Origin of the sequence: Janthinobacterium violaceinigrum, from assembly GCF_009208555.1 — a bacterium.
Classification (GTDB): Bacteria; Pseudomonadota; Gammaproteobacteria; order Burkholderiales; family Burkholderiaceae_D; genus Janthinobacterium; species Janthinobacterium violaceinigrum.
On sequence record NZ_WFLI01000008.1, the window covers coordinates 1 to 57,671 of the forward strand.

Below are 57,671 nucleotides of genomic sequence, written 5' to 3' on the forward strand. Positions count from 1 at the left end.
GCCTGCGCGGTGCGGCGCGCGTGCGCGTGCAGGCGGGCGACGGCACGGTGTCGGCCGGCAGCGCGCGTTTCAACATCCGTTTGTTTGGCCAGGAAGTGTGCGTGACGTGCCTGGCGGGCCGCCTGCGCGTGGCGCAGGCGGGCAACGATGCGGAGCTGGCCGCGGGCCAGCAGCTGCGCTACCGGCCCGAGCATTTCGGCATCGCGCGCGCGGTGGCCAGGGGCGACGTCAGCGCGTGGCGCCAGCGCCTGCTGGTGTTCAAGCAAAGCACCTTGGCCGAGGTGGTGGACGAGGTGAACCGCTACCGTCCCGGCAAGCTGATCCTCAATGGCGACGCCTTGAAGCACACGCGCGTGCAGGCCAGCTTTTCGCTCGACCGCCTCGACGACGTGATCGCCCTGATCCAGGATGCGTATGGCGCGCGCGTGACGCGGCTGCCGGGCGGCATCGTGCTGTTCGGCTAGTGCGGCACGCCGATGGCATGCCGCCAATTATGACATTTTGATGACCTTTTGCAGTCCCGAACCTTGTTCCCTGTCAATGCTGCTGGAAGCCGCGAATCAGTGCCTGCCGCCCGCCCCGTGCGTGCCGCGCGCCGCCTCGCGATATCGGTCAGCAACGGAACATGAAAAGGGAATGTCGCCATGCAGCGAAGCAAGTCGGTCACGAAACACGCATCCTCCTCCGCCATGGCGGGCAACCGGACCGGTCGCCCGGTGCGCCTGAAACCGCTGGCGCTGGCCATCGCCATGCTGCTGCAGGCGGGTGGCGCGCAGGCGCAGCAGCCGTTCAGCGGCGCCTGGTTTGCGGGCAAGGGCGCGCAGCAGGGTACGGCTGCCGCCACGGGACGCTTGCCGAATGGCCAGCCAGCCACATCGCTGAACAATCCCTTGTTGCAGCAGCAAAAGGCCGAAGGCAAGCTGCAGCAATCGCTGAACAACCTGTTGCTGGCCGCGCGCGGCATCGCCGCCGAGCAGGCCGTGCAGGCGGCCGCGCGCCAGGCGGCGCTGGCCGCCGGCGGTGCACCGGACGGCCTGGTCAAGGGCGGCTTGCAGGTCGACAGCAACAGCCTGACGGCGGGCTGGCTCAATGCCCAGGCGCCCGTGCAGACCCAGGCCGATGGCAAGACTGTCGTGAAGGTCGTGCAGACGGATGACAAGGCGATCCTGAACTGGGAAAGCTTTAACGTCGGCAAGAACACCACCTTGCAATTCGACCAGAAATCGAACTGGGCCGTGTTGAACCGCGTAAATGATCCGCTGGCGCGCCCCAGCCAGATCCAGGGCCAGATCAAGGCCGACGGCACGGTGATGATCGTCAACCGCAACGGCATCGTGTTTACGGGCAGCAGCCAGGTCGATACGCGCAATCTGGCCGCCGCCGCCATGGGCATGAGCGACAGCCAGTTCAAGAGCGGCCTGTACGGCAAGGCGCAGGGCACGGGCGCCGTGCCGACCTTTGCAAATGACTTGCTGCTGGGCCAGAACACCTACACGCATGGGGCGGCCGAGGCGGACGTCGTCGTCGCCGCCGGCGCGCGCATCGACACGCGCAAGCCGCAGACGGTCACCGAGGGTGGCGGCTACGTGCTGCTGGCCGGCCGCAGCGTCGAGAATGCGGGCGCCATCACCACGCCGAACGGCCAGACGACGCTGGCGGCCGGCGACGCCATCGTCGTGCGCCAGGGCATGGGCACGGACAAGAACCAATATTCGAGCACACGCGGCAATGAAGTCGGGATGCTGCGCGTGGCCGGCAGCGGCGCCGGCAGCGTCGTCAACAACGGCCTGATCCAGGCGGCAACGGGCGACATCACGCTCAGCGGCAATAGCGTGCGCCAGGATGGTGTGCTGTTGTCGAGCACGACCGTCAATGGCCGCGGCACGATCCACCTGACGGCGGCGGACGAGAACGCCGGCGTCACCCTGGCGCGCGGCAGCGTCAGCGCCATCCTCATCGATGACAATGGCGCCACGGCGCTGGACGTGCAGCGCGATACCTTGCTGAAAGACACGGGCAAGGGCACGGACACGCCGCAGGACCGGCGCGACCAGTCGCTGGTGCGCATCGTGTCCGCCGGTAACATCGAGTTCGAGGGCGATTCGTTGACCCTGGCCACGGGCGGCCAGGTGCTGGCCGATGCAGCCCGCCGCAGCCACGTGGCGCGCGGCGCCGCCATCGACGTCTCCGGCGCCGTCGGCGTGAAGGTCGACATGAGCAGCAACAATGTGCTGATCAACGTGCAGGGCAACGAGCAGCGCGACGCGCCGGGCAGCCGCGACGCCAAGTACCTGAACAACAGCGATGTGTGGGTCGACCGCCGCGACCTGGTGCTGGTGCCGGCCGGCACCAACGGCTACGCCACGGACCGCTGGTACACGGCGGGCGGCTTGCTGGAAGTGAGCGGCTACCTCAATACCAGCGGCCATGGCGTCGGCGAATGGGCGGCCCAGGGCGGCACCGTCGGCTTTGGCGGCGGCGAAGTGGTGACGCAGGCCGGTTCGCGCATCAACATCGCCGGCGGTTCGCTGGACGTCCAGACGGGCATGGTCAAGCAGACGTGGCTGAAGGGCGCCGATGGCGCGATGTACAAGCTCAGCACGGCTCCTGGCGACAACCTGTACACGGGCTTGTACCGCGGCTATGAGAGCACGCATGCGCGCTGGGGCGCGAACACGACGGAAACCTTTGCCAATGCCTTGATCGGTCCCCGCGAGCGCCTGGAAAACGGCTACACGGTGGGCCGCGATGCGGGCCGCCTGATCGTTTCCACGGGCGCGGCCGTGCTGGAAGGCGACATCGACACGTCCGTGTTCCAGGGCGAACGCCAGCAGCGCAAGCGCGACGACGGCGTGGACAGCTACAAGCAGGCGCAGACGTCGGCGGCGCGCGCTGGTCAATTGATCGTCGGCAAAATGACGCCCGTCTTCGATCCGAAGTCGGGTCAGTTGCGCGACAGCCCGCAAGCCGTGCTGGAAAAGGTCGAGATCGGCAAGGTGGCAGCCATCGCCGATGGCCAGCTGCTCAATGCGGCCTTGCCCGCCGCGCGCAGCAACACCTTGCAGCTCGATGCGGACTGGCTCAACGGCCTGGAATTGGGCGCACTGAACATCTACGCCTACGACAAGCTCGACGTCAATGCCGACGTGCGCGTGGCCGATGGCGGCGACATCGCCCTGCACGCCACCGACGTGGGGATCAAGGCGAACGTGAGTGCGCGCAGCGGCAGCATTGCCGCCGGCAACATGATTTCGCGCTACCTTGCCTCCGCGGGCGCCGTGTGGGCGGACCTGCCCGTGTCGCCGGAAGCGCGTCCCGCGGGACCGGCCGGCGTGCGCGTGGCGCCCGGCGTGCGCCTCGATGCGCGCGGCCTGTGGAGCAACCTGGAGCTGGACCCGGGCGCCGGCGCCGGTTTGCCGTATATCAATGGCGGCAAGGTCAGCCTGAAGAGCTCCGGCGGCATCGAGCTGGCTGGCGGCAGCGTCATCGACGTCTCGTCCGGTGCCGCGCTGATGAGCAATGGCAGCCTGCAGGGCGGCCGCGGCGGCGACATCACCCTGGCCGTCGACTTGCCGCGCGAAAAAGCGCCGACGGGCGCCTTGCTCAAGCTCGACGGCGAGCTGCGTGGCCATGGCGTGAAGGGCGGCGGCCGCCTGACGATCGATAGCGGCACGGCCGTGAGCATCGGCGGCAAGCTGCTCGACGGCGACGTGTTGCCTGCGGGAAGCAGCGCCCCCGTCGGCTTGCGCCTCGTCGATGAATTCCTGATTGCCAAGGGCGAGAAGATCCCCTTCGATTTCGCGCTCAGCACCAGCTTGATCAAGCCGGGCCAGACCCTGAGCCAAGCCGTGACGGTGGATGTGTCGGCGCAGAAACCGCTGGTCCTGGGGGCCAGCATGGTGGTGCCGCAGGGCGCGCAGGTCGTCGTCAACGGTGCGATCTATCTGGGCAGCGGCGCCATCGTTCCCGCCGGCAGCGTGTTGACGTCGATTAACGGCTTGAATGCGGGCTTCGTGGTCTCGGCGGCGGCCTTTCCGAACGGCTTGCCCATCCAGCCGATGACGACGCGGTATGCGGCCGGCAGTATCGCTGCCGAAGCGCTGGCCGCGCCCCGAGGCCAGCTGCTGCCGACCGGTGTCGCACTGGGGCGCGACGTTGCCGTGCAGCCCATGCTGGCGCTGGACGCCAGCCTGTTCCAGAGCGGCTTTGCCGACTACGCCGTCACGGGCCGCGACGGCGTCGTGGTGGCCAAGAATGCGCAGATCGATGTGCGGATGCCCGTGCTGCGCTTCAAACCCGCCACCGGCCATACGGTGGCCGGCGGCACGGATCCAGGCGCCGCGCTGGAAGTGTGGACGCCGCCGCTGTACCAGGAAGATGCGCGCAAGGGCCGCCTGACGCAGCGCGCCGGCGCCGACCTGACGCTGACGGCGGGCAGCCCGTACGTGAAGGGCGGCCTGGCGGTGGCCGAGGGCGCCGTCGTGACGGTCGATCCGGGCCGCCAGATCAGCTTGACGGGCAATGGCCAGGTCAGCATCGATGGCCGCCTCGAGGCCTGGGGCGGCAAGATCGCCGTGCTGCCGGGCACGTTTGGCACGGGCAACGATGTGGATGTGCCGAACGGCAAGGGACAAGCCACGTCGATCTGGATCGGCGAACACGCCGTGCTCGACGTCGCCGGCCGCGCCACCGTCGCTACCGACATGCGCGGCGGCCGCTATGGCCGCGCCGACAAGGGCGGCAGCATCGAAATCGGCGCCCGCTACAAGGCTGATGCCGCCAGCGTCGATGCGGCCGATGCCTTTGTCGTCGTGCGCCCGGGCGCACTGCTCGACGCCAGCGGCGCGGCAGCCACGCTGGACTTGCCGAACCAGGGCGCCGTCAACGTGGCCGGCAGCGGCGGCTTGATTTCGCTCAGTTCCTACAACGGCATCTTTGCCGATGGCACCATGCGCGCGGCGGCCGGTGGCGCGGGGGCGGCCGGCGGCACCCTGGCGCTGGCGCTGGACACGCCCAACTATGGCCAGGTGGACCGCCAGACGCTGGAAGGCGCCGGCGTCGACAATGTGGTGCGGGTGCCGCGCGAATTCGTGCTGGCCCAGGTACAGGGCGACAGCGCCTTGCCGGCCGATTTGCGCGCGGGCCAGCAGGATGAAGCCTTGCGCTACGGCAGTGCGCGCCTGGGTGCCGACCGTGTGCAGGCCGGCGGCTTCGATAACCTGGCCATGCACGTGAATGGCATGCTCAGCGTGGATGGCGACGTCAACCTGGCGCTGGGCCAGAGCCTGCGCCTGAGCGCCACGTCGCTGGGCCTGGCGCAGCCGCCGCAACAGCCGGGTATGGACGGCCAGGAAAAGGACGGCCAGGAAAAGCGGCCAAGCCTGGCCAGCCAGGTACACCTGGCGGCGCCGTATGTGCGCCTGGGAACGGCCGCACGCGCGCAGAAGGACAATTTCATCGTGCCCAATGCCGTGAAAGGGTCGAAAAACTCGGGCAAGGGGCGCGGCATGCTGGGCGTGCCGCTGGTGGCCGACGGCTCCCTGCTGCAGATCGATGCGGGCATGCTCGATCTTGCGGGCGAAGTCAACATGGGCACGCGGGGCGAGATCGTGCAAAGCAGCGGCAAGCCGCTGGCCGTGGAACGCGATGCCTTCGAACAGCTGACCCTCAACAGCCGCGGCGACTTGCGCATGTCGAACAACGCCGCCCTGTACCAGCCGGGCAATGCCACCTTGGTGGCCGCGCAAATCTACCCGGCCACAGGCGACAGCGGCATGGTCACCGTGGGCCAGAGCAGCCGGGTCGACGAATACGGCATCGTGCGCGTCACGCTCGATCCCTTGCGCACGCTCAATATCGAGCGCAGCGCCGGTAGCGCCACGCCGAACCAGCCGTTTTCCGTCTTTGGCAGCCTGAACCTGGTTGCGCCCACGATCAACCAGCGCGGCGTGCTGCGCGCGCCGCTGGGCCAGATCACCCTGGGCGCCGAAGGTTATGAAGCCTATACGGACCATGTCAACCTGTTGCCGGGCAGCCTGACCTCCGTCAGCGCGAAGGGCTTGACGATGCCGTACGGCGGCACGCTCGATGGCCTCAGCTACCTGTATGACGGCAACGACGTCGTGTTCAAGGGCGTGGGCAACGGCCCCGAGATCGCTTTGACGGGCGCTGCCGTCGACGTGCAGGCCGGCGCCGTGCTCGACCTGTCGGGCGGCGGCACCTTGACGGGCGCCGCCTTCCTGGCAGGACGGGGCGGCTCCACCGATGCGCGCCTCAATCCGCTGGTACAGATGAAGCCGAATGGCGGCTTCACCTTGCCTGGCTTGAATACCAACCCCGTGTACGCCATCATCCCCGGCGTCCAGCCGGACGTGGCGCCACTGATGGCCGAGCAGGGCGCGGGCAAGCCTGCCGTGGGACGCCAGATCACCATCGGCGCGGGCGTGCCCGGCCTGGCGGCCGGCACCTACACCTTGCTGCCATCGAATTTCGCCTTGCTGCCGGGCGCTTTTCGTGTGGAATTGAATGGCCTGGCCGGCACCGTCGAGGCGGGCGGCACGGTGGCCATGCGCAATGGCTCGTACGCCACGGCGGCGCAGACGGGCATCGCCGGCACGGCCATCCGCGACGCCGTGCCCGGCCAGGCCATCCTGACGCCGGCCGACGTGCTGCGCAGCTATTCGCAATACAATGAAACGGGCTATGCCGCTTTTGCCATGGCGCAAGCCACGCGCGACGGCGTGCCGCGCGCCATGCTCGAACGCGACGCCAAGGCCGTGCGGCTGCAGCTGATCGCCCCGTCCCTGCGCAGTGTCGAGAATAACCAGACGCCATTGATGATGGATGGCAGCGCCCTGTACGCGCCGGCCGAGGGAGGCTTTGGCGGTTCCCTGCTGCTGGGGACGGGGACGCATGCGTCGACCCGCTACGAAGTGCTGGCCGACGGCACGGCGCCGCTGGCGGACTTCGATGGCGTGTCCGTGCACGCCTCGCAAATCAACGCCTTCGGCGCCCAGCGCGTGGGCATCGGCGGCTTGCCGCGCGTCACCTACAGCGATTTCGCCACGGGCAGCAACCAGCGCGCCAACATCGCCGCCATCAATGAGTCGGCGGGCGGCATCGTGCTGCGCGACGGCGCCGTACTGAAGGCGGCCGAAGTGTTCCTCGTGACGTCGAAAAAAGACGACGGCATCATCCTCGAGCAGGGTTCCGGCATCAATACGCTGGGCCGCGGCAAGGCGGCCTGGGACTCGCGCGACGGCTATGTGTACCAGCCGATGGGCAGCGTGCTGGCCGTCTCGAACGGCTGGCTGGACATGCTGCCGGCCGCAGCGCCGCCGTCCGAATCGTATGGCCCCGGCATCATCGATATCGGCGCCTGCAGGAAGGCGGGCGGCGCCTGCGGCGGCAGCACCGCGCTGTACTCCGAGGGCACCATCGCGGCGGTGACGGAGCGCGCGTTTACCCTGCGCGACAACGTACGCTACGGCACGCGCAACCTGCAGCTGGCGATGGGCGCGATCAATATCGGCAGCGAAGCCGCGCTGGCGGACGCCAGCGCCCGCGGTGCCTTGCCGGATGGCCTGGCGCTGAACCAGGGCGTGCTCGACCGCCTGCTGCGCGGCGATACCAGCACGGGTGCACCGGCACTGGAAAGCCTGGGCTTGACGGCGCGCAATTCCTTCAATTTCTATGACTCGACGCAGCTGTCGACCATCGATGCGGCCACGGGCAAGTCGTCGCTGTCGCGCCTGGTGCTCAATACGCCCGCCATCTATGGCTATGGCGGCGCGGACGCGCTGGCGCGCATCCACACGGACACCCTCGTGTGGCAGGGTGCGACGAACGCGCCCGGCGCCGTGGTTGCCGATGGCCCCGGCACCGGCAGCGGCCGCCTGCAGGTCGATGCCAAGCGCATCGAGTTCGGCTTTACGCCGGACAGCCGTCCCGACACCATCCACAATCTGGACCGCCTGATACTGGGCTTCGGCCAGGTGGCGCTGAATGCGAGCGAACAGATGACGGCCAATAACAAGGGCAGCCTGTCCGTCTACCAGTCGCAGGGCGCGTGGGATACGGCCATCAATGGCTACCGCTACAGCGGTGGCGACGTCGTGATCAACACGCCGCTGTTGACGGGCGCGGCCGGTTCCGTCAACCGCATCACGGCGGGCGGCAACCTGACGGTGAGCGCGCCGGCAGGTGCGGCCGCCGCCACGCCGACGAATGCGGCGCTGGCCGGCGCCCTGGGCGCCGAAGTGGCGCTGAGCGGCAACAATGTCAGCGTGGATACGTCGGTGGTCTTGCCAAGCGGAAAATTGACGCTGTCGGCCGAGCGCGATGTGCTGCTGGGCGACAAGGCCAAGCTGGACCTGGCGGGACGCAAGATCGATTTCTACGACACCAGCAAGTACAGCTGGGGCGGCGACGTGATCCTCGACAGCCGCGAGGGCGATGTGCGCCAGGCGGCCGCTTCCGTGATCGACCTGTCGGCCGTGAACAACCGCGCCGGCAAGCTGAGCGTGATCGCCACGGGCGACGCGGCCGGCACGGCCGACTTGCGCGGCACCCTGCTGGGCGGCGCCAGCGGCAGCTATGACGCGGGCGGTACCCAGGTAGCCTATGCGGCCGGCGGCGCGGAAATCCGCGCCCAGCGGATCGGCGACTTCGCCGGCCTGAACCAGCGCCTGAACACGGGCAAGGTGTTCGGCAGCCGCAGCTTCCAGCTCAAGCAGGGCGACCTGGCCATCGGCGACGAGGTCAAGGCGCGCGAAGTGAGCGTGTCCGTCGATGGCGGCGCGCTGACGGTGAACGGCCGCATCGACGCCAGCGGCGAACAGGTGGGCAGCATCCGCCTGGCCGGCCGCGACGGCGTCACCATCAAGTCCGGCGCCGTACTCGACGCGCATGGCACGGTGCTGCGCACGGACAGCTACGGGCAAGTGATCGAGGCGCCGAACCGCGCCGTGATCGAACTGGCGTCGCCTGGCGGACGCCTGACCCTGGAAAACGGCGCGCGGCTCGACCTGCGCAGCGGAGACAAGGGCGGCAATTACGGCAGCATCGACTTGAATGCGCGCCGCCTGGGCGGCGCCACGGGCGACGATATCGATATCGATGCGGCCGGCGCCTTGAACATCGCGGGCGCGCGCAACATCAACGTCAACGCCTTCTGGCAATACAAGGATGCCCCGGCGGGTACCGGCAAGGATGCGGACGGCCGCAGCTACCAGAGCATTACCCAGGCTTACCTGGACGGGAAGCATGCAGACAGCCAGGCCTTCATGGTCAATGCGCTGGCGAACGGCAACTTGATGAACAACAAACTGCGCGGCTTGCGCGGCGATGCGAACGCCTTCCACCTGCGACCCGGCGTCGAAATCGTCAGCGCCACGCCGGGCGGCGACCTGCATATCGATGGCGACATCGACCTGTCCGGCCACCGCTACGACGGCGTCAATCCGCTGGCGCGCCTGAGCGGCGTGTACGGCTCGGGCGAGGCGGGCGCGCTGGTCGTGCGCGCCGGTGGCAAGCTCAGCGTCTTTGGCAGCATCACGGATGGTTTCGATACGCGCACCTTGCCCGTCACGTCGGACGACCAGGGCTGGCAACTGGTGAAGGGCCGTTTGCCGTGGGGCGGCGATGTCGTCGTGCCGCAAGGGGGCCTGGTGACCCTGGCCGAAGACACGTATTTCAAATCGGGCACGAGCCTCAATTTCGCCGTGCCGATGAAGCCGATGCAATTGCGCGGCGGCACCTTGCTGGCGGTGCGCGCCACCTTGACGGCGGAGTTGAACTTGCCGGCCGGTAGCGTGCTGGGCGGCGCCGTGCGCAACGCCGATGGTAGCGTGCTGTACGCGGCCGGCACGGTCTTGCAGAAGGCGCTGACCTTATCGAGCGGCATGCAGCTCGATCCCGGCCTGCGCCTGCCTGGCGCAGCCAGGGTGGCGGCCATGGTGTGGCCCGCGAATGTGGCCCTGCCCTTCCCGGAAGGCAAGCCGTGGGACGTGGGCGATGGATGGAATCCCGTCAACGGCGTGGTGCTGGCCACCGCGCTGGCGCTGGACAAGGGCAGCGTGCTGCCCGCCGGCACCGTGGTCAAGCTGCCTGGCGACGCGACCATGGTGGCGCTGCGCAGCGAGGATGGCAGCGGCAGCCAGGGCCGCAACCTGGCGCTGGCGCCCATGCTGGCCCAGGGTTCGCAAGCGTGGTCACTGCGCCTGGTGGGCGGCGCCGATACGGCCGCGGCCGACACGCGTGCGCTGCGGCCGCATGCGAAGGACGCCCACCTGATGCTGGCCGATACGCATTACGGCATGGTCCCTGCCCGCGAATTGGTTCCAGGCACCGGCTTGCCCGGACAATACATCTGGGGCGACGATGCCGGCCTGTTTGGCCAGGAACCGGGCACGCCGATCAACCTGGATGACTTTGGCAGCGAAGAAGTGCTGCTTGGCTTCAATGAATATGGCGCAATCGTGGTCAAGGTTGCCGATGGCACACCGCCCGAATACGTGGACGTGATTGCGCCGGCGCGCCAGCCCCTGTTCAGCGTGCTGCGTACGGGCACGGGCGACCTCGACCTGCTGGCCGCCGGCGATTTCGACATGCGTTCGCTGTACGGCGTCTACACGGCGGGCACGCAGTCGGCTTCGCCGCTGGTCGATGGCAAGGATCTGTTCAACCTGCCCCGCGGCGTCAGTGCCAAGGGCCAGTTGCTCGGCGCCCTGGACAACCAGCTGACGCGCTTCGTCGATGGGGGCAGCGAGAGCCTGTACCGCGCCTGGTATCCTGAGCACGGCGGCAACCTGCTGCTGCGCGCCCAGGGCGACGTCAAGGGCGACACCGTGGGCACCGCCACGCAGCGCCGCGAGGACGCCATCGGCGCCCTGAGCCGGCAGCAGGATACCAGCGACATCGGTACCTGGCTGTGGCGCCAGGGCAGCGGCAGCACGGGCGCGGGCGTGCCGACGGCATGGTGGATCAATTTCGGCACCTATGTCGCGCGTCCCGACGGCAGCGAGCTGTTTGCCGGCCAGCCGGCCGTGTCGGGCTTTACGGGCATCGGCACCCTGGGGGGCGGCAATGTGCTGCTGCAGGCGGGCGGCGATGCCGGCATGCTGACCTCGCGCACCGATCCGGGCGGCGAGTACGCACCGCGCAGCCAGGGCCTGAACGTGGCCGTGGGCAGCACGGGCAGGGTGACGCCGGACGGCAAGCTGCTGCTGACGGGCGGCGGCGACCTCGACATCCGCATCGGCGGCGGGCTCAACCCTGTTGCCGAGGTGCGCAGTTTCGACCGCAACAGCGATGCCCAGAATGTCGATACGCGCTACGAGCGCCAGTCTCTCACGCTCAACAGCACCTTCACGAACCTGCGCGGCGCGCTGCGCATGGAGGCGGGCGCCGTGGGCGGCGTCGAGCTGCGTTTCGACCGCGCCGATCCGAAGGAATCGCGGCCGTATGAAACCTATACGGCGGGCACGGCGATTGCCAGCGGCGGACCGATCCTGGTGCCGGGCGACAGCGGTGTGCGCATCGATGCGCGTGGCGACCTGGTGCTGGGCGGCACGGCTGATGCGGGCCGCGTGAAGCAGCTGGGCAATGGCTCGCCGTTCAACTACCAGGGCGTCGAGCGCGCCGGCGAGGGCTGGAGCTGGTTCTCGCTGTGGACGCCGGCCACCGCCATCGACCTGTTCAGCGCCGGCGGCAACCTGACGCCGACGTCCGCCTGGATCCGATCGGCGACGGGCGACAACCCTGCGCCCTCGGACGGACGCTTCGTCATGCCGTCCGTGCTGCGCGCCGTGGCTGCCAGCGGCAGTTTGTACTACGGCAATGCCAGCCTGGGCAGGTTGGGCGAGGGCGGCAAGGTCGACATGCCGCAAAACGGCGTGATCCTGGCGCCGTCGCCGGTGGCGCCGCAATTCGTCAAGACGGGCACGGGCCAGCTGGAAATGCTGGCCGCCGATTCCATCCATGCGGCCGGCTACCCCATCACGCCATCGGGCGCCGATCCGCGCCTCTTGCCGAACCCGTTCAATCCGGGCTTCGTCGGGGCGCTGGACAAGGTCTGGTTCGGCCTGCTGCCCTTGCATAACGTCAGCACGAATGCGCTGGCGCCTTCGCCGCTGAAGTCGTTTGCGGGGAATGCCAATGGCGCCGGCGTGGAGGCGCAGACCTATCCGCTGTTCAGCATGACGGCACCGACGGTGTCGGACTATGTGCCCGTGGGCCAGCTGCCTGCGCATTTCTATGCCAACAGTGGCGACATCGTCGGCCTGCGCACGGGCGGCATCGTGTACCGGGCCACGCTGAGGGGAGACGTGGGTCCGCTGGGCGTGTGGTACGAGGGCGGCGGCGCCGTGGCCGTGCGCGCCGGGCGCGACATCGTCAATTCGGGCACGCCGCTGGGCAGCGTCGAAGACGTGCCGGACGGCGCGGCCGGATGGACCAGCCAGGGCTTTGTCGGCCGGCCGGACTATCCGGACAAGCCGGTCGTCACAGGCAGCTCGTCGGCGCGCGGCAATCTGTTCGTGCACCGCCATGCCGATGACGTCTCCGTCGTCAGCGCCGGGCGCGATATCCGCTACAGCACCTTCTATGTGGCGGGGCCTGGCCAGCTGAACGTGAGCGCCGGGCGCGACCTGTACATGGCCGACAAGGCGGAATTGCGCAGCCTCGGTTCCATCGTCGGCACCGGTCCCGGCGAGCGCGGCAATGGCGCCGGCATCAGCGTGGCCGCCGGCGTGGGCCGCAATGGCCCCGACTATGCGGCCTTCGCGGCGCGTTACCTGGACCCGGCCAAGCTGGCCGACCCGGGCCGCCCGCTGGCCGACCAGGCCGGCAGCGCCGTGTACGTCTACGGCGGCAAGCTGACCCTGGCCGACTGGCTGCGCGGCCAGTTCGGCTATGGCGGCGACGAGGCGGGCGCTTCCGCCTTCCTCGGCACGAAACAGGCGGAACTGGAGAAGGCCGGCGCGCAAACGGGCGGCGTGCGGCGCGACCTGGCGCGCGAATACGCGCTGGTCAGCCAGTTGCACCTGGTGAACTGGCTGACGACGCGCTTTGGCGGCGACAGCGGCCTGGGCATCCGCTACGACCCGGCCACCGATGCGCGCAGCTTCTTTGCCGCCTTGCCGAAGGAACAGCAGCAGGTGTACCTGAGCAATGTCTACTTTGCCGAACTGAAGGCGGCCGGGCGTGAATACAACGATCCGGACGGCATGCGCCGCGGCAGCTACCTGCGCGGCCGCGAAGCCATCGCCACCCTGTTCCCCTCCCAGGACAAGGCGGGCAAGAAGATCGAGTACAAGGGCGACCTGACGATGTTCAGCAGCGCGCTGTACACGGTCAACGACTACGCAGGCATCTATACCAAGCGGCCCGTCGAGGGCGTGCGCTACTTGAGTCCGCAGGAGTGGGCCGAGGCGGGGCGTCCGGTCGTCAACGTGCCGCACGTGATCGTCAACGATGCCGGCATCCATACGGATTTCGGCGGCGATATCGGCATCGCGGTGCCGGGCGGGCGCGCGCTGATCGGCGTCGACGGCGGTTATGCGCCGGGCGAAGGCTCGGGCGTGCTGACGCAGGGGGCGGGAGAGATCCAGATGTATGCGAAAGACAGCATCCTGCTGGGCCAGAGCCGCATCTTCACCACTTTCGGCGGCAACATCCTGGCCTGGTCGGCCACGGGCGACATCAATGCGGGCCGCGGCACCAAGTCCACCGTCGTCTACACGCCGCAGCGCCGTAACTACGACAGCATCGGCCTCGTCAGCCTGTCGCCGAGCACGCCGAGCACGGGCGCCGGCATCGCCACCTTGAACCCGATCCCGGAGGTGCCGCCCGGCGACATCGACCTGATCGCCCCGCTGGGCAGCATCGACGCGGGCGAGGCGGGCATCCGCGTCTCGGGCAACGTCAATCTGGCGGCCTTGCAGGTGGTGAATGCGGAAAACATCCAGGTGCAGGGCAAGTCGACGGGCATGCCCGTGATCGCCTCGGTGAACGTGGGGGCGCTCAGCAATGCCAGCGCGGCCGCCTCGCAAGCCGTCACCGCGGCGCAGGATGTGCTGCAGCGCGAACGGGCCGCCACGCGCCAGGCGCAGCCGTCGCTGTTTACGGTGAAGGTGCTGGGTTTTGGCAATGAGCAGGCGGACGAAGCCGGTGTTGGCAAGCACACGGGCGGCGAACCGCAGGCGTCCAGCTATCAGCCGGCCGGCGTGGTGCAGGTGCTCGGTGCGGGACCGCTGACGGCGCCGCAGCTGCAGGCGCTCACGCCGAACGAGCGGCGCGGTTTGCAGCCTTGAGCGGAGTTTTATGAACATTTGATGACATTCGGCAGTCGCCGCGCGCGGCGACTGTCTAGGCATCAGTAGACAAGCTTCGATGGACGACATGCGCAGTACACAACGCCGGCCCAGCGCCGCAATACAGGGCAACCGTTTGATTTTAAGGTGAATGGAAGATGCGTGAGATGAAAAAACAGGGCAACGGTGCAGCGCCAGCGGCGCCTGCGACGGCCTTGACGATGCTGTGCCTGGCCATGCTGGCGCTGCCCGGCATGACATACGCTCAGGAAACAGCTGCAGCCGCGCCGGCCGTGCCGGAGCGCCAGGTGACGATCGAGGAATATTTGGTGCGCGGCAATACCGTGCTCGATGCGCGTGCCATCGAAGAGGCGGTCACGCCCTTCCTGGGACCGGGCCGCACCCTGAAGGACGTGGAAGGGGCGCGCGACGCCCTGGTCGCCGCCTACCAGGCGCGCGGCTACCAGTCCGTCTACGTGGACTTGCCCGAGCAGCAGGTGGAGCAGGGCGTGGTGGTGCTGCAGGTGAGCGAAACGAAGGTGGGACGCTTGCGCGTGGTCGGTGCGCAGTACAACTCGCCGCTCGACGTGCGTCAGCAAGTGCCGGCCCTGACGGAAGGCAAGGTGCCGGACTTTACGCAGGCGCAAGCGGAACTGACGGCCCTGAACCGGGGCCCCAAGCGCCAGGTGATGCCGCTGGTCAAGCAGGGCAGCTTGCCCGGCACCATGGACGTGGACTTGAAAGTCGAGGACAGCAGCCCGTGGCGCGCCAGCGTGGGCCTGAACAACGACTACAGCGCCGACACGAAGAAGCTGCGCACCAGCATGTCGGTCGGCCACGACAACCTGTGGCAGCTGGGACACAGCGCCACCATCAGCTTTTTCGGCACGCCGGGCGACCTGAACCAGACCAAGGTGTGGTCCGCCTCGTACGTGGCGCCCATCGGCACGCAGGGCTGGAGCGTGGAAGCGACGGGCTACCAGTCGAACAGCAACGTGGCCAGCACGGGCGGCACCAGCGTGCTGGGCAAGGGCCACGCGCTGGGCATGAAAGTCAACTACACGGTGCCCAACAGCGGCATCTGGTGGCACAGCTTTTCTGCCGGCATCGACTTCAAGGATAACCAGGAAGCCTTGAAACTCAATGGCACGGGCAGCAATATTCCGCTCAAGTACGTGCCCCTGAGCGTGTCGTATAACGGCTTTGCGCAGACGGACGCGGCGACGTACGGCCTGGGCCTGTCGCTGGTGGCCGGCACGCGCGCCTCGTTCGGCTACGGCAGCAACAGCGCCGCCTATGACAACAAGCGCTACAAGGCGTCGCCCAGCTTCCTCGTGCTCAAGGGCGACGCCAACGCCACCTACACCCTGGGCAGCGGCGCGCAGCTGCACGGGCGCATGTCGGGCCAGCTGGCCGACGCGGCGCTGGTGTCGGGCGAGCAGATGGCCGCCGGCGGCGCCAATTCCGTGCGCGGCTATCTGTCGGCCGAAGCGACGGGCGACTACGGCGTCTCGGGCACCGTCGAATGGCGCACGCCCCAGCTCACGTATTTCAGCCGCCTGGAAAACTGGCGCCTGTTTGCCTTTGCCGATGGCGCGCGCCTGCGCCTGCGCGACCCGATGATCGAGCAGAAAGACCTGTTCGGTCTGGCTTCCGTGGGCGTGGGCAGCAGCTTCCAGTTTCTGCGCTACCTGAATGGCCGCATCGATTTCGCCTACCCGCTGCGCGATGGCCCGCGCACGCACAAACACGTGCGCCGCATCAATTTCAACCTGTCGGCCAGCTACTGACGGGCCAGCTCACCAGCACTGTACTTTTTTAGACTTTTCTTCGGAGAATCACTGTCATGCAACGTTTTCTTTTTCTGCTCACGATCCTGGGCACGCTCGTTCCCGGCCTGGCGCATGCCTGGTGGCAGCCCGACTGGGCTTACCGCAAACCCGTCACCGTCGATGCCGGTCCGAAGGCAGGCGCCGTCGGCGGCGATCCCGGCCGCATTCCCGTGCTGCTGCGCTTGCATTCGGGTAATTTCAACTTCGAAGGCGTCAGCGACAACGGCGCCGACCTGCGCTTCGTGGCAGGCGACGACAAGACGGTGCTGAACCACCAGATCGAACAGTTCAACCCGCTCTTGGGCATCGCCCTGATCTGGGTCGACGTCCCGGCCCTGACGGCCGGCACGCCGCAGCAGCTGTGGATGTACTACGGCAATCCGAAGGCGCCCGCTTCCGGTAACGGCCAGCGCACCTTCGATCCCGATTACAGCCTGGTGTACCACTTCACGGAACCTGGCGTGCCTTCGCGCGACAGCACCGCCTACGGCAACCATGCCCAGACGGCCGTGCCCGCGCTGGACGGTTCCGTCATCGGTGCCGGCGCCCGCCTGGGTACGGCACCGCTGATGCTGCCCGCCTCGCCTTCGCTGGCGCTGGCTGCCGGCGCGCCGTTCACGTTTTCCGCCTGGGTGCGTCCGGACAGCCTGGGCGCGCAGCAAGTGCTATATGCACGCCGCGACGGCGCCAATGAATTGCTGATCGGCATAGACCAGGGCGTACCCTTCGTGCAAGTGAATGGCCAGCGCAGCAAGCCCGGCCAGCCGATCCAGGCAGCGCAATGGTCGCACCTGGCCGTCAAGGCCGATAAAAACAATGTGGCCCTGTATGTGGGCGGTCGTCCGACCGTGTCGCTGGCCACCGCCCTGCCGGCGTTTGCCACGGCTGCCTCGGTAGGCGCCGATGCGCCGCCGGTCGCCACCGGCGCCGCCACCCTGGCCAACTTTACGGGCGCCATCGATGAGCTGCGCCTGTCGCGCACGGCCCGTCCCGACGCCCTGCTGCTGGCCGATGCTGTCTCGCAAGGTTCCGAATCGCGCCTGGCCGTGTTTGGCGCCGACGAACAGCAGGCCGGCAAGAGCCATTTCGGCTTCATCATCGCCGCCATGCCGCTCGACGCGTGGATCGTCGTCGGCGTGCTGGGCCTGATGATGGTCTTGTCGTGGATCATCATGATCGGCAAGGGCCGCAGCTATGGCGCCATCTCGCGTGCCAATGCGCAATTCATGCAGTCGTTCCACGAAGCGGCCGGCGCGCCGCTGGACCACCTGGCGCGCAACGGCAAGCTGAGCGCTTCCGTGAAGACGGATTCCTCGCTGTGGCGCCTGTATGACGTGGCCATCGACGAGATGCGCCGCCGCCACGACCGCGGCTACGATCTGAACGCCGTGTCGAACGCGACGATCGGCGCCATCCGCGCCGCCATGGATGGCGTGATGGTGCGCGAAAGCGAGCGCATGTCCAAGCGCATGATCTGGCTCTCGACCACCATTGAAGGCGCGCCCTACGTGGGCCTGTTCGGCACCGTGATCGGCATCATGCTGGTGTTCGTCGTGGCGGCCATGGCCGGCGCCGTGGACATCAACTCGGTGGCGCCAGGCATGGCGGCAGCGCTGCTGTGTACGGCTGCGGGCCTGGGCGTGGCGATTCCCGCCCTGTTCGGCTACAACTGGCTGTCGTCGCGTTCGGACGCCATCGTTGCCGACATGGCCGTCTTCGTCGACGAATTTGCCACACGCCTGGCTGAAGAGCAGGGCGACGGACGCCAGATGCGTCCCGTGCTGCAACAGGCGTGAGGGGCGCATAACCATGGCCACCTCCGCCAAGTTTACCCCCCGCAAGCGTAGCGGCGGCATCAATATCACGCCCTTCGTCGACGTGCTGCTGGTGGTGCTGGTGATCTTCATCCTGACCAGCAATGCCAGCATTCCCGGCATCAAGGTCGACCTGCCCAAGGCCAGCTCGGCCATGGCGCTGGAAAAACCGAAGACCAAGGCCATCACCATCGACAACGCGGGCCAGGTCTTCCTCGACGCCTATCCCGTCACCTTGCCCGAGCTGGAAGAGCGCTTGCGCACGGAAAAGGCCTTGACGCCCGACTTCCCCGTGATCGTGCGCGGCGATGCAGCTGTGCAATACGCGAAAGTGGTCGAAGTGCTGGACTTGCTGCGCCGCATAGACCTGAACCAGGTGGGCCTGGTGACCGGCAAGCCGGCATGAGGAGCGCAAGGTGAAGCGTGACGACATGATGAAGATGGCTGCCTCGGAACCGTCGGGCGCGGCGCAATGGTGGCGCCGCTGGGGCGGCGTGGCCGGCGGCGCGCTGCTGGCCGGTGCGCTGGCCGCGCTGGTCTGGTATCTGCTGTCCGATACGGCGGCCACCAAGCGCGAAGTGGCGGCTCCGCCGATGCTGATGTTGCCGCCCCCGCCACCGCCGCCGCCGGAACCGGAAAAACTGCCGGAACCGACGCCGGACAAGGTGGTGCCGGAAGTGTCGGAGCCGGAACCGACGCCGGCCGACAAGCCCATGGATGACGCGCCGGAAAGCCCGTCGCCGGACAAGGGCGACCCCGTCACCATCGACGGCGCGGCACAGGCCGGCAGCGACGCCTTCGGCATCCAGGCCGGGCGCGGCGGCGGCATGACGGGCGGCGGCGGTGGCGGCGGCCTCGGCGCGGGATCGTATGGCCGCTATGTCGCCAATGCGCTGCAGATGGCCATTGCCCGCGACCCGCGCACGCGCCAGCTGGCCTTTGCCGACATCCGCGTCGACCTGTGGCTCGATACGGAAGGCAAGACGACGAAAGTGCAGCTGGTGCAAGGCACGGGCAATGCGCAGACGGATGAGCAGGTGCTGGCCATGGTGCGCGACTTCCGCGCCGATGAGCGGCCACCGGCGTCATTGCGTTTCCCCGCGAGAGTATCGATCAAGGGCCGCCGGCCGTAAGTGCACACATTCATTTTAATTTTTACCGAAAGAAACAATGAATTCCTTATTTTCTTCCCCACAGCGCATGCGCCGCCTTCCGCTGGCGCTCGCTGCCCTGGCGTTGAGCATGGCGGCAGGCGCAGTACAAGCGCAGGCGCCGGCCGACAGCACCATGGTCAAGCTGATCCGCGGCCTGATCCAGAGCGGCGCCCTGAACAAGGATGCCGGCGAAGCCTTGCTGGCGCAGGCGCAGAGCGAGGCGCTGGCCGCCGCGCAAGCGCGTCCGGCGGCAGCGCCGGCCGCCCTGGCGCAGGTGCAGCCGGGCGACGTGCGTGTGCCGTATATTTCGCAAACCGTGCGCGAGCAGATCCGCGACGAGATCAAGGGACAAGTGCTGGCCGAGGCAAAAGCGGGCGGCTGGGCAGCGCCGAATGAAACGCCGGCCTGGACCAAGCGCATCCGCGTGGAAGGCGATGTGCGCGCCCGCTACGAATCGCGCTATTACGACATGGCCAACAGCAATATCGAGATCGACTGGCGCTCGCTCAACAGCGGCAGCGGCTACGACGTCAATTCGAACACCAACCTGGCCCTGCCGGCGCTGCTGAATACGCGCGAAGACCGCAAGCACTTGCTGCGCGCCCGTGCCCGCCTGGGCATCCTGGCCGACATTTCCGACAGCACGCAAGCGGGCATCCGCCTGGCCAGCGGCAACGACGACAGCCCCGTGTCCACCACGCAAACGCTCGGTGGCGGCCTGGGCAAGAAAAACATCTGGCTGGACCAGGCCTGGCTGTCGTATCAGCCTGCTGCGTGGCTGAAACTGACGGCGGGCCGCTTCGACAATCCGTTTGTGTCCGGCGACGAACTGTTTTCCAGCGAACTCAATTTCGACGGCATCGCCGCCAAGGTGCAGCAACCGGTGGGCGACAGCAAGGACGTCACCGTGTTCGGTACCCTGGGCCTGATTCCGCTCGAGTATTCGTCCGACAATGCGCCTAGCCGCAGCCAGGCCAAAATGTCCAGCGAAAACAAATGGCTGCTGGGCGCGCAAGTGGGCGCGTCGTGGAAGATCAATAGCGACCATCAGTTGCGCGGCGCGCTGGCCTACTACAACTTCCGCAACATCAGCGGCGAATATTCGCAGCCGTGCGCGCTGTACGCGGGTGCCGATGGCTGCAGCACGGACTGGTCGCGTCCGTCGAGCATGCAAAAGGGCAATAGCTTGATGCTGTTGCGCAATATCGCCCTTAATCCGCTGGACCCGGCGAATACGCCGCAGCCGCAATTCGTGGGCCTGGCGTCGAAATTCCGCCTGGCCAACCTGAATGCGCGCTGGGATAGCAAGGTGGCCGGCGGCACGGACTTGCGCATCGAAGGCGATTATGTGCGCAACATGGCCTACGACAAGAATGCCATGTGGGCGCGCGCCAAGGGCGGCATCATGAACAACTTCGGCGGCACGGGCGGCGTGTCGCAAGCCGATTTCAGGAGCGGCGGCAACGCCTACATGCTGCAGGCAACCCTGGGCAAGGCGAACCCGGCAGCGCGCGGCGACTGGAACGTTTTACTCGGCTACAAGCGCATCGAACCGGATGCCTTGCCTGACGCCTACAACGATTCCACCTTCCACCTGGGCGGCACGAATGCGCGCGGCTACTACCTGGGCGGCGCATATGCGCTCGACAAGAATACCTGGCTGAACGGCCGCTGGACGTCGAGCCGTGAAGTGTTCGGTTCGGCACTGTCGATCGATACCCTGCAAATCGAACTGAACGCGCGTTTTTAAGGAGCCATGATGTTGATATCCAACAAAATGCGCGTGCCGCTACTGTTGCTGAGCTTGCTGGTTGCCGGCACCGCCCAGGCGCAGGGACAGAAGGGCCAGAGCATGGAAGAGCGCCTGCGGGCCGAGTTGCGCAATGTCACGGCGCAACTGCAGCAGACGCGCGGCGAGCTGGAATTGCTGAAAGCCAAGGGCGTACCTGCCGCCAAGGCGGCGCCCGCGGCCGCACCTGCCAGCGAGGGCTTGAAAAAGGAACTGGCGCGCAGCCAGTCGCAGCTGGCGCAAGAGCGCGCGCAGCGGGAAAAACTGGGCGAGCAGCAACAGCGCAGCGCTACCGCCGCGCAAGAGGCGGCCGCCAGCCTGGCGCAATTGCGCCAGGCCAGCGAACAGCTGGCCGCCACGGGCAAGCAGCTGGAAACGGAACGTGCGCGCCTCGACGGCGAAGTGGCGTCGCAGCGGGGCGCCCTGGCGCGCTGCGAGAGCAAGAATGCCCAGCTGTTCGCGGCCGGGCAGGAAATCCTGCAAGCGTACGAGTCGCTGAACGTGCTGGACGTCATGAAGGCGCGCCAGCCGTTCGCCGCGCAAAGCCGCGTCAAGCTCGAGCAAATTGCGCAGCAGTACGGCGACCAGCTGTACCAGGGCCGCTTTGATGCGCGTCAAACCAGTGACACGCCGGCCGCCCCCGCGCCCGCCCCCCAATAATTTTATTTTTTGAAATGAATGGAATGACGATGGAAAACAATACCAACTTGCTGAGCACCCTGAATGCGGAACAAATGGCCGACGCCATCAAGGCGGCCGGCTGCGCCGTGACCAGCATCGAACACGACGGCGTCGTGCGCCTGCACAGTGCCAGCCATGGCATCGGCTTTCAGGTGCTGTGGGGCAATGAAGCGGCGCCTGGCCAGTACGCCGATTTGACCCTGAGCTGCCCGCTGCGCGTGCAGGGCGGCGACTTGCCGGCCGGCTTGCTGGCCGAATGGCACCGCAGCAAGCGTTTTGCCCGCGTGGCCCAGCATGGCGATTTCGTCGTGCTGGAAATGGATGTGCTGGTTGCCGGCGGCGTCAGCCAGGAGTATCTGAATATCAATCTGCAACTGTGGACGCAGATGATGGGCCAGTTCTTCTTGTTTTTGCGCAACTTTACGCCAGCCGACACGAGCACGGCACCGATAGTCGAGGCCGCCAGCGTGACCGAAGAGGAAACGGTCGCAGCCTGATAAGCGGGTCAAATGGGGCAAAAAAGGCCGGTGACGGGTCTTTTTTGTCGCCTGCGGGTCCCAAGTGTCGTATTAAATACTTATTTTTTAGGCATCGCGCATTAAAACTGCTTAAAGAGCGTGTGTGAATCAAGCCAGCAACGGCTGTATGGCGGATAATATTGCCTGTTGCCGATTTGGATACGACCTTTACACAAAAATGCGCCCCATGGATTTTACCCGCGACGAAACCAGTGAAACCCCAGTTGCCCCGGCCAGCGCGCCGGGAGCGCCTTTGCCGTATGCCGTCGCCACCTGGCTGCAGCGGGTGGAGGCAGCCGCCCATCCGAAGGCCGTGCTGACGATTGCCGAACCTGATCCCAAGCTCAACCAGCATCGATTGATCTACGTGCTGGCGCCCACCAGCGGTGGCCGCCACGTGGCCCTGTGCCTGTACAAGGCGCGGCTGCGGCCGAACGGCGACGTGGCGGCAGCCAGTCCCATCAGCGAAATCTTTTCCCTGCTGTCCGCGCCGCCCACGTTCCTGACGCCGTTTGACGAAGACCTCGTGCGTTTCTTCGTGGCCATGCGCAGCGGACAGAATTCGCAGACGGGCAGCGCTACGGAGCCGAAAGGCAAGGTGGGCGCGGCCCTGCTGAAAATGCTGGCCGAGCAGGATAAATTGTTGTGGGCCAATTCCTGGGCCGACGTGGGCAATGGCCTCGTGTATCCGCTGAAGGAAGGTCCCGTGCGTCCCGCCCGCCTGTTCTGGCGCGACGAAGGCAAGACCATGCGCCTGGGCTGGCAAGTGGACCCGCCGGAAGGGGCGAAGCACCATGGCGCCGACCAGATCGACTACATGCTGCCCACCGATCCGCCGTGGTACATCGACAACCTGTCGTGCGGCGTGCTGGAACTGAACCAGGGCGGCTCCGACATTTCCCTGGCCGACTTGCAGGCGCTGGTGGCGCAGGCGCCGCCGCTGAACGCGAACGACAAGGTGCGCGTGTCGCAACTGCTGCTGGCGCAGGGCTTGCAGCATTTGATGCCGCTGCCGCAACCGTTGCCGCAGCGCTTGCGCAAGGACGTGCCGGCGCAACCGGTCTTGCTGATGGACAGCGCCATGCTGGCCGATGGCAGCGTGCAGCGCTGGAGCGACTTCGCCGTGCTGTCCTACGACTACGATGGCGAGCGCGTCTCGTTCGACCCGTCGCAGCGCGTGGTGCGGCAAGTGGGCGAGGTGACGGAAATTATCCAGAGAAATACGGCCGATGAAGCGCGCGCGCTGGCCACCCTGGCCGAGCTGCAATTCAAGAAGCCGGGCTCCGCCCCCTTGAGCGGCTTGAAGGGCGCCTTGCTGCTGCCATCGCAGGCGGAATGGCTGCGTTTTGCCGAGTCCGGCATCGATACCTTGCTGGACCAGGGCTGGATCGTGGAAAAGACGGCCAAATACCGCTACGACGTGAGCGACGTGGGCGACTGGTATGCGGAGATCGACGACCAGGACCCGGACAGCGGCAACGCCTGGTTCGAGCTGGAACTGGGCATCGTCGTCAACCATGAGCGCGTGCCGCTGCTGCCCGTGCTGGTGCAGCTGATCCGCAACGCGCCCAACGATTTCAATCCGAAAGTCATCGAAGCGCATGCGGACGATGACCAGATGCTGGCAACCTTGCCAAACGGCACGCGCGTGGCCCTGCCGTGGGGACGGGTGCGCCCCATCCTGAACACCCTGGGGGAACTGTACTTCAGCGACAAGATCAAACATGCGGTGCGCATGTCGACCCTGGACGCGGCGCGCCTGGAAGAGCTGGCGCGGGGCCTGGACATGGAATGGACGGGCGGCGAGCAGCTGCGCGCCATGGGCCGCAAGCTGAGCCAGTTCGGTTCCGTGCAAAAAGTGGCGGCCCCAGCCGGCTTGCAAGCGACCTTGCGCGATTACCAGGCCGATGGTCTGGCGTGGATGCAATTCCTGCGCGACCACGACCTGGCGGGGATTTTGGCCGATGACATGGGCCTGGGCAAGACCGTGCAGACGCTGGCGCATATCCTGGTGGAAAAGGAAGCGGGACGTCTCACGCATCCAGCCCTGGTGATCGCGCCCACGAGCTTGATGGGCAACTGGCAGGACGAGGCGGCCAAGTTCGCGCCCAGCCTGAAAGTGCTGCTGCTGCAAGGCAAGGACCGTGCGCAGCAATTCGACCAGATCGACCAATGCGACCTGGTGCTGACCACCTACGCCCTGTTGCCGCGCGACGAGGAAACCCTGCGCGAGCATGATTTCCACCTGGTCATCCTCGACGAATCGCACTACATCAAGAATACGCGCAGCAAGGCGGCGCAAAGCGCGGGCCTGCTGCGCGCGCGCCACCGCCTGTGCCTGTCCGGCACGCCGCTGGAAAATCACCTGGGAGAATTGTGGTCGCAATTCCACTTCCTGCTGCCGGGCTTGCTGGGCGACGAAAAGACGTTCAACACGCAGTTCCGTCACCCGATCGAGCGCCAGGACGACCCGCTGCGGCGCATGCTGCTGAACCGCCGCATCAAGCCTTTCCTGCTGCGCCGCACGAAGGACAATGTGGCCAAGGAGCTCCCGCCGAAGACGGAGATGGTGCGCAAGGTGGAATTGACGGGACCGCAACGCGACCTGTATGAAACCGTGCGTCTTGCGATGGATCAAAAAGTACGCGAAGAAATCGACAAGAAGGGCGTGGCGCGCAGCCAGATCGTCATCCTCGAAGCGCTGTTGAAATTGCGCCAGGTGTGTTGCGACCCCCGCCTCGTGAAATCCTTGCCGGCGAAGAAGCAGTCGGCCGGTTCGGCCAAGCTGCTCGACCTGATGCAGATGGTGGAAGACTTGCTCGACGAAGGGCGCAAGATCCTCGTCTTCTCGCAATTTACCAGCATGCTGGAATTGATCGAGGAAGAGCTGGAATCGCGCGACATTCCGTATGCGTTGCTGACGGGCGAGACGAAGGACCGGGGCGCGCAGGTGGCGGCCTTCCAGCAGGGCGCCGTGCCCATCTTCCTGATCAGCCTGAAAGCGGGCGGCGTGGGTCTGAACCTGACGGCGGCCGACACGGTCATCCATTACGATCCGTGGTGGAATCCGGCGGCGGAAAACCAGGCCACGGACCGCGCCTGGCGCATCGGCCAGGACAAGCCCGTGTTCGTCTACAAGCTGATCGCCAAGGGCACGCTGGAAGAAAAAATCCAGCTGCTGCAGCAAAAGAAATCGGAGCTGGCGCAATCGATCCTGGCCGAAGGCGAGTCGCAGAAGATGGCCCTCACGCAGGAAGACTTGCAGCAGATTTTCGCCCCGCTGGAAGATTAACGCTGCCGCACGCTTATACTTGGCGATTCTTTCTTGCCAGGTATAACGCATGCTGCCCTTCCTGCCCTTTCTTGTATTGCTGCTGGCCGGCGCCATCCTCATGGCGCTGCGTTTCGTCCAGTTGCGCCGTGCCCTGCTGCGCGCACGGGCGGGCGAAACGCAGTTCCGCCTGCTGGCCGAGCACGGACGCGACGCGGCCTTCCTGCTCGACGCCACCACCTTCGAATTGCTCTACATCAGCCCCGCCGCGCAGCGCCTGACAGGCTACGACTTGCCTGCCTTGCGCGAGCATGCGGCACAGCTGGCGGCGGACGTGCCGGCCCGGCTGCAGCGCTGGCGCGATGGCGATGCCAGCCGTTTGACCCTGCTGCGCGAAGTGGCGCTGCCGCACGCCGACGGCCACCTGCTGGCGCTGGAAATCAGCTCGACCATCGTGCCCGCGGCGGCGGGGCGCAGCATGACCCTGGTGGGGAGCTTGCGCGACGTCAGCGAGGCGCAGGCGCAGGAAGCGGAGCGGGAAAAGGAACAGAAGCGCTTCGCCTCGATGCTGTCGCATGAATTCCGCACGCCGCTGGCCACCATCGACGGCGCCATCCAGCGCCTCGTGTCGACCTCGCAAGACGCCGACGACGCCACGCGCAAGCGCTACGTGAAAATCCAGACGGCCGTCGACCGTTTGTTGTCCATGATCGATGATTATCTGTCGCCCGAACGCATGGCGGCCATCGGCCGCGAGCGGGCCGCCGACGGCATCGCGCCGCTGGCCTTGCTGCAGCAGGCGGCCGCCACCGTACCGGCCAGCCACCGCGTGCAGCTGGAACTGGACGAGGACTTGCCGGCCAGGCTGCGCTGCGACGTGCCCGGCATGGCCCTGTGCCTGAAAATCTTGTTAGACAACGCCGTCAAGTTCAGCGCGCCGGGCAGCGCCATCACCTTGTCGGCCAAGCTGGTGCCCGAAGGGGGCGTGGCCCTGTGCGTGCGCGATGCGGGGCCCGGCTTGCGGGAAGACGAACTGGCGCAGCTGTTCGAAAAAGGTTTCCGTGGAACCGATGCGCAGCATCCGGGGGCGGGCCTGGGCCTGTACATGGCGCGCGCCGTGGTGGACGTGCATGGGGGGAGTTTACAGGGGCATAATCTGCCCGAAGGCGGGGCTGTTTTCCGGATTTGGCTGCCCTTGCCTGTCTAGACAAGGAAAAGCCTTGCTTCCGCTGAAGGCAACCGTGATAATTCCTTGACGTAAACCTATTGTGCCGTCCATCATGGTGCAGAAGTGAATGGCATGGTTTGCCCACGGTAGCTCACTAACGGAAGAATGGCGTTGCAATGACGAAAATACTGATCGTCGAAGACAATCTGGACTACGCCGAAGACATGGCGGAGTTTCTCGTTGAGCTCGAACACGAAGTCCATATCACCAGCTCCGCTGGCGGCATGTGGACGGCGTTGAGCCATGGCAATGTTGGCGTGGTCGTACTGGACCTGGGCTTGCCCGATGAGGATGGCTTCAATGTTATCCCCCGCATGCGCCAGCTGTATCCGCAAATCGGCGTGCTGGTGCTGACGGGCCGCGTGGCGTTCGACAGCCGCATCCTGGGCTTGCGCCTGGGCGCCGACCACTATCTGACCAAGCCGATCAAGTTCCCCGAACTGGCCGCCCACATCGAGGCGCTCGACCGCCGCGTGGGGCCGCAAGACCCTGTGCCCGAGCCGGGCAAGTGGACCTTGAAAGTAAGCGCTCGCCAACTTGAGCTGATGGGCTCGGTCATCGCCCTGACGGAAAAAGAATTCAACTTCCTGCACCTACTGACCATCAACACCCGCCCCGTGCCGCGCGACGTCATCGTAGCCGGCATGGGCGGCGAAGATCCCGATGCGGGCCGCAGAGTCGACATGCTCGTGTACCGCCTGCGCAAGAAAGCCAAGACGGGCCTGGGCCAGGACTTGCCGCTGCGCAGCGCATATGGCGAGGGCTACAGCCTGTCGGCCAGCTTCAACCTGTCCTGATTTGCACCTGCAGCCACCCGCAGGCGGGTGGCGCCATAAAAAGGGACAGAGTCAACGGCTTTTTCCTGCATTCAAAATAAAACAGGGTCAGAGTCGTTCCTGGCGCACCAGAGTGTGTAAAATCAAGGCCTTAGCCTTCTTTTGACCGATTCTGCCATGGCCCGTTTGCCCCGCCTCATCATTCCCGCATTGCCCCATTATGTGATCCAGCGCGGCAGCAACCGCCAGCCTGTGTTTCAGGATGCGGCCGATTACGCGCAATTCCTGTCCTGGCTGAAAACGGGTGCGAAAATGTTCAAGGTGGCCATCCACGCCTATGTTTTGTTGCCTGATCAGCTACATGTATTGGCGACGCCGGCCGACGCCACGGGTCTGGGACAGCTGATGCAGTGGCTGGGACGCTATTACGTGCCGTATTTCAATCAAAAATACGGCCGCGAAGGCGCCTTGTGGCAGGGACGCTACAAAACTTCCGTCATCGATCCTGACAATTTCTTCCTCATCTGCTGCCGCTACCTGGAATGCGTACCCGTGCAAACGGGCCTGGCGGGCCAGGCGCTCGATTACAGCTGGTCCAGCTATGCCCACCATGCGGGCGTGCGGCCCGATCCCGTCATCACCGACCATGCGCTGTACTGGGCGCTGGGCAACACGCCGTTCGACCGCGAGGCCGCGTATCTGCGCCTGTTCGAGCAGGGCCTGGGCAGCAGCCAGGTGAAGGCGGTAGAGCAGGCTGTGCTGAAGGGCTGGCCGCTGGGTTCCGAGCCATTCAAGCAGGCGCTGGAAGTGAAAATGCAGCGGCAAGTGCTGCCTGCCAAGCGGGGCCGTCCCCGCAAAATCGTGGCCGACGCGGCCCCTAACTAAAAAGCATTCGCATTTAAAACAAAAAATGGTTCCTTTCCCACCTTTTATTGAAATTCGTTTGACTATGTCCCTATTAAATTTTTAGGGCGACGGAATGGAATTTAATTCGACTCCGACCCTAATTTTTGTGGTTGAGTTTTTTGTTGCGTTGCACTACTCTAGTTTTTCGATAGTCATATGCAGCGGAGAAGCCCATGAAAGCGCAAGGCCTGTACGACCCAGCCAATGAACACGATGCCTGCGGCGTCGGTTTCGTCGCCCATATCAAGGGCAACAAGACCCATTCGATCGTCGAACAGGGTTTGCTGATTCTGAAAAACCTCGATCACCGGGGCGCCGTGGGCGCCGATGCGCTGATGGGCGATGGCGCCGGCATCCTGATCCAGATTCCCGACCAGTACTACCGCGAAGAAATGGCCAAGCAGGGCGTGGAATTGCCGCCGCCTGGCGAATATGGCGTGGGCATGGTGTTTCTGCCGAAGGAACACGCGTCGCGCATCGCTTGCGAGCAGGAAATCGAACGGGCCGTGCGCATCGAGGGCCAGGTCGTGCTGGGCTGGCGCAACGTGCCCATCGATACGGACATGCCGATGTCGCCCACCGTGCGCGCCAAGGAACCCGTGATCCGCCAGATCTTCATCGGCCGCGGCCCGGACATCATGGTCACCGACGCGCTCGAGCGCAAACTGTATGTGATCCGCAAATCGTCGGGCCACGCCATCCAGGCCCTGAAACTGCTGCACGGCAAGGAATTCTTCGTGCCGTCCATGTCGGCCCGTACCATCGTCTATAAAGGCTTGCTGCTGGCCGACCAGGTGGGCGTGTACTACAAGGACTTGCAGGATGCGCGCTGCATCTCGGCCCTGGCCCTGGTGCATCAGCGTTTCTCGACGAACACCTTCCCAGAATGGCCGCTGGCCCACCCGTACCGCCTGATCGCCCATAACGGCGAGATCAACACGGTGAAAGGCAATTTCAACTGGATGCGCGCACGCGAAGGCGTGATGAAGTCGGCCGTGCTGGGCGACGACCTGCAAAAGCTGTTTCCCCTGATCTATGAAGGCCAGTCCGACACGGCGTGTTTCGACAATGCGCTGGAACTGCTGCTGATGGCCGGCTACCCGATCGCCCAGGCGATGATGATGATGATTCCGGAAGCGTGGGAAAACCACACGACGATGGATGACAACCGCCGCGCCTTCTATGAATACCACGCGGCCATGATGGAACCGTGGGACGGTCCTGCCGCCATGGCGTTCACGGATGGCCGCCACATCGGCGGCACCCTGGACCGCAACGGCTTGCGTCCGGCCCGCTACATCGTGACGGATGACGACCTGGTGGTGATGGCGTCGGAATCGGGCGTGCTGCCGATCCCGGAATCGAAAATCATCCAGAAATGGCGCTTGCAGCCTGGCAAGATGTTCTTGATCGACCTGGAAGCGGGCCGCATCATCGACGACCAGGAACTCAAAAACACCTACGCCAACGCCAAGCCGTACAAGGCGTGGATCAACTCGGTGCGCATCAAGCTCGACGAGATCAAGCTGGCCGAAGGCCAGGCCAAGCAGGACCGCGCCCAGGGCGAAAAAGTGCAGCCATCGTTGCTGGACCGCCAGCAGGCGTTCGGCTACACGCAGGAAGACTTGAAATTCCTCATGGCGCCGATGGCATTGGCCGGCGAAGAGGCGACGGGCTCGATGGGCAATGACTCGCCGCTGGCCGTGATGTCGAACAAACTCAAGCCGCTGTATAACTACTTCAAGCAGCTGTTCGCGCAAGTGACGAATCCGCCGATCGACCCCATCCGCGAAGCGATGGTGATGTCGCTCGTGTCGTTTATTGGCCCGAAACCGAACTTGCTCGATACCAACAACGTCAACCCGCCGATGCGCCTGGAAGTGGCGCAGCCCGTGCTGGGCTTTGACGACATGGCGCGCTTGCGCAACATCAGCGCCCACACGGGCGGCAAGTTCAAGTCGTATGAACTCGACATCTGCTACCCGCTGGCCTGGGGCAAGGAAGGCGTGGAAGCGTGCCTGGCCTCGCTGTGCGCGGAAGCCGTCGACGCCGTCAAGTCCGGCCATAACATTTTGATCGTCTCGGACCGCGCCATTTGCGCCGACCAGGTGGCGATCCCTGCGCTGCTGGCCACCTCGACCGTGCACCAGCACCTGGTGAGCAAGGGCTTGCGCGCCTCCACGGGCCTCGTCGTGGAAACGGGCTCGGCCCGTGAAACGCACCACTTCGCCTTGCTGGCAGGCTATGGCGCGGAAGCCGTCCACCCCTACTTGGCCATGGAAACCCTGGCCGAGATGGCGCACGGCTTGCCCGGCGATTTGTCCGCCGACAAAGCCATCTATAACTACACGAAGGCCGTGGGCAAGGGCTTGATGAAAGTCATGTCGAAGATGGGTATTTCGACCTACATGTCCTACTGCGGCGCGCAGATCTTCGAAGCCATCGGCTTGAACAAGTCGCTGGTGGACAAATACTTCAAGGGCACGGCTTCGAACGTGGAAGGCATCGGCGTGTTTGAAGTGGCGGAAGAAGCGCTGCGCCTGCACGCGCTGGCCTTCGGCAGCGATCCCGTGCTGGCTGACAAGCTCGACGCGGGCGGCGAGTATGCGTTCCGCGTGCGCGGCGAAGACCACATGTGGACGCCGGATGCGATTGCGAAATTGCAGCATTCCACGCGCAGCAACAATTTCTCCAGCTATAAAGAGTATGCGCAAATCATCAACGACCAGAGCCGTCGCCACCTGACCTTGCGCGGCCTGTTCGAGTTCAAGCTTGACCCGACCAAGGCCATCCCGCTCGACGAAGTGGAACCGGCCAAGGAAATCGTCAAGCGCTTCGCCACGGGCGCCATGTCGCTCGGTTCCATCAGCACGGAAGCGCACGCGACCCTGGCCGTGGCCATGAACCGCATCGGCGGCAAGTCGAACACGGGCGAGGGCGGCGAAGATCCGAACCGCTACACGCAGGAATTGAAGGGCATCCCCATCCGCCAGGGCGACACCATGGCCTCCGTCGTCGGTGCCGAGCAGATCGTCGTCGATATTCCGCTGCAGGAAGGCGATTCCATGCGTTCGCGCATCAAGCAGGTGGCGTCGGGACGTTTCGGCGTCACGGCCGCCTACCTGAACTCGGCCGACCAGATCCAGATCAAGATGGCGCAGGGCGCGAAACCGGGCGAAGGCGGTCAGTTGCCGGGCCATAAGGTGTCCGAATACATCGCCAGCCTGCGCTTTTCCGTGCCGGGCGTGGGCCTGATTTCGCCGCCGCCGCACCATGACATCTATTCCATCGAAGACCTGGCGCAGCTGATCCATGACTTGAAGAACGCCAACCCGCGCGCGTCGATTTCCGTGAAACTGGTGTCGGAAGTGGGCATCGGCACGGTGGCGGCCGGCGTCACCAAGGCCAAGGCCGACCACGTGGTCGTCGCCGGCCACGATGGCGGCACGGGCGCCTCGCCTTTGTCGTCCGTGAAACATGCGGGCACGCCGTGGGAGCTGGGCCTGGCCGAAACGCAACAGACGCTGGTACTCAATGGCTTGCGCAGCCGCATCCGCGTGCAGGCCGACGGCCAGATGAAGACGGGCCGCGACGTGGTCATCGCCGCCCTGCTGGGCGCCGACGAGATCGGTTTCGCCACGGCGCCGCTGGTGGTCGAAGGCTGCATCATGATGCGCAAATGCCATTTGAATACCTGCCCGGTGGGCGTGGCCACGCAAGATCCCGTGCTGCGCGCCAAGTTCTCGGGCAAGCCCGAGTATGTCGTCAATTACTTCTTCTTCGTCGCCGAAGAAGCGCGTCAATTGATGGCGCAGCTGGGCATCCGCACGTATGACGAGCTGATCGGCCGCGTCGACCTGCTGGACAAATCGAAGGCGATTTCGCACTGGAAGGCGCAGGGACTGGACTTCTCGGCCATCTTCCACAAGCCGGAAACGCCGGATGGCCAGGCCTGTCGCCACGTGGAATTCCAGGACCATGCGCTGGAAAAGGCGCTCGACCACAAGCTGATCGCGCAAGCGCGCGCAGCGCTGGAAAAGGGCGAGCGCGTCTCCTTCATCTCGCCCGTGCGCAACCTGAACCGCACGGTGGGCACCATGCTGTCCGGCGAAGTGGCGAAGAAATACGGCCATGCCGGCTTGCCGGACGACACCATCCACATCCAGCTGCAAGGCACGGCGGGCCAGTCGGCCTGCGCCTTCCTGGCGCATGGCATCACGATCGACCTGGTGGGCGAGGGCAACGATTACGTGGGTAAAGGCTTGTCGGGCGGGCGCATCATCGTGCGGCCGAATACGGAATTCCGTGGCTGGGCCGTGGACAACATCATCATCGGCAACACGGTGCTGTACGGCGCCATTGCCGGCGAAGCCTTCTTCAATGGCGTGGCCGGTGAACGCTTTGCCGTGCGCAACTCGGGCGCCACCACGGTGGTCGAGGGCCTGGGCGACCATGGCTGCGAATACATGACGGGCGGCACGGTCGTGGTCCTGGGCAACACGGGACGCAACTTTGCGGCGGGCATGTCGGGCGGTATCGCCTATGTGTACGACCCGGCGGGCGACTTTGCCAGCAAGTGCAACACGGCCATGGTCAGCCTGGACAAAGTCGTGTCCGCAGCGGAACAGCATGTCGACCGCGATGCCTGGCATACGCAGCACCGCGACGGCGTGCCGGAAGCGGACGAAGTCATCCTCAAGCGCCTGATCGAGCGTCACTTCAAGCACACGGGCAGCACGCGCGCCCGCGTCCTGCTCGACGACTGGGCCGCGGCGCGCGGCAAGTTCGTGAAAGTCTTCCCGAACGAGTACAAGCGCGCGCTGATCGAGATGGCTGCCGATGCTGCCATGGAAGTGCAAGCCGTCGCCGCCTGAGCCAGCCAAGCTCATTGCCAAAAATGTGACACGGGAGCGGCTTGGCCGCTCCCCGCCAGCTAAATACAAAGGAAACATCGTGGGTAAAATTACCGGCTTCATGGAATTCAAGCGCCAGGACGAGCACTATCTGGAGCCTGCCGCGCGTCTGAAGAACTACAAGGAATTCGTGCTGCACCTGTCGGACGCGCAAGCGACCGTGCAAGGCGCGCGCTGCATGGATTGCGGCATTCCCTTCTGTACCACGGGTTGTCCCGTGAATAACATCATTCCCGACTGGAATGACCTCGTGTACCGCGGCGCCTACCGCGAAGCGCTCGATATCTTGCATTCGACGAATAACTTCCCGGAATTCACGGGCCGTATCTGCCCGGCGCCGTGCGAATCGGCCTGTACCCTGGGCATCCACGAAGATCCCGTCGGCATCAAGTCCATCGAGCACAAGATCATCGACATGGGCTGGGAGCACGGCTGGGTCACGCCGCAGCCTGCCGGCTTTAGTACCGGCAAGAAAGTGGCCATCGTCGGTTCCGGCCCTGCCGGCCTGGCGGCGGCGCAGCAGCTGGCGCGCGCCGGCCATGCCGTCACCGTGTTCGAAAAGAGCGACCGGGTCGGCGGCTTGTTGCGTTACGGCATCCCTGACTTCAAGATGGAAAAGTCGCACATCGACCTGCGCGTGAAACAGATGGAAGCGGAAGGCGTGGTATTCCGCACCAGCGTGCTCGTCGGCAAGGATTTCCCTGCCCATGTGAACAACTGGGCCAAGGAAACCATTTTCCCGGAAGACCTGGAAAAAGAATTCGACGCCGTCATCATGGCCGGCGGCGCCGAGCAGCCGCGCGACTTGCCCGTGCCGGGCCGCGAACTGAAAGGCGTGCATTTCGCCATGGATTTCCTGCCGTTGCAAAACAAGGTCAACGCGGGCGACAAGCTCAAGGAGCAGATCAAGGCCACGGGCAAGCACGTGGTGGTGATCGGCGGCGGCGACACGGGTTCCGACTGCGTGGGCACCTCGAACCGCCATGGCGCCGCCTCGGTGGCCCAGTTCGAACTGATGCCGCAGCCGCCGGAACAGGAAAACAAGCCGCTGGTGTGGCCGTACTGGCCGACCAAGCTGCGCACCTCGTCCTCGCACGAGGAAGGCTGCGAGCGCGACTGGGCCGTGGCCACCAAGCGTTTCGAAGGCAAGGGCGGCAAGGTGGAAAAGCTGATCGCCTGCCGTGTCGAATGGAAAGACGGCAAGATGAGCGAAGTGCCGAACTCGGAATTCGAGATGAAGGCCGACCTGGTCTTCCTGGCCATGGGTTTTGTTTCTCCGGTACAACAAGTTCTGGAAGCGTTCGGCGTCGACACGGATGCGCGCGGCAACGTCAAGGCGACCACGGATGGCGCCGGCTGCTACCAGACGTCGGTGGCCAAGGTGTTTGCGGCCGGCGACATGCGCCGCGGCCAATCGCTGGTGGTGTGGGCCATCCGCGAGGGGCGCCAGTGCGCGCGCGCCGTCGATGAGTTCCTGATGGGGGCATCCCTGCTGCCGCGCTAAAAAACGAGCAATTGTTCGTTTTTTGCCAGGGCCACGGCGCGGATCGCGCCGTGGCCTTTGTTATTTTTATCTGCCAGGTCAACGTCCGTGCAAGTCATCGGAGGGGGCGGCGATGCGCAGGCCAAATTTCTAATACAATATCTGACTTTCGATTCATTAGTGTTGTATTCTTCCCCTTTCCGGGGCTGTCCCAAGGGGTGTCTCAGCAGAGGTTGGCGTTTCTGCACTACAATACGCCATTAAAATAGTGAGCTTCGTCGTGCCAAATCTTGTTGAGATCCGTGATTTACACTTTGCCTATGGAGAACGTTCGATTTTATCGGGCCTTCAAATGGATTTCCCACGTGGAAAAGTTGTGGCCGTCATGGGTGGCTCCGGCAGTGGCAAGACGACCGTATTGCGCTTGATCGGCGGGCAGCTGCGCCCCAGTTCCGGTTCCGTGAATGTCGACGGCCAGATCGTGCATACGCTGGGAACCGACCAGTTATATCAGTTGCGCCGCAAGATGGGCATGCTGTTCCAGCACGGTGCGTTGTTTACGGACCTGACGGCGTTCGAGAACGTGGCGTTTCCCCTGCGCGAACACACGGACTTGAATGAAGAGCTGATCCGCACCCTGGTGCTGATGAAGCTGCACGCGGTGGGCTTGCGCAACGCGGCGCAATTGAAGCCGGCCGAGATCTCGGGCGGCATGGGCCGCCGCGTCGCGCTGGCGCGCGCCATCGCGCTCGACCCCGAACTGATCATGTATGACGAGCCGTTCGCCGGCCTGGACCCGATTTCCATGGGCGTGACGGCCAATTTGATCCGCAATCTGAACGATGCGCTGGGCTCCACGTCTATCCTGGTATCGCACGATGTGAAGGAGTGTTTCGCCATCGCTGATTATGTCTATTTTCTGTCATCGGGCAAGATTGTGGCGCACGGCACGCCGGCCGAGATGGCCGTGTCGACGCATCCGTACGTCAAGCAGTTCGTCAATGCCGAGGCAGATGGCCCCGTGCCGTTCCATTATCCGGGCAAGTCGCTGGCCGACGACCTGGGCTTGCACGCGGGAGCGGGCCGATGATCGCGCGTTTCCTGGCGGCGATCGGAGCATGGTTGCGCAATTCGGTACAAGACCTCGGCTTTGCCGTGCGTTCGTTTTTCATCATCATCGCTTCCTCGGGCGGCCTGTGGCGCCGTCCGCGCCTGGTGATCGAGCAACTGTTTTTTATCGGTAATCGCTCGCTGGTGATTACCGCCGTCTCCGGCCTGTTCGTCGGCATGGTGCTGGGCTTGCAAGGGTATTACACCCTGACCACGTATGGCGCCGAGCAGTCGCTGGGCTTGCTGGTGGCGCTGTCGCTGACGCGCGAACTGGGCCCGGTGGTCACGGCGCTGCTGTTTGCGGGCCGCGCCGGCACGTCGCTGACGGCGGAAATCGGCTTGATGAAGGCGGGCGAGCAATTGTCGGCCATGGAAATGATGGCCGTGAACCCGATCCAGCGCGTGCTGGCGCCCCGTTTCTGGGCCGGCGTGATCGCCATGCCGATCCTCGGCGCCATTTTTACGGCTGTCGGCATCATCGGCAGCTACCTGGTGGGCGTGGTGCTGATCGGCGTCGACGAAGGCTCGTTCTGGTCGCAGATGCAAGGCGGCGTGGATGTCTGGAAAGAAGTGGGCAACGGCACCATCAAGAGCCTGGTGTTCGGCATTGCGGTGACCTTCATCGCGCTGTTCCAGGGTTACCAGGCACAGCCGACGCCGGAAGACGTGTCCGGCGCGACCACGCGCACGGTGGTGATTTCGTCGCTGATGGTGTGGTGGCTCGATTTCATGATGACGGCGTTGATGTTTAGCAAGTAATTGCCGATCAACGACAAACAGCGGGCCTGGGCAGGATGTTGCGCAGGCGGCAACAAGTAAAAATTATTTAGGATTGTTTATGCAACGTAAATCTTTGGATGTCTGGGTCGGCTTGTTCGTCTTGCTGGGTGTGGCGGCATTGATGTTTCTGGCGCTCAAGGCCGGCAATATGAGCTCGCTGTCTTTCAGCAAGACGTATACCATTACGGCCAAGTTCGACAATATTGGCGGCCTCAAGCCGCAGGCACCCGTCAAGGGCGCCGGCGTGGTGGTGGGGCGCGTGGCGGAAATCCGCTTTGATGACAAGACGTATCAGGCGCTGGTGAAACTCGACATCGAAGATGGCTACAAATTTCCGAAAGACAGCTCGGCCAAGATTTTGACGGCCGGTTTGCTGGGTGAGCAATATATCGGCCTGGAAGCAGGCGGCGATCTGGCGAACCTGGCAGAGGGCGACAAGATTGCCCGTACTCAATCGGCCACAGTGCTGGAAGACCTGATCAATCAGTTCATCTACAGCAAGGCAGCGGAAGGAAAGGACAGCAAATGAGCGAGTCGACCATGAAATCCCAAGGCAGCCTGGCGCGTATCGGCCTGGCCCTGGCCATCGCCGCCAGCGTGAGCGCTTGCGCCACCGGCACCAATCCGCGCGACCCGCTGGAAGGGTATAACCGCGCCATGTTCAAGTTCAACGACACCGTCGACCAGGTGGCCCTGAAACCGGCCGCCACGGCCTACAAGACGGTCACGCCGTCGTTCGTGCAAACGGGCGTGGGCAACTTCTTCGGCAACTTGTCCGATGTGTGGAGCGCCGTGAACAACTTGCTGCAAGGCAAGGGTGAAGCGGGCTTGCAAGACGTCGTGCGCGTCAGCATGAACTCGACCTTCGGCATCCTCGGCCTGATCGACATCGCGTCGCAGGCGGGCATTCCCAAGCATAACGAAGACTTTGGCCAGACCCTGGGCTGGTATGGCGTGCAGCCTGGTCCTTACCTGATGCTGCCGCTGCTGGGCCCATCGACCGTGCGCGACACGGTGGCCCTGCCGCTCGACATCACGGGCGACCCATGGCGCTACAAGGACCCTGTCTCGGTGCGCAATATCGGCACGGTGACGCGCGTGGTCGACAAGCGCGCCGCGCTGCTCGACGCCACCAATCTGATGGAAGCGGCCGCGCTGGACCGCTATGAATTCATCCGCGACGGTTTCCTGCAAGCGCGCGAAAGCAAGGTCTTCGATGGCGATACGAGCCGCCGCGACCGGAAAGTGCCAAAAAACGACACCAGCGATTACGAGCCGGAGTACGATGCGACACCGCAAGCGGCCCCTGCGGAAGAGCCGCCAGCCACGGCTGCGGCCGTTGTTGCGCCCGCGGACCTCGTAACATCTGGTAGCAATACCGTTGCATCCGAGGCCAGGCCTCAGGAGTAAACTGCGGTAAAGAAACACCACGGCTGCGACCGACGCCAGCCGGTGCTTAGCAACACCATGAAAGGTAGAACCATGAAATTGATGAAACAACTGCTGGCGATGGCCACCATCGCCTTTGCCACCGCCGCCCAGGCCGCCCCCGCTGTCGAAGCGCCGGACGTGCTGGTCAAACGCATCAGCCAGGACGTGATCGACACGGCCAAGAACGACAAGGCCATCCAGGCTGGCGATATCAAGCGCGTCACCGAATTGGTGGAAAGCAAGATCTTGCCGTACGTGGATTTCCAGCGCATGACGGCCCTGGCCGCCGGCCGCTTCTGGCGCGACGCCACGCCGGACCAGCAAAAGCAGCTGTCCAGCGAATTCCGCACCCTGCTGATCTACACGTACTCGGGCGCCTTGTCGCAGATCAAGAACGAAACCGTGGAATTCAAGCCGCTGCGCGCCGATCCGGCCGACACGGAAGTGGAAGTGCGCTCGCAGGTCAACGTGGCGCGCGGCGAACCCGTGCCCCTGAACTATCGCGTGGCGAAAACCCCGACCGGCTGGAAGATCTATGACATCAACGTGCTGGGCGCGTGGCTGGTGGAAACGTACAAAAGCAGCTTTGCCAGCGAGATCAGCAAGGGCGGCATCGATGGCCTGATCAAGACCTTGCAAGCGAAAAACAAGGCCCTGGCCAGCCGCCCCGCTGCCAAAGCCAAATAATCGGCTATCATATAGCTCCTGACCCAGCTCCAGACCAGCGCAGCCCGACGCCATGCCCGACTCTCTCGACACCTTGCAGTCCCTGACTTCCCTGACCGTGCACAATGCCACCTCGGCATTGGAGCAGGGTCTGGACGCCATCCGCTCGGGTCAGACCAAGTTCGACCTGCGCAACGTCAAGGCTGTCGATTCGGCCGCCGTTTCCGTCATGCTGACGTGGCAACGCGCCGCGCAGGACGCGGGCGGCGTGCTGGAGCTGAAAAACCTGCCGACGAACCTGAAAAACCTCACCAAGCTGTATGGCGTCTGCTCGCTCGTCTCGAGCACGTTGACGGCCGAGGACTGCGGCAGCGCCGGCGGCCACGCCGAACGCAGCCCGTCCGACCTGCATCATCATTGATCCTGTCCCACTCCCCGCATCAGCAGTAGCTTTCAAGCCGGCAGGCCAGCAGCGCCGCCGGATTGATCTCCAAGTGTTCCACGAAGTTTCCAACTATAATTGACTGTTGCGCCACCCTCTGCGGAAGGGGCGCCCTGCACCGGCCAGCCGGCCTGCATTGCACCGGCAACTGGCGCATCACACCAGACGCATTACACTTGAAACAAGCACATGACCGCAATTCAAATAACGAATGTAGAAAAGAGCTATAAATCGCTCAAGGCGCTGGGCGGCGTGTCGCTGGCCATCGAGGAAGGCGAGTTTTTCGGCCTGCTCGGCCCCAACGGCGCCGGCAAGACCACGCTCATTTCCATCATCGCCGGCCTGATACGCCCCGACGCGGGCACCGTCAAGATCCACGGCCACGACGTGGTCAGCGACTTCCGCAATGCGCGCCGCAACCTGGGCGTGGTGCCGCAGGAGCTGGTGTTCGACCCGTTCTTCACCGTGCGCGAAACCCTGCGCCTGCAGTCCGGCTATTTCGGCCTGCCGAACAACGACAAGTGGATCGACGAGGTCATGGAAAACCTGGACCTCACGGGCAAGGCCGACACCAATATGCGCGCCCTGTCCGGCGGCATGAAGCGCCGCGTGCTCGTCGCCCAGGCGCTGGTGCACAAGCCGCCCGTCATCGTGCTCGATGAGCCGACTGCCGGCGTCGACGTGGAACTGCGCCAGACCTTGTGGAAGTTCATCTCGCGCCTGAACCGCGAAGGGGGCCACACGGTCGTGCTGACCACCCACTACCTGGAAGAGGCGCAAGCCATGTGCCAGCGCGTGGCCATGCTCAAGACGGGCAAGGTGGTGGCGCTCGACACCATGTCGGCCCTGATCCGCCGCATCGCCGGCTCGCAGCTGCAGGTGCACCTCAAATACGGCAGCTTGCCGGCCGACCTGCAGCACCTGGTGCTGCACCCGGAAGAACAGCAGGCGCCGAACAAGTTCAGCCTGCGCGTCAACGAATACAGCGAAGTCGAGAAAATCCTCGCCCGCCTGCGCGAAGCGGGCCTCGAGATCGATGAAATGCAATTGCAACAAGCCGACCTGGAAGATATCTTCTTGCAGATCATGGATAAAGGTACCGTATGATTTCGACAGGCTTTCGCACCCTCGTCTACAAAGAGACGCTGCGCTTCTGGAAAGTGGCGACGCAAACCGTGGCCGCGCCCGTGCTCACGTCGATGCTGTACCTGCTGGTGTTCGGCCATGTGCTCGACGGCCGCGTGGAACCCAGCCCCGGCGTCAGCTACACGGCCTTTCTGATTCCCGGCCTGGTGATGATGAGCGTGCTGCAAAACGCGTTTGCCAACTCCTCGTCCTCGCTGATCCAGTCCAAGATCACGGGCAACCTGGTGTTCGTGCTGCTCACGCCCCTGTCGCACTGGGAAATCTTCTCGGCGTATGTACTCGCTTCCGTCGCGCGCGGCCTGGCCGTGGGCTTTGGCGTGTTTGCCATCACCTGCTGGTTCGCCAAGCTGTCGTTTGTCGCGCCCCTGTGGATCGTCGTCTTCGCCTTCCTGGGCGCCGCCATGCTGGGCACCATGGGCCTGATCGCCGGCATCTGGGCCGAAAAATTCGACCAGCTGGCCGCCTTCCAGAACTTCCTGATCATGCCGGCCACCTTCCTGTCGGGCGTGTTCTATTCGATCCACTCGCTGCCGCCGTTCTGGCAGTCGGTATCGCACCTGAACCCCTTCTTTTACATGATCGACGGCTTCCGTTACGGCTTCTTCGGTGTGTCCGACGTCAGCCCGTGGCTCAGTCTTTCCATCGTCGCCGGCTTCCTCGTGATCCTGGCGCTGGCGTCGATCCGCCTGCTGAAAAGCGGCTATCGTTTGCGACACTAATTGCGCCGTTGACTGCGGCACATCACATCACTACATTATTCAATATCAAGGACTTATCGTGACCACCACTCCAGAACTGATCCACGGCTATCTGTCGGCCGGCCTCGAATGCACGCACCTCGAAGTGGAGGGCGACGGCCAGCACTTCCAGGCCGTGATCGTCTCGCCCGCCTTTGCCGGCAAGCGCCTGATCCAGCGTCACCAGATCGTCTACGCGGCGCTGGGCGACCGCATGCGCGAAGAAATCCACGCGCTGTCGATGAAAACCCTGACACCTGAAGAATTCCAAGGATAAGCACATGGACAAGCTCCTCATCAACGGCGGCAACCGCCTGAACGGCGACATCGCCATTTCCGGCGCGAAGAACGCCGCCCTGCCCATCCTGTGCGCCGGCCTGCTGACCGCGGGCGACCTGGACCTGAGCAACGTGCCGCACCTGCACGACGTGGCCACCATGCTGAAACTGCTGGGCCAGACGGGCCTGAAAGTGCAGCAGGACGGCGACCGCGTGGTCCTCAACGGCAGCGCCATCGACACCCTGGAAGCGCCGTATGAACTGGTGAAAACCATGCGCGCCTCGATCCTCGTGCTGGGTCCCATGCTGGCGCGCTTCGGCGAAGCCAAGGTGTCGCTGCCGGGCGGCTGCGCCATCGGTTCGCGCCCCGTCGACCAGCATATCAAGGGCCTCGAAGCGCTGGGCGCCGAGATCCGCATCGAAGCGGGCTACATCTACGCCAAGTGCGCCAAGCTGAAAGGCGCGCGCATCGTCACCGACATGATCACCGTCACCGGCACCGAGAACCTGCTGATGGCAGCGACCCTGGCAGAAGGCGAGACCATTCTGGAAAACGCCGCCTGCGAGCCGGAAGTGACCGACCTGGCGCACCTGCTGGTGGCCATGGGCGCGAAGATCGACGGCATCGGCACCAGCCGCCTGGTCATCCAGGGCGTCGACGCGCTGCACGGCGCCTCGCACGCGGTGATCGCCGACCGTATCGAAACGGGCACCTTCCTGTGCGCCGTGGCAGCCACCGGCGGCGACATCACCCTGCGCAACGTGCGCACGGATATCCTCGACGCGGCCCTCGACAAGCTGCGCGCCATGGGCCTGACGATGACCTTCGGCGCCGACTGGATCCGCGCCGAGATGTCGGCCCGTCCGAACCCCGTCAGCTTCCGCACCACGGAATACCCGGGCTTCCCGACCGACATGCAGGCGCAGTTCATGGCCGTAAACACCATCGCCAATGGCGCCAGCCGCGTCACCGAGACGATTTTCGAGAACCGTTTCATGCACGTGCAGGAAATGAACCGCCTGGGCGCCGACATCACCATCGAAGGCAACACGGCCATCATCGCCGGCGTCAAGCAGCTGCGTGGCGCGCCCGTGATGGCGACCGACCTGCGCGCCTCGGCGTCGCTGGTGATCGCGGCCCTGGCCGCCGATGGCGAAACCCTGATCGACCGCATCTATCACCTCGACCGCGGCTACGACCGCATGGAAGTGAAGTTGTCGGCCGTCGGTGCGAACATCGTGCGCATCAAGTAAAAACAAGAAAAAGGAACGAGCATGAACGGATCGAACAACGGTGACAGCTCCCAGCTGATTCTGGCGCTGTCGAAGGGCCGCATTTTTGAAGACACCATGCCGCTGCTGGAAGCGGCTGGCATCAAGGTGCTGGAAAACCCGGAGACCTCGCGCAAGCTGATTTTGGCCACCAACGATCCGAACGTGCGCGTCATCATCGTGCGCGCCAGCGACGTGCCGACCTACGTACAGTACGGCGCGGCCGATTTCGGCGTGGCGGGCAAGGACGTCCTGCTGGAACACGGCGGCGAAGGCCTGTACCAGCCGATCGACCTGAATATCGCCTCCTGCCGCATGTCGGTGGCGGTGCAGGCCGGCTTCGACTATGAAAAGGCCGTGCACCAGGGCGCCCGTTTGCGCGTGGCCACCAAGTTCGTGCACACGGCGCGCGAGCATTTCGCCGCCAAGGGCGTGCACGTCGACCTGATCAAGCTGTACGGCTCGATGGAGCTGGCGCCCCTGGTCGGCCTGTCCGACGCCATCGTCGACCTGGTCAGCACGGGCAGTACCCTGCGCGCGAACAACCTCGTCGAGGTCGAGCACATCATGGAAATCTCGTCGCGCCTGGTGGTCAACCAGGCTGCGCTCAAGCTCAAGCGCGAGCGCTTGCAGCCGATTATCGAGGCGTTCGAACGCGCCTCGCAAACTGCTTTGCAAGCCTAGACATTCAAGTAGCAGAAAGCCGATTATGCCGATACAGATACGCAAGCTCGATTCAAGCCAGGATGGTTTCCAACAATCGCTCGATACGCTGCTGGCGTTCGAGGCGGGCACCGATGCAGCGATTGAAGCGTCGGTCGCCAACATCCTGGCCGATGTGAAAACGCGCGGCGACGCCGCGGTACTGGAATACACGAACCGTTTCGACCGCATCCCGCATGGCGGCGCGGCAGAAATGGCGGCCTTCGATATTTCGCAAGCCGAATTGCAGGCGGCCTTGAACGGCTTGCCGTCGGCCCAGCGCGAAGCGCTGCAGATCGCCGCCCAGCGCATCCGTGCCTTCCACGAACGCCAGCGCGAAGAATTGCGCGGCTTTACCTACACCGAGCCCGATGGCACGGTGCTGGGCCAGAAGATCACGCCGCTCGACCGGGTCGGCATCTACGTCCCGGGCGGCAAGGCAGCCTATCCTTCTTCCGTGCTGATGAACGCCATTCCCGCGCATGTGGCGGGCGTGGCCGAAATCATCATGGTGGTACCGACGCCCGATGGCGTGAAAAACCAGATGGTGCTGGCCGCCGCGGCCATCGCCGGCGTGACGCGCGTGATCACCATCGGCGGCGCGCAAGCCGTCGGCGCACTGGCCTACGGCACGCAGACGATTGCCGCCGTCGACAAGATCGTCGGTCCCGGCAACGCCTATGTGGCCGCCGCCAAGCGCCGCGTGTTCGGCATCGTCGGCATCGACATGATCGCCGGACCGTCGGAAATCCTCGTGCTGTGCGACGGCACGACGGACCCGGACTGGGTGGCCATGGACCTGTTTTCGCAGGCCGAGCACGACGAACTGGCGCAAGCGATTCTGTTGTGCCCGGACGCGGACTACATCGCACAAGTCGAGGAGAGCATCGCCAAGCTGCTGCCGACGATGCCGCGCCAGGCCACCATCAGCACGTCGCTGCAGGACAGGGGCGCGCTGATCAAGGTGCGCAGTATGGAGGAGGCGTGCGAGATCGCCAATGCCATCGCCGCGGAACACCTGGAAATCTCGGCGGACAACCCGCAGCAGTGGGCCGAACGGATCCGCCACGCGGGCGCCATGTTCCTGGGCCGCTTCTCGTCCGAATCGCTGGGCGACTACTGCTGCGGTCCCAATCACGTGCTGCCGACGTCGCGCACGGCGCGCTTCTCGTCGCCGCTGGGCGTGTACGACTTCCAGAAGCGCTCGTCCATCATTCACGTCAGCGAAGCGGGCGCGCAAACCCTGGGCCGCGTCGCCGCCACCCTGGCGTATGGCGAAGGCTTGCAAGCCCACGCGCGCAGCGCCGAACTGCGCTTGAAGCCGCAGCCATGACGAATATGGCGGAGCAGCCGGACTGGGTCAACCGGGTCTATTGCGAAGACGCGCTGGCGGGGCTGGCGCGCATTCCCGATGGCTCGGTGGACCTGATCCTGACGGATCCGCCGTACAACCTGGGCAAGGATTACGGCAATGCCTCGGACCAGCAGTCGGTGGCCGACTACCTGCGCTGGACGGAGCAGTGGATCGATGCGGCGCTGCCCAAGCTGAAAGCCAACGGCAGCCTGTATATCTTCCTGACCTGGCGCTATTCGCCCGAGATCTTCGTCATGCTGAAACAGCGCATGGCGATGATGAATGAAATCATCTGGGACCGCCGCGTGCCGTCCATGGGCGGCAGCGTGCGCAGCTTTTCATCGGTGCACGACACCATCGGCTTCTTCGTCAAGCGCAAGGATTACTACTTCGACCTTGACGCGGTGCGCATCGCCTACGACGCGGCCACCAAGAAAGCCCGTTCGCGCTCGATCTTCATCGGCGCCAAATGGCTGGAAGTGGGCTACAACCCGAAAGACTTGTGGAGCGTCTCGCGCCTGCACAAGGAACACCCGGAACGGGCCGACCACCCGACGCAAAAGCCGCTGGAAATCATCGAGCGCATGGTCAAGGCCTCGTGCCCGCCCGGCGGCGTGGTGCTCGACCTGTTCATGGGCAGCGGCACCACGGCGCTGGCGGCGAAGCGCTGCGGACGCGATTTCGTCGGCTTTGAACTGAATCCCGATTACTGCGCCATCATCGAACAGCGATTGACGGCGCTCGCGCAGGAGCTGGCCGAACCGGCCGTGCCGACGCCCGAAAAAAAGGCGCCGGCCAAGCGCCGCGCGGCAGCTGCCGCGCCCAAGGCCGCCAAGGCGGCCAGCAAGAAACCGGCCGCCGCGAAGAAGCCGCCCGCCGTGAAAAAAGCGCCGGCCCGCAAGGCGCGCAGCGCCGCCGTGCCGGAAGACGTCGTCATTTAGTCTCCATCTAATTCCATCAGGAGTGTTTGCAGCATGTCTTTCCTCGATCAGTTAATCAGCAACACCGTACGGCCCGATGTGCAGGCCGTCAAAAGCTACCAGGTAGCCGATGCCAGCGGTTACATCAAACTCGATGCGATGGAAAACCCGTATCCGCTGCCGCAGCAGCTGCGCGAGGAGCTGGGCGCGCGCCTGGCCGGCGTGGCGCTGAACCGCTATCCGCCGTCCTACGCCAGCCTGCAACAAGCCATCTGCGCCAAGCTGGGCGTGCCCGCCGGCTACGATGTCATGCTGGGCAACGGCTCCGACGAACTGATTTCCATCCTGGCCATGGCCTGCGCCACCCAGGAAGCGGGCAAGCGCGCCGTGCTGCTGGCGCCCGTGCCCGCCTTCGTCATGTATGCACGCTCGGCGCAGTTTGCGGGCATGGATTTCGTCGGCGTGCCCCTGCAGGCCGACTTCAGCCTGGACATGCCGGCCATGCTGGCGGCCATCGAACAGCACCGCCCGGCGCTGGTGTTTCTCGCGTATCCGAACAACCCGACGGGCAACCTGTTTGCCAGCGCCGACATCGAGCGCATCCTCGCGGCCCTGGGCGACACGGGCATCGCCGTCGTCGACGAAGCGTATGAGCCGTTTGCGCAGCACAGCTTCATGGGCCGCCTGCCCGAATTCGAGAACCTGGTGGTGATGCGCACCGTGTCGAAACTGGGCCTGGCCGGCATTCGCCTCGGCTACATGTCGGCCGCGCCGGCCCTGCTGGCGCAATTTGAAAAAGTGCGCCCGCCCTACAACGTCAATGTGCTGACGCAGGCGGCGGCCGAATTTGCGCTCGAGCACCTCGACGTGCTCAATGCGCAGGCGGACTTGCTCAACAGTGCGCGCGATGCGCTGGCACTGCGCCTGGCAGAGCTGCCGGGCGTGACTGTGTTTCCGTCGAAGGCAAATTTTCTTCTGATTCGTGTGGCTGATTCCGACGATGTTTGCGCAAAACTGCTTGCCCACAGGGTTTTAATTAAAAATATGAGTAAAATGCATGCTGCGCTGGTCAATTGCCTGCGCATCAGCGTCAGCACCTCGGAAGACAATTCCCTTTTTTACGATGCCTTCAAGGCATCCCTCGTTTAGCCTACCGCCAGAGCCTCCCATGAACCGCACCGCAGAAATCACGCGCAACACCAATGAGACGCAAGTTCGCGTCGCCCTCAACCTGGACGGCACCGGCCAGCAAAAGCTCAACACGGGCGTGCCCTTCCTCGACCATATGCTGGACCAGATCGCCCGCCACGGCTTGATCGACCTCGATATCGAAGCGACGGGCGACGTGCATATCGACAACCACCATACGGTGGAAGACGTGGGCATCACCCTGGGCATGGCCGTGGCCAAGGCCATCGGCGACAAGAAGGGCATCCGCCGCTACGGCCACGCGTATGTGCCGCTGGACGAGGCGCTGTCGCGCGTGGTGCTCGATTTCTCGGGCCGCCCGGGCATCGAATACCACATCCCGTTTACGCGCGCCATGATCGCCGGCTTCGACGTCGACCTGACCCTGGAATTTTTCCGCGGCTTCGTCAACCATGCGGGCGTGACATTGCATATCGATAACTTGCGCGGCACGAATGCCCACCATCAGTGCGAAACCGTGTTCAAGGCCTTTGGCCGCGCGCTGCGCATGGCTGCCGAGCTCGACGAGCGCGCGGCCGGCATCATTCCATCGACCAAGGGCAGCCTGTAAGCGCCCGCGATACATTGCAGATTCCGAGATCAAACATGAATAAAATTGTGGTGGTGGATTACGGCATGGGCAACCTGCGCTCGGTAGCGCAGGCCCTGCGTGCCGTGGCGCCCGAAGCCGACGTGCGCATTTCCGGCGTGCCGGCCGACATCGACAGCGCCGACCGCATCGTCTTGCCGGGCCAGGGCGCCATGCCCGACTGCATGCGCAGCCTGCGCGAATCGGGCGTGCTCGAAGCGCTGCTGCGCGCCGCCGACAGCAAGCCCGTGCTGGGCGTGTGCATCGGCGAGCAAATGCTGTTTGAAGGCAGCGAAGAGGGCGATGCGGCCGGTCTGGGCTTGCTGCCAGGCAAAGTCGTGCGCTTCCAGCTCGACGGCCAGGTGCAGGAAGACGGCTCGCGCTTCAAGGTGCCGCAGATGGGCTGGAACCAAGTGCGGCAAACGGCGTCCCATGTCATGTGGGATGGCATCGCCGACAACGCCTATTTCTACTTTGTGCACAGCTATTTTGCTCAACCTCAAGAGGCGGCGCACACGGTGGGCGAGACTATCTATGGCGCGCCGTTCGCGTGCGCCGTCGCCCGTGATAATATTTTCGCGACACAGTTTCACCCTGAAAAAAGTGCTGCCGCTGGCTTGCAGCTGTACAAGAACTTCGTTCACTGGCAACCTTAACGTTAGCTCTCCGGCTTTTTTTCCGCCTCTCACTCACTTTTAAACCACACTGACCATGCTGCTTATTCCCGCCATCGACCTGAAAGACGGTCACTGCGTACGCCTGAAACAAGGCGATATGGAACTTGCCACCGTATTTTCCGAAGACCCGGCCGAAATGGCCCGCCATTGGCTGATGCAAGGCGCGCGCCGGCTGCACCTGGTCGACCTGAACGGCGCCTTTGCCGGCAAGCCGAAGAACGAAGGCGCCGTGAAAGCCATCCTGAAAGCCGTGCAGGATTTCGCCGTGGAAAACGACATCGAGGAAATCCCCGTGCAGCTGGGCGGCGGCATCCGCGACCTCGATACCATCGAGCGCTACCTCGACGCGGGCATCACCTACATCATCATCGGCACGGCGGCCGTGAAAAGCCCCGGCTTCCTGCACGACGCCTGCGGCGCCTTCCCGGGCCACATCATCGTCGGCCTCGATGCCAAGGATGGCAAAGTAGCAACGGATGGCTGGAGCAAGATGTCGGGCCACGAAGTGATCGACCTGGCGAAGAAATTCGAGGCGTATGGCGTCGAATCGATCATCTACACGGATATCGGCCGCGACGGCATGATGGGCGGCATCAATATCGAGGCCACCGTCAAGCTGGCGCAAGCCGTCAAGATCCCCGTCATCGCCTCGGGCGGCCTGCACAATATCGGCGACGTGGAAGCGCTGTGCGCCGTCCAGGCCGAAGGCATCGAAGGCGTGATCTGCGGCCGTTCCATCTATGAAGGTACGATCGACCTGGCGCAGGCGCAGGAACGCGCCGACGAACTGACCGACGCCGCCGTTTAAGCCTGTCCGGCCCGGGCGTGCGCGTGCATGCCCGGGCTGGGCAACAATCTGGATACCATCATGCTTGCAAAACGTATCATCCCCTGCCTCGACGTGACCAATGGCCGCGTCGTCAAAGGCGTCAATTTCACGGAATTGCGCGACGCCGGCGACCCGGTGGAAATCGCCCGCCGTTATGACGAGCAGGGCGCCGATGAAATCACTTTCCTCGACATTACCGCCTCGAGCGACAACCGCGGCCTGATCTTCGACATCATCGAAGCGGTGGCGTCGCAAGTGTTCATTCCGCTGACCGTGGGCGGCGGCGTGCGCGTGGTGGAAGACGTGCGCCGGCTGCTCAACGCGGGCGCCGACAAGGTCAGCATCAACACCTCGGCCGTGACGAACCCGCAACTGGTGTTCGAGGCATCGCAAAAGCACGGCTCGCAATGCATCGTCGTGGCCATCGACGCCAAGCAGGTGTCGCCCGGCAAGTGGGAAGTGTTTACCCATGGCGGACGCAACGCCACGGGCCTGGACGCTTTCGAATGGGCGCGTAAAATGGAAAGCCTGGGCGCGGGAGAAATCTTGCTCACCAGTATGGACCGCGATGGCACCAAGGTGGGCTTCGACCTGGGCCTGACGCGCGGCGTGTCCGATGCCGTTAGCATTCCCGTGATCGCTTCGGGCGGCGTGGGCGGCTTGCAAGACCTGGTCGACGGCATCAAGGTGGGCCGCGCGGATGCCGTGCTGGCCGCCAGCATCTTCCACTATGGCCAGCACACGGTGCAGGAAGCCAAGCGTTTCATGGCGCAGCAGGGCATTCCCATGCGGCTGGCGTAACGACAAGCAGTCAATACAGGCAGGATAGAAGAACATGCAAAACGGAACTATCGTAGCAAGCAATGCCAAGTGGCTGAAAAAGGTCAAATGGGACGAGCACGGCCTGGTGCCCGTGATCGCGCAGGAAGCGGGTACTAACGACGTGCTGATGTTTGCCTGGATGAACCGCGACGCGCTGGCGCGCACGGTGGAGCTGGGCGAAGCCGTGTACTGGAGCCGTTCGCGCAAGAAACTGTGGCACAAGGGCGAAGAGTCGGGCCACACGCAAAAGGTGCTGGAAATCCGCCTCGATTGCGATGAAGACGTGGTCTTGCTGAAAATCGAGCAAGCGGGCGGCATCGCCTGCCATACTGGCCGCCATTCGTGCTTCTTCCAGAAGTTCGAGGGCGACGAAAAAACGGGCGAATGGCAAGTCACCGACCCCGTGCTGAAAGACCCTGACACGATTTACGCGGAAACCAAGAAATGAGTGAAACCTTAAAGCGCCTGGCCGCCGTGATCGAATCGCGCAAGCTGGCCAATGGCGGCGACCCCGCCACCTCCTATGTCGCGCGCCTGTTTGCCAAGGGCGATGATGCCATTTTGAAAAAAATCGGCGAAGAGGCGACGGAAACGGTGATGGCCGCCAAGGATGCGCGCCGCGACAACGACCCGTCGAAGGTCCTGTACGAATGCGCGGACCTGTGGTTTCACTCGCTGGTGATGCTGGCGCAGTTCGACCTGACGCCGCAGCAGGTGCTCGACGAGCTGGCGCGCCGCGAAGGCCTGTCCGGCCTGGAAGAAAAGGCGGCGCGCAAGGACGAGCTGCGCGACGCGGGCGAAGCCGACAAACACTGACCTGACCGGAGAACGCGTGGATAACTGTATTTTCTGCAAGATTGCTGCAAAACAAATTCCTTCTTCCATCGTGTATGAAGACGACGACTTGCTGGCCTTCAAGGACATCAACCCGGCCGCCCCCGTGCACCTGCTGTTGATTCCGAAGCAGCACGTGGCCAGCCTGTCCGACTGCGACGATAGCCATACGGAAATGCTGGGCAAGCTGCTGCGCCTGGCGCCCAAGCTCGCGGCCGAATTTGGCTGCGCCGTCAGCCACGACGCCGACGGCGTGCCCTCGGGCGGCTTCAAGACCATGATCAACAGCGGCCCGAACGGCGGGCAAGAGGTGTATCACCTGCACATGCACGTGTACGGCGGCCCCCGCCCCTGGCGCGGCCAGCACTGATTTCGCCGTGCGCCGGGTTCGCGTGTATACTACCGGCATTGGTTGACGCTATTCGGGCACCGTCCCGCAAGGAGAATGTGATGGGTTCATTGAGTATTTGGCACTGGCTGATCGTTCTGGTCATTGTGATGCTGGTCTTCGGCACCAAGAAACTGGGCAATATCGGCGGTGATATCGGCAAGGCCGTCAAAGGCTTCAAGGATGGCGTCAAGGGCGACGAGGATGCCGCGGCAGCCAACACCCCTCCTGCTGCGCCATCGCAAGTGGCCGACAAAAGCACCATCGACGTCGAGACGAAAGAGAAAAACAAGTTCTGATAGCGTGGCGGGGCGCTTGCCTCGTCCGGTAACAGCCCTTGTCCGCTTATGATCGATCTCGGTCTCTCTAAAATCGCCATCATCGGCGTGGTTGCGTTGATAGTCATCGGCCCTGAAAAGTTGCCGAGAGTGGCGCGCATGGCCGGTACCCTGTATGGCCGCGCGCAACGCTATCTGAACCAGGTGAAATCCGAAGTCTCGCGCGAAATCGAGCTGGAAGAGCTGAAAAACCTGCAGAAGGAAGTGCAGGATGCGGCCCATTCCGTGAAGCAAAGCGTGGAAAAATCCATGCATGGCGTGGAAAACTCGATTTCCGGCAACCTGGCCGAGGTGGAAAACGCCTGGCGCGGCGATTCAAGCGCGTATGACGGGCATCACGACGCCCATGAAGCCATGCTGCGGGCCACCAATGACGACCTGGCCCGCAAGGCGCGCGAATTCCGCCGCAAAAAGCTGGTGCGCAATTCCGCCATCCCCGGCTGGTACAAGCAGCGCCATGGCGGCAAGCTGCATGTGCAGTCGGCGGCGGCCCGCGTGGCGCGCTTCCGTCCGCGTGCCAGTTCCTCGTCCTTTTACTCATGAGTAGCAAATCCCCGGTGGAAGAAACCTTTATCTCGCATCTGGTCGAGCTGCGCAACCGCCTGGTCAAGGCCTCGATCGGTTTTGCCATCGTCTGCGGCATCCTGTTTTACTGGCCCGGTGCTTCGCACATCTATGATTTCATCGCCGCGCCCATGCTCGCTTCGCTGCCCGTCGGCTCGAAGCTGATCGCCACGGGCGTGGTGTCGCCGTTCCTGATCCCCATGAAGGTGACCTTGCTGCTGGGCTTTATCGTCTCCCTGCCGTGGGTGCTGTACCAGATGTGGGCATTTATCGCGCCCGGCCTGTACACGCATGAAAAGCGCCTGATCGCGCCGCTCGTCATCTCTTCGTCGCTGCTGTTCATGGCGGGCGTGGCTTTCTGCTATTTCTTTGTCTTTGGCCGCGTGTTTCACTTCATTAGCAATTTCGCCCCTTCCTCGATCGCCGTCACGCCCGATATCGAAAACTACCTCGATTTTGTCATGTCGATGTGCCTGGCCTTTGGCGCCACCTTCGAAGTGCCCGTGGTCGTGGTGATTCTGGTGCGCATGGGCCTCGTTTCCGTCGCCAAGCTCAAGGAAGTGCGCCCCTATGTGATCGTCGGCGCCTTCGTCATTGCCGCCATCGTCACGCCGCCGGACGTGGTCAGCCAGTTCTCGCTGGCCGTCCCCATGTGGCTGCTGTTCGAGCTGGGCTTGCTGGTGGCGCCCGTCTTTGTCAGGGCGACGCAGTCGCCGGAAGAGGCGTCCTAGCCGGCAAGCCGGCAAGCAAGCAAAAGCCGCTGTCCTTGTTCGGGAGCAGCGGCTTTTTTTATGGCGGGTCATGTTGGCGAGCGCTTACTGCAGCATCAGTTTGCTGAGGATGCCCAGGTTCAGCAGGATCAGGGTGCTCATCATCCAGTAGACGTGTTTCATGTCCGCCCCCTGGCGCAAGTCCAGGCGCTCGATCCTGGCGTCGAATTTTTGCTCCAGCAGATCAATCCGGGTGTCGAATTTCTGTTCCAGCGCATCGATCTTCGTGTCGAGTTTTAATTCCAGCGCATCGATCCGGGTGTCAAGTTTGAGCTCCAGTGCATCTATTTTCATATCCAGGGCATGCGTCCTGGTATCGACCTTTTGCGTCACCAGATTGATTTCTCCCAGCAGATTGCGTTCCAGCGCCGCCAGTTCGCCGTGCACGACCACAGCCGAGCCCAGCACTTCGCCCAGGGCCGCCGCATGGGCTTCGGCCTGCGGCGTGGGTACCCCAGCCGAGGCGAGGCGTTTGGCGTAATCGAGGGTGTCGAACTGGATGGGCATATGCATGGACGCTCCTGATTCCAAGCCTAGCAGAAAAATCGGCAATTGCCAGTGAGGAGAGCGGTGGCGCCTGCCTTCATGCCAGCTTAGGATATGGCGGGCGGGGCGCTTTGCGGCGGCGCAAGCGCATGCAAAAAGGGCGCCGCGGCGCCCTTTGCAAGCTGAGGATGCGTGCCCTTAATTCATCAATTCCTTAATGACTTTCACGGGCGCGCTGCCGTAGCTGAGGAATTGCTCGTGGAAATCCTTCAGCACGAACTTGCTGCCCAGCGCCTGCTTGCGCTGTTCGCGCAAGTCCATGATTTCGCTGTAGCCGCTGAAATAGCTGGTCAGTTGCACCGAGCTCAGCTGCACGCGGCGCCATTTTTCCGTCGCTTCACGCTGGGTCTGGAAGGCCTGGCGCGTCAGCAGGTCCAGCGCCTGTGCTTCCGTCATGCCCAGCACGTGCACGCTGTAATCGAGGATGGTGTTGGTGACGCTGCGCAAGTTCCACTTCGAGTACATCAGCCACATTTCCGGCGCGTTATTGCCATAGCCCGATTCGAGCATCATGCGCTCGCCATACACGGCCCAGCCCTCGATCATGGCGCCGTTGCCGAAGATGGACTTGACCAGCGACGGCGACTTGTTGGCGTACACGAGCTGCGTGTAATGGCCGGGGATGGCTTCGTGGATATTCAGGATCTGCAAGATCCAGTGGTTGTACTCGCGCAAGCTGCTTTCCGCCTGCTCCGGCGTTTCGCCATCGAGCGGCGTCACATTGTAATAGGTGCGGTCCTGCGGGCGATACGGGCCGGGCGCCTCGATGCTGGCGCCGGCCACGCCGCGCTGGTAGGCGGGCGTTTCACGCACGACCAGCGGTTTTTTCGGGTCCATCGTCAGCAGGTTGTGGCTGGTCACCCATTCCTGCAATTCCGGGATCTGGCGGCGGATTTCCGGCACAAAATCGGCGGGCGCCACGTGGTTGCTCGACAGCTTGTCGATCACCATGCCGATCTTTGCCGTGCGGTCCGCCGGCTTGGCCGTGGCGCCCATGGTTTTCACCCACAGTTCGTCGGACAGGCTATCCATGTGCTCGAGCAGCTTTTCGCGCGCGGCCAGGGCTTTCTGGTACATCTGCTCGGCGCTCACGCTGGCCTGGATATCGTAGGCAAATTTCTGTTCATACAGCTCCTTGCCGATGCGGAAGGAACGCGCGTTGCCGTTCTGCGCCAGCGCGGCGTCCTGTTCCGTCAGCCAGGCGGCATAGCCTTGCACGGCCGTGCGGGCCGCGGCGATGCGGGCCGTGTACAGCTGTTTTTCCATCGGCGTCAGGATGGACGCCTGTGCCGTCTTGTTCAGGTCGTCAAGCACGCTGAGCACGCCGGCGCTCTGGGCGATGGCCAGCTGCGTGTGTTCGCGCGTGGGTTGATGGATGCTGGCGCGCGCGGCCGCATAGTATTGCGGCACGGTGGCGATGCGCTTGAGCAAGGTACGCAGACGCTGCGGCTGCGCCGCATATTCCGTGTTCAGGATGAAGTCGATGGAGCCGGCCACGTTGTACTGGGCGGGATTCCATTCGAATTCGCGGAAGGTGGTCAGATACCAGCGGTCCGATTGCAGTTTATTCGTCAGCAAGGCCAGGTCGGTGCGTTGCTTGTCGGACATCTTGGTCGCATTCAGCTTGCCGAACTTGCCCAGCCATTCGTCGATGAAGGCCAGCTGCTTCTGGCGGCTGGCCGCGTCGGGAATGCTCAGGTTGGCGGCGCCATCGTACTTGCCGACCGAAATCGCGCTTTCCGGGTCCAGGCGCCACAGGGCCGTGAGGAACTGGCCGCTCAGGTTATTCATCGCGCGGTCGCTGCTGTTCTCGCTGGCGATGGCTGCCGCCGTGGCTGCCGTCGCGGCCGTGACGACGGCCGCTTTCTTGGCGCCGGTTTTTTTCTTGCTGCTGCTGCTGCTGGTGCTGGCCTTGCCATTTTTCTGCGGCTTCTTGGCGGCGCTGGCCGGGGTCAGGGTAAAGGCCAGCATCAATGCGGCGAGCGCAACTTTATTTTTTGTCAGCATAGTTTATCTCTTGAATATTTTGCTATTTGTCCAAATCAGAAAATAATAAACTGATAATATAAGTAACAAACAACTATTGAAAGGTGGGCTTTGCTTGCCAGGGCGGCCAAAGATTAGCATTAATTGCCGCGTTTGCGCAGTTTTTTGCCCGCTAGGCAACCCGGCTAGACGACGATGGCGCTGCCGCGCAGCATCTCTTGGTGATGCGCATTCAGCGCCGCCACGGCATCCTTGCCGCGCGCCATGCCGGTGGCGTGGATTTCCGTTTCCTGCGTGTAGCGCTGGCTGACCCTGACCGTGTAGGACTGGAACAGCCAGCTCCAGAAGTTCGTTTCATAGACGGCTTCATCCATGTCGCGCCATTTGACGCCCGTCAGTTTCTTTTTCCACGGCAAGATACCGGAGGCCAGCCACACGCCCGCCTCGTCGTAGTACAGCTGATAGCTGCGGATGGTCAGCAGGCGGTAGCCGACGATCAGGGCCGAGCCGATCAGCACCACGAAGGCGGCGCGCGCGTTGTACTTGAAGGCCAGCGGCAGGGCGGCAAAGAAGAGCAGTACGGCAATAATGAACGTGCTGACATAGGCGGTCCAGGATTTGCCGCACAAAAAGGTGGCGCGCTGGCCGGCGCTGGTGGCGATGTAATCGGTCATGGCGTGGGCGATAAACAGGGAAAAAGGATCATCGCATGGAACGCGGCTTCCCCGTTCATTTTTTCAAACCCTCCTGCAGCATGCCCAGCATGTCGCTGGCCGACATGCGCGCGGCCGCGTCGCTGCCTTCCAATAAACTGTCGGCCAGGTCGCGCTTGTGCTGGTGCAGTTCGACGATGCCTTCCTCGATCGTATGTTTCGCCACCAGGCGGTAGATGGTGACGGGGCGCAATTGCCCCATGCGGTGGGCGCGGTCCGAGGCCTGGTCTTCCACGGCCGGGTTCCACCACGGGTCCATGTGGATCACGTAGTCGGCCGCCGTCAGGTTGATGCCCATGCCGCCCGCTTTCAGGCTGATCAGGAAGACGTCGCCTTCACCCGCCTGGAAGGCGTCCACACGGCGCTTGCGCTCCTGCATGGGCGTGCTGCCGTCGAGATACTGGTACGTCACGCCATGCTGCTCCAGGTGCTGGCGGATCAGGGTCAGGTGGTCGACGAACTGGCTGAAGACGAGCACCTTGTGGCGGTTTTCCAGCAAGCCCGACAGCAGTTGCGCGAAGGCGGCCAGCTTGCTGCTGGCCAGGCCCAGTTCGGGCGCCACCAGCTGCGGATTGCAGCAGGCGCGGCGCAGCTTCATGATTTCCGCCAGGATCTGGATGGCCTTTTTCGACGCGGGCCCTTCCACCATGGCCAGCTTTTCCAACGCTTCGCGGCGCAAGGATTCGTACAGCGCCGTTTCCTGCGGCGACAGTTCCACTTCCAGCACGATTTCCGTGCGCGACGGCAATTCCGACAGCACTTGCGTCTTCGTGCGGCGCAGGATGAAGGGCGCGATCAGGCGACGCAGCCGCAGGCGCGCGCCGGCCGCCGCCCGCTTGTCCTGGTCTTTCTCAATGGGACCCGCAAAGCGCAGGTTGAACTGGTCGAGGGTGCCCAGCAAGCCGGGGTTGATGAAGCGGAACAGGTTCCACAATTCACCCAGGTGGTTTTCCAGCGGCGTGCCGCTGGCCACCATGCGGAAGTCCCCTTGCAGGGCCATCACGGCTTGCGAGCGTTTGGTGGCGCCATTCTTGATGGCCTGCGCTTCGTCGAGCACGATGGTATGCCAGCGCACGCCGGCAAACAGGGCCGCTTCCTGCTGCAGCAAGCCATAGCTGGCCACCACCACGTCGAAGGGCTGCAATGTTTCCAGCATGTCGGCGCGGTCGCCGCTGCCGAACAGCTTTATTTTTAATGTTGGGGCGAAGCGCTTGGCTTCGCTGATCCAGTTCAGGCACACGGAGGTGGGCGCGACGACGAGGGTGGGGCCGTTCGGCGCGCGCGCCAGGATCAGCGCCAGCGCCTGCAAGGTTTTACCCAAGCCCATGTCATCGGCCAGGCAGGCGCCCACGCCCCAGTGCGCCAGACGCGCCAGCCACTCGTAGCCGGCCAGCTGGTAGTCGCGCAAGTCTGCCTGCAGGGTGCTGGGCAGCTGCGCTTGAAAATCGTCGAGGGCGCGCAGGCGCAGCAAGTGTTCGCGCCACAATTTGTCGGCGTTCACCCCGCCCGCATCGTTGGCCAGCTCTTCCAGCGCGAACGCAGCCAGCGGGTGGATGTGCACGCCATCGGCATGCGCCTCGCCATACGCGGCCAGTTCCGACAGCCGGCGGTGCAATTCGTCGCTGAGGGCGAGGAACTGGTTGTCGCCCAGGGCCACGAAGCGGCTTTTATTGTTCTGCATCAAATCGAGCAGGGCGCGCAAATCCATCACCTTGTCTTCATCGATCTGCACGTCGCCGCTGGCGGCAAACCAGTCCTTGTCGCTCTTGATATTCAGGCGCATTTGGCCGCTGTCGATGCGTTTCGACACGCGCATGGTTTCGCCTTCGGGCCACGCCAGGACCATGCCGGCCGGGTCCAGCGCCTGCAATTCCACCAGCAGTTGCAGGCCCAGGGCAGGCTGGCCCAGCAG

43 protein-coding genes (1 of these 43 running past the window's edge) are annotated in these 57,671 nt (G+C 64.2%); 39 read left to right on the top strand and 4 right to left on the bottom strand.

Annotated elements, in window-relative coordinates; translation table 11 throughout:
- The 39 genes from GCN75_RS08830 to tatC all read left to right on the top strand — a co-directional run.
- A partial coding sequence (locus tag GCN75_RS08830; RefSeq protein ID WP_405002794.1) for a FecR family protein occupies nucleotides 1-464 on the top strand: 464 nt, incomplete at its 5' end.
- Between the two features lie 180 nt (nucleotides 465-644).
- On the top strand, nucleotides 645-14,312 hold the full coding sequence (locus tag GCN75_RS08835) for a filamentous haemagglutinin family protein (protein ID WP_152282222.1): 13,668 nt from the start codon (nucleotides 645-647) through the stop codon (nucleotides 14,310-14,312).
- Nucleotides 14,313-14,479: 167 nt separating this feature from the next.
- Nucleotides 14,480-16,102 (top strand): ShlB/FhaC/HecB family hemolysin secretion/activation protein, encoded by a 1,623-nt coding sequence (locus GCN75_RS08840; RefSeq protein ID WP_226941207.1) that lies wholly within the window; start codon nucleotides 14,480-14,482, stop codon nucleotides 16,100-16,102.
- Nucleotides 16,103-16,158: 56 nt separating this feature from the next.
- Complete coding sequence (locus tag GCN75_RS08845) at nucleotides 16,159-17,940, top strand: DUF2341 domain-containing protein (RefSeq protein ID WP_152282224.1); 1,782 nt, start codon at nucleotides 16,159-16,161, stop codon at nucleotides 17,938-17,940.
- Nucleotides 17,941-17,953: 13 nt separating this feature from the next.
- Nucleotides 17,954-18,364 (top strand): ExbD/TolR family protein, encoded by a 411-nt coding sequence (locus GCN75_RS08850; RefSeq protein ID WP_034753784.1) that lies wholly within the window; start codon nucleotides 17,954-17,956, stop codon nucleotides 18,362-18,364.
- Nucleotides 18,365-18,374: 10 nt separating this feature from the next.
- Nucleotides 18,375-19,091 (top strand): energy transducer TonB family protein, encoded by a 717-nt coding sequence (locus tag GCN75_RS08855; RefSeq protein WP_226941208.1) that lies wholly within the window; start codon nucleotides 18,375-18,377, stop codon nucleotides 19,089-19,091.
- Between the two features lie 67 nt (nucleotides 19,092-19,158).
- Entirely contained in the window at nucleotides 19,159-20,862 is a 1,704-nt protein-coding gene (locus GCN75_RS08860) for a putative porin (RefSeq protein ID WP_152282345.1), read from the top strand.
- Between the two features lie 6 nt (nucleotides 20,863-20,868).
- On the top strand, nucleotides 20,869-21,561 hold the full coding sequence (locus GCN75_RS08865) for a hypothetical protein (RefSeq protein WP_193317425.1): 693 nt from the start codon (nucleotides 20,869-20,871) through the stop codon (nucleotides 21,559-21,561).
- A 29-nt stretch (nucleotides 21,562-21,590) separates the two neighbouring features.
- Nucleotides 21,591-22,079: a YbjN domain-containing protein gene (locus GCN75_RS08870; RefSeq protein WP_226941209.1), complete on the top strand. Its 489-nt coding sequence runs from the start codon at nucleotides 21,591-21,593 to the stop codon at nucleotides 22,077-22,079.
- A gap of 208 nt (nucleotides 22,080-22,287) precedes the next feature.
- The gene (locus GCN75_RS08875) at nucleotides 22,288-25,392 is read left to right on the top strand and encodes a DEAD/DEAH box helicase (protein WP_152282227.1); all 3,105 of its coding nucleotides are present in this window, start codon (nucleotides 22,288-22,290) and stop codon (nucleotides 25,390-25,392) included.
- A 49-nt stretch (nucleotides 25,393-25,441) separates the two neighbouring features.
- The gene (locus tag GCN75_RS08880) at nucleotides 25,442-26,578 is read left to right on the top strand and encodes a PAS domain-containing sensor histidine kinase (protein WP_152282228.1); all 1,137 of its coding nucleotides are present in this window, start codon (nucleotides 25,442-25,444) and stop codon (nucleotides 26,576-26,578) included.
- 137 nt (nucleotides 26,579-26,715) lie between these two features.
- Nucleotides 26,716-27,396 carry a response regulator transcription factor gene (locus tag GCN75_RS08885; RefSeq protein ID WP_034780956.1) on the top strand — a complete coding sequence of 227 codons (681 nt, stop codon included), beginning with the start codon at nucleotides 26,716-26,718 and terminating at the stop codon, nucleotides 27,394-27,396.
- Between the two features lie 156 nt (nucleotides 27,397-27,552).
- Complete coding sequence (locus GCN75_RS08890) at nucleotides 27,553-28,260, top strand: transposase (RefSeq protein WP_152282229.1); 708 nt, start codon at nucleotides 27,553-27,555, stop codon at nucleotides 28,258-28,260.
- Nucleotides 28,261-28,454: 194 nt separating this feature from the next.
- Nucleotides 28,455-33,155, top strand: a complete 4,701-nt coding sequence (locus GCN75_RS08895) for a glutamate synthase-related protein (RefSeq protein WP_152282230.1) — start codon at nucleotides 28,455-28,457, stop codon at nucleotides 33,153-33,155.
- A gap of 79 nt (nucleotides 33,156-33,234) precedes the next feature.
- The gene (locus GCN75_RS08900; RefSeq protein WP_152282231.1) at nucleotides 33,235-34,698 is read left to right on the top strand and encodes a glutamate synthase subunit beta; all 1,464 of its coding nucleotides are present in this window, start codon (nucleotides 33,235-33,237) and stop codon (nucleotides 34,696-34,698) included.
- A gap of 259 nt (nucleotides 34,699-34,957) precedes the next feature.
- The gene (locus GCN75_RS08905) at nucleotides 34,958-35,767 is read left to right on the top strand and encodes an ABC transporter ATP-binding protein (protein ID WP_086137632.1); all 810 of its coding nucleotides are present in this window, start codon (nucleotides 34,958-34,960) and stop codon (nucleotides 35,765-35,767) included.
- Nucleotides 35,764-36,546, top strand: coding sequence for a lipid asymmetry maintenance ABC transporter permease subunit MlaE (mlaE, locus tag GCN75_RS08910; protein ID WP_034780952.1), 783 nt, complete (start codon nucleotides 35,764-35,766; stop codon nucleotides 36,544-36,546). The genes GCN75_RS08905 and mlaE overlap by 4 nt, the downstream gene beginning before the upstream one ends.
- A gap of 79 nt (nucleotides 36,547-36,625) precedes the next feature.
- Nucleotides 36,626-37,096, top strand: coding sequence for an outer membrane lipid asymmetry maintenance protein MlaD (mlaD, locus tag GCN75_RS08915; protein ID WP_070219660.1), 471 nt, complete (start codon nucleotides 36,626-36,628; stop codon nucleotides 37,094-37,096).
- Nucleotides 37,093-37,977 (top strand): MlaA family lipoprotein, encoded by an 885-nt coding sequence (locus tag GCN75_RS08920; protein ID WP_152282232.1) that lies wholly within the window; start codon nucleotides 37,093-37,095, stop codon nucleotides 37,975-37,977. Before mlaD ends, GCN75_RS08920 begins: the two co-directional genes overlap by 4 nt.
- Nucleotides 37,978-38,049: 72 nt before the next feature.
- Nucleotides 38,050-38,685: an MlaC/ttg2D family ABC transporter substrate-binding protein gene (locus GCN75_RS08925; protein WP_152282233.1), complete on the top strand. Its 636-nt coding sequence runs from the start codon at nucleotides 38,050-38,052 to the stop codon at nucleotides 38,683-38,685.
- 52 nt (nucleotides 38,686-38,737) lie between these two features.
- Entirely contained in the window at nucleotides 38,738-39,085 is a 348-nt protein-coding gene (locus tag GCN75_RS08930; RefSeq protein ID WP_131378045.1) for an STAS domain-containing protein, read from the top strand.
- A 210-nt stretch (nucleotides 39,086-39,295) separates the two neighbouring features.
- Nucleotides 39,296-40,213: an ABC transporter ATP-binding protein gene (locus tag GCN75_RS08935; protein WP_152282234.1), complete on the top strand. Its 918-nt coding sequence runs from the start codon at nucleotides 39,296-39,298 to the stop codon at nucleotides 40,211-40,213.
- Nucleotides 40,210-40,971: an ABC transporter permease gene (locus GCN75_RS08940; protein WP_152255884.1), complete on the top strand. Its 762-nt coding sequence runs from the start codon at nucleotides 40,210-40,212 to the stop codon at nucleotides 40,969-40,971. The genes GCN75_RS08935 and GCN75_RS08940 overlap by 4 nt, the downstream gene beginning before the upstream one ends.
- A 58-nt stretch (nucleotides 40,972-41,029) precedes the next feature.
- Complete coding sequence (locus GCN75_RS08945) at nucleotides 41,030-41,266, top strand: BolA family protein (protein ID WP_034753824.1); 237 nt, start codon at nucleotides 41,030-41,032, stop codon at nucleotides 41,264-41,266.
- Between the two features lie 4 nt (nucleotides 41,267-41,270).
- Nucleotides 41,271-42,521, top strand: a complete 1,251-nt coding sequence (murA, locus tag GCN75_RS08950) for a UDP-N-acetylglucosamine 1-carboxyvinyltransferase (RefSeq protein ID WP_152282235.1) — start codon at nucleotides 41,271-41,273, stop codon at nucleotides 42,519-42,521.
- Between the two features lie 21 nt (nucleotides 42,522-42,542).
- A complete protein-coding gene (gene hisG, locus GCN75_RS08955; RefSeq protein WP_152282236.1) occupies nucleotides 42,543-43,223 on the top strand; it encodes an ATP phosphoribosyltransferase in 681 nt (226 codons plus the stop codon).
- 25 nt (nucleotides 43,224-43,248) lie between these two features.
- Complete coding sequence (hisD, locus tag GCN75_RS08960; RefSeq protein WP_152282237.1) at nucleotides 43,249-44,574, top strand: histidinol dehydrogenase; 1,326 nt, start codon at nucleotides 43,249-43,251, stop codon at nucleotides 44,572-44,574.
- Nucleotides 44,571-45,536, top strand: coding sequence for a DNA-methyltransferase (locus tag GCN75_RS08965; protein ID WP_405002795.1), 966 nt, complete (start codon nucleotides 44,571-44,573; stop codon nucleotides 45,534-45,536). The genes hisD and GCN75_RS08965 overlap by 4 nt, the downstream gene beginning before the upstream one ends.
- Before the next feature lie 33 nt (nucleotides 45,537-45,569).
- Nucleotides 45,570-46,664: a histidinol-phosphate transaminase gene (gene hisC / locus GCN75_RS08970; RefSeq protein WP_152282238.1), complete on the top strand. Its 1,095-nt coding sequence runs from the start codon at nucleotides 45,570-45,572 to the stop codon at nucleotides 46,662-46,664.
- A gap of 19 nt (nucleotides 46,665-46,683) precedes the next feature.
- On the top strand, nucleotides 46,684-47,274 hold the full coding sequence (hisB, locus tag GCN75_RS08975; protein ID WP_010402123.1) for an imidazoleglycerol-phosphate dehydratase HisB: 591 nt from the start codon (nucleotides 46,684-46,686) through the stop codon (nucleotides 47,272-47,274).
- 35 nt (nucleotides 47,275-47,309) lie between these two features.
- Complete coding sequence (hisH, locus tag GCN75_RS08980; RefSeq protein ID WP_152282239.1) at nucleotides 47,310-47,948, top strand: imidazole glycerol phosphate synthase subunit HisH; 639 nt, start codon at nucleotides 47,310-47,312, stop codon at nucleotides 47,946-47,948.
- 55 nt (nucleotides 47,949-48,003) lie between these two features.
- Nucleotides 48,004-48,777 (top strand): 1-(5-phosphoribosyl)-5-[(5-phosphoribosylamino)methylideneamino]imidazole-4-carboxamide isomerase, encoded by a 774-nt coding sequence (gene hisA / locus GCN75_RS08985; protein ID WP_070219639.1) that lies wholly within the window; start codon nucleotides 48,004-48,006, stop codon nucleotides 48,775-48,777.
- 60 nt (nucleotides 48,778-48,837) lie between these two features.
- The gene (gene hisF, locus GCN75_RS08990) at nucleotides 48,838-49,599 is read left to right on the top strand and encodes an imidazole glycerol phosphate synthase subunit HisF (RefSeq protein WP_152255889.1); all 762 of its coding nucleotides are present in this window, start codon (nucleotides 48,838-48,840) and stop codon (nucleotides 49,597-49,599) included.
- A 34-nt stretch (nucleotides 49,600-49,633) separates the two neighbouring features.
- Nucleotides 49,634-50,068 (top strand): phosphoribosyl-AMP cyclohydrolase, encoded by a 435-nt coding sequence (gene hisI, locus GCN75_RS08995; RefSeq protein ID WP_152255890.1) that lies wholly within the window; start codon nucleotides 49,634-49,636, stop codon nucleotides 50,066-50,068.
- A complete protein-coding gene (locus tag GCN75_RS09000) occupies nucleotides 50,065-50,436 on the top strand; it encodes a phosphoribosyl-ATP diphosphatase (protein WP_076569447.1) in 372 nt (123 codons plus the stop codon). The genes hisI and GCN75_RS09000 overlap by 4 nt, the downstream gene beginning before the upstream one ends.
- 16 nt (nucleotides 50,437-50,452) lie before the next feature.
- Nucleotides 50,453-50,824, top strand: coding sequence for a histidine triad nucleotide-binding protein (locus GCN75_RS09005; RefSeq protein ID WP_152255891.1), 372 nt, complete (start codon nucleotides 50,453-50,455; stop codon nucleotides 50,822-50,824).
- Nucleotides 50,825-50,904: 80 nt separating this feature from the next.
- Nucleotides 50,905-51,141: a Sec-independent protein translocase subunit TatA gene (tatA, locus tag GCN75_RS09010; protein ID WP_152282240.1), complete on the top strand. Its 237-nt coding sequence runs from the start codon at nucleotides 50,905-50,907 to the stop codon at nucleotides 51,139-51,141.
- A 48-nt stretch (nucleotides 51,142-51,189) separates the two neighbouring features.
- Nucleotides 51,190-51,723 carry a Sec-independent protein translocase protein TatB gene (tatB, locus tag GCN75_RS09015; protein WP_152282241.1) on the top strand — a complete coding sequence of 178 codons (534 nt, stop codon included), beginning with the start codon at nucleotides 51,190-51,192 and terminating at the stop codon, nucleotides 51,721-51,723.
- A complete protein-coding gene (gene tatC / locus GCN75_RS09020; RefSeq protein WP_152282242.1) occupies nucleotides 51,720-52,475 on the top strand; it encodes a twin-arginine translocase subunit TatC in 756 nt (251 codons plus the stop codon). Before tatB ends, tatC begins: the two co-directional genes overlap by 4 nt.
- Nucleotides 52,476-52,559: 84 nt before the next feature.
- Here tatC and GCN75_RS09025 read toward each other — a convergent pair whose 3' ends face one another.
- The 4 genes from GCN75_RS09025 to GCN75_RS09040 form a co-directional block, all read right to left on the bottom strand.
- Nucleotides 52,560-53,027 carry a hypothetical protein gene (locus GCN75_RS09025; protein WP_152282243.1) on the bottom strand — a complete coding sequence of 156 codons (468 nt, stop codon included), beginning with the start codon at nucleotides 53,025-53,027 and terminating at the stop codon, nucleotides 52,560-52,562.
- Between the two features lie 171 nt (nucleotides 53,028-53,198).
- Nucleotides 53,199-55,064, bottom strand: a complete 1,866-nt coding sequence (locus tag GCN75_RS09030) for a DUF885 domain-containing protein (RefSeq protein WP_152282347.1) — start codon at nucleotides 55,062-55,064, stop codon at nucleotides 53,199-53,201.
- A gap of 167 nt (nucleotides 55,065-55,231) precedes the next feature.
- Nucleotides 55,232-55,720, bottom strand: coding sequence for a hypothetical protein (locus GCN75_RS09035; RefSeq protein ID WP_152282244.1), 489 nt, complete (start codon nucleotides 55,718-55,720; stop codon nucleotides 55,232-55,234).
- Nucleotides 55,721-55,775: 55 nt separating this feature from the next.
- On the bottom strand, nucleotides 55,776-57,671 hold the 3' end of the coding sequence (locus GCN75_RS09040; protein WP_152282245.1) for a DEAD/DEAH box helicase. Its footprint extends 2,286 nt past the window's final position; only the last 1,896 of its 4,182 coding nucleotides appear in the window; the start codon falls outside the window, past its right edge; it ends in the stop codon at nucleotides 55,776-55,778.

Coding starts and splice junctions, on each gene's coding strand:
- GCN75_RS08835 (WP_152282222.1), top strand. CDS start 645: ATGCAGCGAAGCAAGTCGGTCACGAAACACGCATCCTCCTCCGCCATG.
- GCN75_RS08840 (WP_226941207.1), top strand. CDS start 14,480: ATGAAAAAACAGGGCAACGGTGCAGCGCCAGCGGCGCCTGCGACGGCC.
- GCN75_RS08845 (WP_152282224.1), top strand. CDS start 16,159: ATGCAACGTTTTCTTTTTCTGCTCACGATCCTGGGCACGCTCGTTCCC.
- GCN75_RS08850 (WP_034753784.1), top strand. CDS start 17,954: ATGGCCACCTCCGCCAAGTTTACCCCCCGCAAGCGTAGCGGCGGCATC.
- GCN75_RS08860 (WP_152282345.1), top strand. CDS start 19,159: ATGCGCCGCCTTCCGCTGGCGCTCGCTGCCCTGGCGTTGAGCATGGCG.
- GCN75_RS08865 (WP_193317425.1), top strand. CDS start 20,869: ATGATGTTGATATCCAACAAAATGCGCGTGCCGCTACTGTTGCTGAGC.
- GCN75_RS08870 (WP_226941209.1), top strand. CDS start 21,591: ATGGAAAACAATACCAACTTGCTGAGCACCCTGAATGCGGAACAAATG.
- GCN75_RS08875 (WP_152282227.1), top strand. CDS start 22,288: ATGGATTTTACCCGCGACGAAACCAGTGAAACCCCAGTTGCCCCGGCC.
- GCN75_RS08880 (WP_152282228.1), top strand. CDS start 25,442: ATGCTGCCCTTCCTGCCCTTTCTTGTATTGCTGCTGGCCGGCGCCATC.
- GCN75_RS08885 (WP_034780956.1), top strand. CDS start 26,716: ATGACGAAAATACTGATCGTCGAAGACAATCTGGACTACGCCGAAGAC.
- GCN75_RS08890 (WP_152282229.1), top strand. CDS start 27,553: ATGGCCCGTTTGCCCCGCCTCATCATTCCCGCATTGCCCCATTATGTG.
- GCN75_RS08895 (WP_152282230.1), top strand. CDS start 28,455: ATGAAAGCGCAAGGCCTGTACGACCCAGCCAATGAACACGATGCCTGC.
- mlaE (WP_034780952.1), top strand. CDS start 35,764: ATGATCGCGCGTTTCCTGGCGGCGATCGGAGCATGGTTGCGCAATTCG.
- mlaD (WP_070219660.1), top strand. CDS start 36,626: ATGCAACGTAAATCTTTGGATGTCTGGGTCGGCTTGTTCGTCTTGCTG.
- GCN75_RS08920 (WP_152282232.1), top strand. CDS start 37,093: ATGAGCGAGTCGACCATGAAATCCCAAGGCAGCCTGGCGCGTATCGGC.
- GCN75_RS08925 (WP_152282233.1), top strand. CDS start 38,050: ATGAAATTGATGAAACAACTGCTGGCGATGGCCACCATCGCCTTTGCC.
- GCN75_RS08930 (WP_131378045.1), top strand. CDS start 38,738: ATGCCCGACTCTCTCGACACCTTGCAGTCCCTGACTTCCCTGACCGTG.
- GCN75_RS08935 (WP_152282234.1), top strand. CDS start 39,296: ATGACCGCAATTCAAATAACGAATGTAGAAAAGAGCTATAAATCGCTC.
- GCN75_RS08940 (WP_152255884.1), top strand. CDS start 40,210: ATGATTTCGACAGGCTTTCGCACCCTCGTCTACAAAGAGACGCTGCGC.
- murA (WP_152282235.1), top strand. CDS start 41,271: ATGGACAAGCTCCTCATCAACGGCGGCAACCGCCTGAACGGCGACATC.
- hisG (WP_152282236.1), top strand. CDS start 42,543: ATGAACGGATCGAACAACGGTGACAGCTCCCAGCTGATTCTGGCGCTG.
- hisD (WP_152282237.1), top strand. CDS start 43,249: ATGCCGATACAGATACGCAAGCTCGATTCAAGCCAGGATGGTTTCCAA.
- GCN75_RS08965 (WP_405002795.1), top strand. CDS start 44,571: ATGACGAATATGGCGGAGCAGCCGGACTGGGTCAACCGGGTCTATTGC.
- hisC (WP_152282238.1), top strand. CDS start 45,570: ATGTCTTTCCTCGATCAGTTAATCAGCAACACCGTACGGCCCGATGTG.
- hisB (WP_010402123.1), top strand. CDS start 46,684: ATGAACCGCACCGCAGAAATCACGCGCAACACCAATGAGACGCAAGTT.
- hisH (WP_152282239.1), top strand. CDS start 47,310: ATGAATAAAATTGTGGTGGTGGATTACGGCATGGGCAACCTGCGCTCG.
- hisA (WP_070219639.1), top strand. CDS start 48,004: ATGCTGCTTATTCCCGCCATCGACCTGAAAGACGGTCACTGCGTACGC.
- hisF (WP_152255889.1), top strand. CDS start 48,838: ATGCTTGCAAAACGTATCATCCCCTGCCTCGACGTGACCAATGGCCGC.
- hisI (WP_152255890.1), top strand. CDS start 49,634: ATGCAAAACGGAACTATCGTAGCAAGCAATGCCAAGTGGCTGAAAAAG.
- GCN75_RS09000 (WP_076569447.1), top strand. CDS start 50,065: ATGAGTGAAACCTTAAAGCGCCTGGCCGCCGTGATCGAATCGCGCAAG.
- tatA (WP_152282240.1), top strand. CDS start 50,905: ATGGGTTCATTGAGTATTTGGCACTGGCTGATCGTTCTGGTCATTGTG.
- tatB (WP_152282241.1), top strand. CDS start 51,190: ATGATCGATCTCGGTCTCTCTAAAATCGCCATCATCGGCGTGGTTGCG.
- tatC (WP_152282242.1), top strand. CDS start 51,720: ATGAGTAGCAAATCCCCGGTGGAAGAAACCTTTATCTCGCATCTGGTC.
- GCN75_RS09025 (WP_152282243.1), bottom strand. CDS start 53,027: ATGCATATGCCCATCCAGTTCGACACCCTCGATTACGCCAAACGCCTC.
- GCN75_RS09035 (WP_152282244.1), bottom strand. CDS start 55,720: ATGACCGATTACATCGCCACCAGCGCCGGCCAGCGCGCCACCTTTTTG.